We start from the raw sequence: 56,577 nt of genomic DNA, 5'->3' as shown, positions 1-56,577 counted from the left end.
CAAGGAGTCATCACGATGAAGCGCGACGAACAGGATTCCAACCTCGCCCTTTCCAATATGGTCTGCTTTGCGATCTATTCGACCGCGAATGCGCTGACGCGTGCCTATCAACCAATTCTGAGCAAACTCGACCTCACCTATCCGCAGTTTCTGGTGATGATCGTGCTGTGGGAACAGGACGACCGGACTGTCTCGGAGATCGGCGCAAAACTCAATCTGGATTCAGGCACCTTGACCCCGCTGCTGAAACGCCTTGAAGCCGCCGGACGCATTGCACGACGGCGCGACCCACAGGACGAGCGGCAGGTGCGCATTACATTGACGGATGCGGGCCGGGAGTTGCGCAACGAGGCCGAGAACATCCCCGAGCAGGTGTTCTGCGCACTGGGTCAGCCTATCGATGAGTTGCAGGACTTGCGCACGCGCTTGCTCGACATACGCGGCAATCTCGCCAATAGCATATCCCGCTAACAAAAAAGCGCCGGTTTCCCGGCGCTTTTCAATATCGGTGCTGAGAAAGCAGATCAGGCAGCAAGTGCCTTCGGCTTGATGAGGCCGCGCGCCACCAGCAGTTCGGCAATCTGGATCGTGTTGAGAGCAGCGCCCTTGCGCAGGTTGTCGGAAACAACCCACATTGCCAGACCGTTCTCGACCGTGATGTCCTCGCGGATACGGCTGATATAGGTCGCGTCTTCGCCAGCGGATTCATAAGGCGTGATGTAGCCGCCATTTTCGTGCTTGTCGACAACCTGACAGCCCGGGGCTTCGCGCAGGATTTCACGTGCTTCTTCCGGCGTAATCGGCTTCTCGAATTCGATATTGACGGCTTCGGAGTGACCAATGAAGACCGGAACGCGAACGGCGGTTGCGGTCAGCTTGATCTTCGGATCGAGCATCTTCTTGGTTTCGGCCACCATCTTCCATTCTTCCTTGGTGTAGCCGTCTTCCATGAAGACATCGATATGCGGGATCACGTTGAACGCGATGCGCTTGGTGAACTTCTTCGCCGTGACAGGATCGGCGACAAAAACAGCGCGGGACTGCTCGAACAGCTCATCCATGCCCTCCTTGCCCGCACCCGACACCGATTGATAGGTCGACACGACGACGCGCTTGATCTTGGCGACATCGTGCAGCGGCTTCAAAGCCACGACGAGCTGGGCGGTCGAGCAGTTCGGATTGGCAATGATATTCTTCTTGCGGAAGCCTTCGATTGCGTCGGGGTTCACTTCCGGCACGATCAGCGGCACCTCGGCGTCATAACGCCAGGCCGAGGAATTGTCGATGACGACACAGCCCTGCTTGCCGATCTTGGGCGACCATTCCTTGGAAATTTCGCCGCCGGCAGACATCAGGCAGATGTCCGTATCGGAGAAGTCATACGTGTCGAGCGCCTTGACCTTCAGCGTGCGGTCACCATAGGACACTTCCGTGCCCTGGCTGCGGCGCGATGCAAGCGCGACAACTTCGTCAGCCGGAAAGCCGCGTTCTTCCAGAATATTGAGCATTTCGCGCCCAACATTTCCGGTGGCGCCGACAACTGCAACCTTGAAACCCATTTTTCGTCTCCTGTCCCTCTCCGCTTCCAGATTCGGAACCCCGCAGGCCACGCGGGACTTCCGCCCCCGGGCCAGACCCGGGGAGAGGGCGAGCAGGCCAAGGGAATCAGACCGTTTTCGTGGTCGTTTTAGTAATGGCCGTGAGTGTTTTGGAAATCGAAGGCATGCGCGCCGCCCCGGCAAAAATGCCGGCAGTTCCAAGCGAAACTGACGCTACGTTGACGCGATCCACGCGGTTCTCCTTCGTTCGCCCCTGCTTTTACGCGGTTTATAGAAGGAGTCAATTCTCCAACCCCGCAGGGAGCGCATTTTTTGGCGCTTTATTATTTTTACCTAGTATTTCAAGCCGTCAGTTCTGTCTCATACTAAAGACTACTGCACGAATCCCCTTTTTCGGTTCATCATGCAAGTGTGAGGAGAGTGCCCGGACAGTTGAGAGGAACTGTACCCGGCGCATCAGGCGGACTTCGTTTACCCGGTGAAGAAGGATCGTCTTACATTTGCCCTCAGGGGCTCTGTTTGGGAGGACAGATTAATGGCAGTCTCGTCAAGTGCTGATGTCGGCACACAGAAAATGACGAGCGAAGAACGCAAGGTGATCTTTGCGTCATCGCTTGGTACCGTCTTCGAATGGTACGACTTCTATCTCTACGGAACGCTTGCGGCCTTTATCGGCGCGGCATTCTTCAACGAATATCCGGAAGCAACCCGAAACATCTTCGTTCTGCTTGCCTTCGCGGCAGGCTTCCTCGTGCGCCCCTTCGGCGCCCTTGTTTTCGGACGCATCGGCGATCTCGTCGGGCGTAAATACACATTCCTTGTGACCATCGTCATCATGGGCGCATCCACGTTCCTCGTGGGTATCCTGCCCGGCTCGGCCACGCTCGGCATTTTCGCGCCGATCATCCTGATCGCCCTGCGCATGCTGCAGGGTCTCGCACTCGGCGGTGAATATGGCGGTGCTGCAACTTATGTTGCGGAACATGCTCCGAACAATCGTCGAGGCTTCTTCACGTCATGGATCCAGACCACGGCAACGCTCGGCCTGTTCCTGTCGCTGCTGGTGATCCTCGGCATCCAGGCTGTGATGAGCAAGGAAGCTTTCGCTGCCTGGGGCTGGCGCATTCCATTCCTCGTCTCCATCGTCCTGCTCGGTATTTCCGTCTGGATTCGCATGCAGATGAGCGAATCGCCCGCCTTCAAGCGCATGAAGGAAGAAGGCAAGACCTCCAAGGCTCCGCTTTCCGAAGCATTCGGCCAATGGAAGAACGCCAAGATCGCACTCATCGCCCTTTTCGGCCTCACCGCCGGTCAGGCCGTGGTCTGGTATTGCGGTCAGTTCTACGCCCTGTTCTTCCTGCAGAACGTTCTGAAGGTGGAAAATCAGTCGGCCAATATCATGGTGGCCATTGCCCTTCTGATCGGCACCGGCTTCTTCGTTTTCTGGGGCTGGTTGTCGGACAAGATCGGGCGCAAGCCGATCATCATGGCGGGCCTGCTTCTGGCGGCTGTGACCTACTTCCCGCTGTTCAAGGCGCTGACCCATGCCGCAAACCCGGCTCTGGCCCAGGCTGAACAGACGATCAAGGCAACCGTAACAGCAGCGCCCGGCGATTGTAACTTCCAGTTCAATGCCACCGGCACGTCGAAGTTCACCACCTCTTGCGATGTCGCGACAAGCTTCCTCGCCAAGAGCTCTGTGCCTTATGAAATCGTGCAGACGGCAGCAGCGGGAACGCCTGCAACCATCACGCTCGGTGACAGCACGATCACGTCTTACGACGCTGTTCAGGCTGGAGCAGACGCTGCGACCAAGCAGTCGGCGCTGTCGCATGACGTGAATCTTGCCTTGCAGAAGGCCGGCTTCCCGCTCGTTCGCGATCCCGCGAAAGTGCCGGACAGCAAGCTCGACGCTTTCGTCGCCGCCAATCCGGAACTTCAGCTGAATGCCGAAGCAATCCGCGCTGGCGAGAAGACCATGGTTCCGGCTGCCGATCTGGTGAAGCAGAAGCTTCTGACCCAGACTGAGGCGGACGGGCTCGGTGTCAGCACACCGCAGGCCGTTTTCACGATCCCGGGCGCTGGTGCATTCAAGATGGTTGCCGACCCCGCAGAGGTCAATTGGGTTCTGACAATCGCGATCCTGACCATCCTCGTCATCTATGTGACGATGGTGTATGGCCCGATTGCCGCGATCCTCGTCGAGATGTTCCCGACACGCATCCGCTACACCGGCGTGTCGTTGCCATATCATATCGGCAATGGCTGGTTTGGCGGTCTGCTTCCGGCTGGCGTGTTCGCACTCAGCGCTGCCAAGGGCGACATCTATTACGGTCTCTGGTATCCGATCATCATCGCCTCCGTCACCTTTGTGATCGGCATGATCTTCGTCAAGGAAACCAAGGGCGTCGACCTGCACAAGCTCGACTGATCCTGCAAACAGCAATGCGAAACGCCGCTCCCTAAGGGCGGCGTTTTTGCGTGGTCAGTCTAGATTTTCAGCGATATTGCGCCTCGATCTCGATCAGTTTCTGCTTACGCCAGAGACCGCCGCCATAGCCTGTCAGCGATCCGTCCGCACCGATCACGCGATGGCACGGAATGATGATGGCAATCTGGTTCGCGCCATTGGCCCGCGCCACCGCACGCACGGCAAGCGGCTTTTCCATGGCCTGCGCGAGTTCACTATAGCTGCGTGTCTCCCCAGCCCGGATATTCTGGAGCTCGCGCCAGACATGCTGCGTAAAGGCACTCCCATGCAGGACCAGCGGCAGATCGAACGTCGGAGAATTGCCCTCGAAAAAGGCGTTCAGCTGTCGCTCGACAAGATCATGCGTATCGAAACGACCGATCCCCAGATCACCGCGACAAGTGGCATAAAGCTTCTTCAGTTCGGCTGGCAACGCCTTGCGGTCGACAAATTCGAGGAGATGCAGGTTTCGCGCATCGCAGATCGCGATCATCGTGCCAAGCGGTGACTTGATCCAGTCGGCGCGCAGCAAACCATCGCCCCGCAATTTGCCGGGAGGAAGCCCAAGAATACGCGCAAAGGCGCCGCGGAAAGCTTCGGGAGATTCGAACCCGGCATCGATCTGTGCATCAATCACGCGCCCGCCATCGGCAAGCGCCTGAAACCCGTACCGCAGGCGCTCCTGCCGCGCCATTTCCAGAAACGTCATTCCGAAATGGCGGCGGAAACTGCGCCGGACGGTAGAAGGATCGAGCCCCATGCGAACGACATCCTCTTCGCTCCAGCGGCGCTGCGGGTCGGCTTCAAGCGCTTCGAGAAGTCTCCTGACGGAAGGTTCCGCTTCCGCAGCAGGCTGTAACGGATGGCATCTTTTGCAGGGCCGAAACCCGTCGGCCATGCATTCGGCAACAGATGCGAAGAAGCGGCAGTTTTCCTGTTTCGGTTTTCGCGCCGGACAGGTCAGGCGGCAGAAAATCCCGGTCGAGATAACGCCGACATAGGCCCTGCCCTCAAAAGCGGCATCGCGGGCAACGAGTGCATCGTAAAGTTTGTTTTGATCAGGGAGCGTGAACAACATGCCGCTATTCTTATGCAGCGAAGCACGAATTTACAGCCTCAAATCGGGCACTTATTCAAAAAAGAAAAGCCCGCCATGCGGAGTGCATGACGGGCCATATATCAAGCGATCCTGACCTGCTTAGGCAGCGGAAAGCTTTGAGAACTTGTCGAGGATGGCGTCGCCCATTTCGACGGTGCCGACCTTGGTCGTGCCTTCCGACCAGATATCGGCCGTGCGCAGGCCGTCATCGAGAACCTGTGCAATCGCTGCTTCCAGACGGTCGGCTTCGTCAACAAGGTTGAACGAATAACGCAGGCACATGGCAAGCGAAGCAATCATCGCAATCGGGTTGGCGACGCCCTTGCCGGCAATATCCGGTGCCGAACCGTGGACCGGCTCATAAAGCGCCTTGCGCTTGCCGGTCTTGGAATCGACCGCACCGAGCGAAGCCGATGGCAGCATGCCGAGCGAGCCGGTCAGCATCGCGGCCACGTCAGACAGCATATCGCCGAACAGGTTGTCCGTGACGATGACGTCGAACTGCTTCGGCCAGCGGACGAGCTGCATGCCGCCAGCGTCGGCCAGCATATGTTCCAGTTCCACGTCGGCATGCTTTTCCTTGTGACGCGCGGTCACGACCTGATTCCACAGAACGCCGGACTTCATCACGTTGCGCTTTTCCATCGACGTGACCTTGTTGCGGCGCGTGCGCGCCAGCTCGAAGGCGACATCGGCGATGCGTTCGATTTCGTAAGTGTCGTAGACCTGCGTATCGATGCCGCGCTTCTGGCCATTGCCCAGATCGATGATTTCCTTCGGCTCGCCGAAATAGACGCCACCAGTCAGCTCGCGCAGGATGAGGATATCGAGACCTTCAATAACTTCCGGCTTCAGCGAGGAAGAATGGGCCAGCGCCGGATAGCAGATCGCCGGACGCAGATTTGCATAAAGCTGCATGTCCTTGCGCAGACGCAGAAGACCGGCTTCAGGGCGCACTTCATAAGGCACGCTGTCCCACTTCGGACCGCCAACGGCACCGAAAAGCACGGCATCGGCGGCCAGCGCCTTCTCCATATCCGCATCGGAAATCGCCTGGCCATGCGCATCATAGGCGGAACCGCCAACCAAACCTTCTTCCGTCTCGAAACCGAGATTGAGGCCTGAGTTGAGGAAAGCGATGATCTTGCGGACTTCCGCCATCGCCTCTGGACCGATGCCGTCGCCGGGCAGGAGAAGGAGTTTTCTGGATGCCATAATGCCAAGCCTCTGTTTTATTTCGCATATTCCGCAAAACGGAGACCCGCTTTTTCGAGAATACCGCGTTCAAATTCACGACAATAACGAACAGCGTAGCACCGTCCGCCATCATCTTTATCAAGTTCCGCGAGGGTTATAGAGCCCCGTTGTCCGACAAGCAATAATGCGCATGGCTGAAACTTATGAAAAAGATAGTGGCTTGTGTGGAAATTATATAACAGCCAGGATAGCAGACGCGGCCCAGCGTCGACGCCCAAAGCAACTTGCAGAAAAGCCTGGCAATCACTCAGTCAAACTGCGCGCTTCGGATGGCAGCATGATGGGAATGCCGCCCCGAACCGGATAGGCGAGCTTCGCCTTGTGCGAGATCAGCTCACCATGTTCCGCGTCATATTCAAGCGGGCCCTTGGTTATCGGGCATACCAGGAGTTCCAACAGGCGCACGTCTATATTGCCGGTATCCGTCTTGTCGTCCATGTTCGTATTCCTGAAATCTACTGTAAACGCGATCCGAAATCGTCGTCCTTGACCCGGGCCAGCACCATTTCGGTGATGGCGATCAAAGTAGCGGCACGCGTCTTCAAATCGGGAGCTTCCAGAAGCGCCTGCTTTTCAGCCGGGCCGAAGGGCGACATGATGGAAAGCGCATTGACGAGGGTTTCGTTATTCGCCCGGGCGATACTATCCCAATCAGCTTCCAGATTGTGCGCTTCCAGATAGTCGCGGAACGCACCCAGCAAGGCTTCACGGTCGATCTCTGATGAATCCCGGGCTTCCTCCAGATCCGCAAGAAACGGCATGATGCGGCATTGCCGATAAGGCTGCCGGCAATTGACTTCCTCACGAACACGAAAACGGCAGATGCCCTGAAGGGTAATCAGCAACCGGCCATCGCCCGTTTCCGCAAAAGTTGTTATACGGCCAAGGCAACCGACACTACTCAATTGCGGGCGAAGGCTTTCATCCAGCTCATCGACCGCTTCGTCATCCTCGCCGTCGATTTTCGGCTGGATCATGCCGATGATGCGCTTGCCTGCCAGAGCATTCTCGACCATCGCCAGATAGCGCGGCTCAAAAATATTGAGCGGAAGCTGGCCACCGGGCAGAAGCAGCGCTCCCTTCAACGGGAAAACCGGCACCGTCTCAGGAATATCGGCGCCCGTCCTGTAACGGGCATTGCCCACCTGCATTGCAACCTCCTTTTAGGACTCACGGAGCATGTGTCCTAACAGTTGGAATCCGCATGGCGCGCAAAGCACAGTTTGCCGCCATGCTCCAGACCGCTCGCGATCAGGAAAAGAGAAGCGACGAGAGCTTGCGCCGCGCACCGAGCGTTGCCGGATCGGCATTGCCCCAAGCCTCGAAAAACTGGAGCAACTGCTTGCGTGCTCCGTCCTCGTTCCATTCGCGATCAGCTTTCATGATAAAAAGCAGCTCATTGGCCGCATCTTCACGCCGTCCCTGCGCGTTGCGCACCTGCGCAAGGTCGAACCGCGCCTGATAATCCTTCGGGTCGGCCTGAATTCGTTTCTCGAGTTCAATCGGGTCACCGATGAGCTTGACCTGATCAGCCAGCGCAAGACGTGCTTCCAAAGCTCGAACGGCAGGCGCATTCTGCTTGTCTGCCGGAATCTGGGCCAGAATCTCCCGTGCCTTTTCCGCGTCTCCAGATTCCAGAAGGCAGGTCGCAAGGCCCACAACTGCATCGACATTACCCGGGACCGCATGAAGGATGGACGAAAATATCTCCGATGCCTGAACAAAATCGCCAGCTTCGACCAGCTCGTTCGCCGCAGTGATTGCCTCGGCAATCGCAGTTTCCGCGTCGCTCGGCCCGCCGATCTTGGCAATGAACTCCTTCACCTTCGATTCAGGCACAGCCCCCATGAAACCGTCAACCGGCTGACCGTTGACGAAAGCGATTACCGCCGGAATGGACTGAATGCCCAACTGGCCGGCGATTGCCGGATGATCGTCGATATTCATCTTGACCAGCTTGACGGCGCCGCCAGCCTCGCGGACCGCCTTTTCAATGATCGGAGTCAACTGCTTGCAGGGGCCGCACCACGGCGCCCAGAAATCCACCAGCACCGGCTGATTGCGGGATTCAGCAATTACATCCGCCTGAAAGCCTGCCGTTGTCGTGTCCCTGACGAGATCGGTTCCCCCGGCAGCCGCCGGCGTCGAACCGAAAGAGACATTCGCCGTCATCTGGCCACCTGCACCTGCATAAGGATTATTCTGGCTGGTCATAAGGAATTCCTTCGTATTTTCCGGCCGTTGCCATTCCGCATGCAAACCGGCGTCGTTCATTCAGTTCGTATCTTCGAAAGCCATTTTCAAGACGGTCGTTTCAGCAAGTTGCACCGTAACCTAGCGCTCCTGCTTTCCACTTCAATCGCCCATCGCGGAGCAGGCCGTCCCTGTTGAAAAGCAGTTTATACCGAAGCGTCCGCCTTCGCACCCTCGGAAACGGCAAGAATGCGCGGCTCGTGTCCCGTGGACTTGAGAAAAGCCACAAGGTCGTCGCGCTTGATCGAAGTTGTCGCTTCGTTGGTCAGCGGATGCCCGTTAATGACATCGTATTTCATCAGATCGGCGTCGAGGATAATCTGTACATTATGTTCGGTATCGTTGATCGCGCCGAACACTGTGACCGAACCGGGGATCACGCCTAGATATTCCATCAGCTTTTCCGGCTTGCCGAACGAAACCCGGCTTGCCGCACCGATCAACTGATGAATCGACTTCAAGTCGACTGTCGCATCTTCCTCGACTGTCACGAGGAAAAAATTGTCCTTCTTGTCTTTCAGGAAAAGATTCTTGGTATGACCGCCGGGAATTTCACCGCGCAGGTTTTGGGAATCGGCGACCGTGAACAAGGGAGGATGTTCGACAGTCTTCACTTCGATACCGAGTTTCTGAAGATAGTCGTGTAGCTCGCTCGGCGACAAAGGCATGATCCACCCATTCTGTTCGGTACTGAATATGTCGTGCATGTCGTCACGCTCCTCACGCTTCGACGACATACAGCTGCGCTTATAAACCATGGATGCAGGCTTAGAAACCAGACAAAACAAATTGGGATTATTCCCATCCAGCGCGACGGTATGACTCGTCCTGGCGAAGCCTAGGTTCCTTTATTCGTGTACGCGCCTGCCTTGTTGTTTTGAGAGAAAATCACAGCGGAAACTACGCTCTACGTTTTGAAATAATTTCATATTTACAATTAGTTACCAAAACCATGACAGCTAATTTCGTTGAAACGACATTTTCCTGTAATTTCCCTGTTGCAATCTCGGAAGCGTTAGTTCATATACCGCCTGCCTGACGGAAATGACTGGCGCGAGCGGGTGTAGCTCAGGGGTAGAGCACAACCTTGCCAAGGTTGGGGTCGAGGGTTCGAATCCCTTCGCCCGCTCCAGTTTTCCGGTAAGTAAAGGCAACAAAATCCCGGCTTTGTCCGGGATTTTTGCGTTTCAAGCATATTTGACATTCCGCAGGAACTACTCCGGAGCAGTGCGGTTGCCGTGTGGTCACGAGTTCAGCCCGTGGAATGCTGACCGCGAGCTGAACCTTGATTGTGAAGTAACACAAAGTGTTACGTAACCACGTTTTCTTCGTAAGTCCTTTTAGCCGCTGGAACACAGAGGCAGGCTGGCACGATGAGCACGGCAATAAGCATCATCGCAATGAAAGTTGTGTGAAGGGCATGTTGGAGCGCCAGCCGAAGCTCCTGCCGATCAATCAGCATCTCGGCGCCATTCAGCAGGTCCCGAAGCTGGTCTGACGTAATCGCTACACCGTGATTTGCGTTGGCAAGACCGTAGGTCAGCACCGCCCCCAGAATGGCCGCCCCAAGCGTACTGCCCAGATTGCGCGAAAAGACATTCGATGCAGTGGCGCTGCCGCGCTCGGACCAGTTCACGCTGTCCTGCGTCAGAATCAGCGCCCCGATATTGAGCAGACCCATACCGAATCCCATGATCAGCGAACCGGCGCCCGCCAGTGTGGCTGAGCTTGACGGGTCCAGCATGACGAGCAGAGACGTTCCTAGCGGAATGCAGATGCTCCCGATAATCATGATTGGCCGCAATCCGAACCGCGTAAACTGCCGCGAAGCAATCGTTGCTCCGCATGGCCAGCCAAGCAGCAGCATGGTCAAGGCAAAGCCCGCAACCACCGGAGAACGGTCGAGAACCGTCTGCACATACATCGGCAGGAATGTCGTCAGCCCCATGATCGACATGCTGGCCAGGAAAACCGCCAGATTGGAGAATGCAATCGGGCGCTTCAGCCACAAGCCGGGCGCGACCATGGGTTCCTTCGCGCGCCGCTCCTGCCAGATAAAGGCAATCAGCGAGAGGCCAAAGAGAATGAAAGCCAGAATCACTTCCAGCGAAACCGCGCTCTCCATCAGGGTGAGCGCGATCATCAACGAGGAAATCGAGACGGCAAAAAGCGCTGCGCCAAGCACATCGACGGATACGGGTTTGGAGCGTTTCTCCTCATGCAGGAAGAGAAGAAAGCCCGACGCCGCCAGCATACCGACCGGCACGTTGATCCAGAACACCCACGCCCAGCTGAGATTGTGAATGATCAAACTGCCAAGCAGCGGGCCAACCACCGCAGACAACGCCCAGACGCTGGCAAGATATCCCTGAACCTTGCTGCGCTGAGCTCCGGGAAAAAGGTCTGCCACAACAGTCATGGATGCTGGCTGGATCGCCCCTGCCCCGATGCCCTGCAATAACCGGAAAACAATCATCGAAGGCATTGACCATGCGAAACCGGCCAGTACCGAAGCGATCAGGAACAGGGCGATGCCGAAAAGAAGCACCGGCTTGCGACCATAAATATCCGCCAGTTTTCCGAACACGACTGTCGTTGCCGTCTGGGTCAAAAGAAAGGATGAGAAAACCCAGGAATAGAGATTGAGCTGGCCCAGCTGCGCAGCGATCTGCGGCATTGCGGTCGATACAATCGTCGCCTCGACGGCGATCATGGCCATGCTTGCCATAATCGCGGCAACAACGAGCCCGCGATGAGAATGTTTTTCTGTCATGGATTGCCTTCGGACCGGAACCGGTCGTCTTTGAGGGAAGCCTCCTCGCTTCCGACCTGTTTCTTAGACCTGCCCGGCCACCATCGCAATAGGTTGCCCGGCCCGATCAGTACACATTATTGCTACCTCGGTTATGGCAGTCGGCAGCAAGGCGAGGACGGAACGATTGCTCCGATGTTCAGAGACGGAAGATCAGTTCGCCTTTATACATAATGATGTTCTATCCGGTTGTTTTAATGGGCTATGTGTCCGACAACCGCTTCGCCCTTTTGGAATACCTCCTGGAGAATGACCATGACAAACAGCACAGCGCCCTACTTCCTCGAAGACGCGGACGAAAGCGAGATTTCTTCCGATGTCGCAGGTGTCGGCAATTTTCTGGTAACCACCCACATTCCCATCCGGGCCGATGGGACAATGGAAACCGGCGATATAACCGCTCAAAGCGAGTGCACGCTCAACAGCCTCAAGACATCGCTGGAAAAGGCGGGCAGCAGCCTGGCGAATGTCATTCACTTGACGATCTACCTGACCGATATCAACGAACGCCCCGCCTTTAACGAAGTCTATCTGCGCTTTTTCAAAAAGCCTTTTCCGGTTCGTTGCGCCGTTGGCGTTGCGGGGCTTGCCACGCCCGAGATGCGGGTTGAAGTCACGGCGATGGCGGTACGCAATCAATAATCGACGACGGATGGCGTCGTTCGCCATATCGGGGCCTCGAGCAAGAAGGCCCCGAATTCGCCCTGCCTCAGCAGGAATCCTGCGTGGGCAGCATATAATCATACGCTAATTTCATAATTCGTTTCTTCTAGCCACCTAGCCGACACTCTCGCGTTTATGCAATGCTCATCCATCCAACCAGTGGAGGGGTTCGATAAGATGAGAAAAATCATAACAATAATGGGCATTGCAGGCGCCATTCTGGCAACAGGATTCGCGGCTCATGCGGGAGAGACGCTGGATCGCGTCATGGAAAAGAAGGCCATGGTTGTTGCAACCAATGCAGGCTGGCCTCCCCAAAGCTTTCTGGATGATTCCAACCAGCTCGTAGGATTCGACGTCGACGTGGCCAACGAGATTGGCAAGCGTCTCGGCGTCGCCGTATCCTTCGAGACCCCGGACTGGGCAACTCTGACCGGTGGGCGCTGGCAGGGGCGCTATGACGTCGGCGTCGGATCGGTCACGCCGACCAAAGCGCGCGCGAATGTCATCGATTTTGCCGGCATCTATTATTACAGCCCATACGTCTATGTCGTGCACAAGGACAGCGAAGCGAAGTCGGTCGCGGACCTCAAAGGCAAGGTTATCGGCGTCGAGACCGCAACTACTTCGGAAGATTATGCTCGTCACCAACTGGAGATCGACGCGCCCGGCCTTCCCCCGATCGAGTATAAGCTTGACCCGGGCGAAATTCGTACCTTCGCGGATTCCATGCTGCCTTTCGACGATCTGAGACTGGGTGATGGCGTTCGTATCGATGCGATTGTCGCACCCGAGCAGACAGCGCAGAATGCCATCAAGAACGGTTATCCTGTAAAGATCCTTGAGGGCGAATACGCCTTCCGTGAACCGCTCGTCGTTATTGCCGAAAAGAATGACCCGGATTGGACTGCCAAGATTGGCGAAATCATCAAGGAGATGAAGTCCGACGGTACTTTGGCGACACTCACGGCAAAGTGGTACGGCAAGGACTATAGCGCCGACTGACCTGCCTTTTACATCAATATTGTCGTGAGCCATCGTAACGATGGCTCATGCGATATGCTTATTTTGGTGTTACCATGACATATCCCGTCACTTATTACAGCCGCACCAAGGCAGACGACTTCGCGCGTCCGACGCTTGATCGCGAAATAACAGCAGATGTCGCGGTGATTGGCGGCGGGCTTGCCGGATTGTCGGCCGCTTTGCAGATGTCACATGCAGGCAAGAAGGTTGTTGTCCTGGAAGCCGAAAGCATCGGCTTTGGCGCATCCGGGCGCAACGGCGGATTTGTCAGCCCCGGCTTCGCGACTGGCGGCGACGCGATTGCCGCCCGCGCCGGGAGTGCTGCCGCCAAAACGCTTCACGAAATGTCGATCGAAGGCGTCGAGTTCGTTCGCCAGAACATTGCCGCGCTGAAGATCGAGGAAGCCCAGCTATCACCCGGCATTATGAGCGTTCGCCGATATGACGATGGCGACAGCCTGAAACACTACGCCGATGAACTCTACCGCGACTATGGCTACAAGATCGACTTTCACACAACAGCCGAAACGCGCAACATCCTTAATTCCAGACGTTACTTCCAGTCGGTGACCGACCCGAACGCCTTTCATATCCATCCGTTGAATTATTTGCGGGCGCTCGGCCGAGAGATAGAGCGGCTTGGCGGGCGGATATTCGAGCATAGCCGTGTTGTCCAATTGCTCGACCATAGTGATGGCAAGCTTGTGAAGACGGCCGAAGGACAAGTCAAAGCCGGCGCAGTGCTGATAACCACTGGCGGTTACACCGACGGACTGGTCGGGCAGATCAAGCGGGCCTTCCTGCCCATCGCAACCTATGTGATGGTGAGTGAGGAAGCGCCGGAACTCATTGCATCGGCAATCCGCACCACATCCGCGATCGGTGATAACCGACGGGCGGGCGACTATTATCGCGTGATCGATGGTGGCCGCAGGCTGTTATGGGGTGGGCGCATCACGACACGGGCAGCCGATACGCCCGGTGTCGTCCGGGAACTGCGCACCGAAATGGTGGGAACCTACCCTCAGCTTGCTTCGCTGAAGACGGAACTCGCATGGTCCGGCCTGATGTCCTATGCGAGACATCTCATGCCACAGATCGGCAAGCTGGATCGCGCCACCTGGTATTGCACGGCATTTGGCGGCCACGGCCTCAACACGACCGCCATCGGCGGCAAGGTCGTAGCCGAAGCCATCTGCGGACAAACTGACCGGTACAAGCTTTTCGAAAAGTTCGGGCTCGTCTGGGCCGGAGGTGCAGCGGGTCTCGCAGCTGCCCAGCTGACCTATTGGAAATTGCAGATGCAGGATTGGCTTGCCGAGCGAAAAGCAAGCTGACAGGGGAGAGAATATGCTCGGGAGGTTTTTTCTGACACGGCCTGAGGCCGCCAAACGTACTGTTCAGGTAGCGTTTTTTGTTATCCTGACAGCGCTCTTCTGTTTCATGAATGTCCGGTTTTCCGGCATAACAAACCTGCTTGGCATCGACCCGAAGGTCGCGAAGGCGGGTTTCACCAAGGCGACATTGATTTCCTCTGTTCTGCTCAGTCTCGTGATCTTCGCCAATTGGAGCTTTCTGAGACTTTTTCCGCGTTGGGCACAGATCATCGCCATTTGGACGGAACTGTTCCTGCTGCTGATGATCTTCTTTTATTCATTCAATCTCTCGTTTGAATTCATCGCCAGAAAGATCGGATTTCTCATCAGTCAGGGCGTCGTCACGACGCTTTATATTTCCACCGCCTCCATCTTCTTCGCAACCGTTCTGGCGCTCATCGGCGCTGTGGCCAAACTCTCCAAGAACGGTCTGGTCTACGGCCTGGCGACGTTCTACACATCGCTCTTCCGCGGCCTGCCATTGCTGATGCAGATTTATATTATTTACCTCGGCTTGCCGCAGGTGGGTTATGTCATCGGGCCGATTCCCGCCGGTATTCTGGCGCTGTCCCTGTGCTATGGCGCTTACATGACGGAAATCTTTCGTGCCGGCATCGAAAGCATCCCACGCGGACAACAGGAAGGGGCCGCGGCCTTGGGCCTCGGACCGTCGCAAACAATGTGGCTGGTCATTCTTCCTCAGGCAATGCGCATCATCATTCCGCCAACGGGCAACCAGTTCATCGCCATGCTGAAAGACTCGTCGCTGGTCTCCGTCATTGGCGTATGGGAACTCATGTATCTTGCCCGCACACAGGGCCAGACCGAGTTCCGGCACATCGAAATGCTCATAACTGCATCGATGATCTACTGGGCCCTGTCCGTCGTTCTGGAATATGGTCAGGCGAAACTCGAAGCTCGCTTCAAACGTTCTTTGGCGCGTTAAACGCGCCATCGGGTGTAGGCCTGAACGGTACAAACGAAAATCGGCGCGGAAATAACCGCGCCGATCCATTTTAAAGCCCGTTTCTGATTACCGTCGCCACCTGAGCGACATGCACGACAGACCGGCATCAATCCGGCCGATTTCCCCGGTCTTCAAGGCGACGACCTTGTATCCCTCTTTATCCAGCAGATCGATTGTGCGGGGATAATCCGCACCGACGAATACGACATCGTTGACCCTGAGCGCGTTGGCCGCCGCCTCTTCACCCTCCGGCGTCACAATTTCGCGCATACCCCGAAAGAAACCGGAACCCGCCAGCCTGTGCGTTGCAAGCACTGTCTCTTCGTCCAGCAGCGAGCAATCGGTCTTGAAATGCAGCACGCCCTTCGGTGTCTCTACGATTTCCGCGGCGCGACCGAGGGTAGCCAGCGCTGCACGAAGTCCCTCGGCGCCGCCTTTATCGGTACGCGCCGACAGGCCGATCATCACTGTCGATGATGTAACCAGAACGTCCCCGCCATCGGCGAATCCCGGTGAAGGAAGCGGCACGACCCGCTCGAAAAGGGAACGCAGAACCGGTTCGATTTCAGCCGTTTCGCCCATGCGCGATGGTGCGCCTGGGCGCAGCAGAACTGCTCCTTCGTGAAACACCAGCGCCGGGTCTTCCACGAATATCGAATCCGGAAATTCTTCCATCGGCGGAAGAACGGTCACGTCGACACCTGCGTTCCGCAACGCTTCTACATAGGCTTCGTGCTCTTCCTTGACGCCCCCATAGGTCGGATTGCCCCTGTCATCGGCACGCAAGCCGTTGACGACGGATCGTCCCGGCGTGCGGACGATAGCTGCATTGAATTCATATACGGCTGCCATGGGATCACTCAGATTTAAGGTAGGTTTCAGCAAGCTCGGTCCAGAAGGCCGCGCCGATGGGAATGAGGTCGTCATTGAAATCATAAGAGGGGTGGTGGAGCTGAAAATCGTTCTCTCCCTTGCCGCCCCCCACAAAGAAGTAGGTTCCGGGTCGCTCAACGAGCATATAGGCAAAATCCTCACTGCCCATGAAAGGACGCTCCAGATCAATCACGTTCGTCGCGCCAAACGACTTGATGGCCAGAGTACGTGCAAAATCTGTTTCTGCACTGTGATTAATCGTTGCGTCGTAACTGCGCAGATACTCCACTTCAGCAGTTAGTCCGAAGCTCTCTGCCTGATGCGCTGCAACACGTTTGATGCGTTGCTCGATCTGATCGCGGATGGTGGGCGAAAAAGTGCGAATACCGACGACGATTTCTGCAGTCGATGGAATGATATTGCTGGCCGAACCACCATGGAATGCGGCAACGGTCACAACCGCCGGGTCAAGCGCCGGCACGTTACGCGACTTGATGGTCTGCAGGGCCATCACAATCGATGCGCCCGCCGTTATCGGATCGGCGGTCTTTTCCGGCTCCGAGCCGTGTCCCCCGTAACCGTTCACCCTTATAATAGCCTCATCGACCGCGGCCATGATCGGCCCATCGCGGAAGGCGAATTTGCCAAGCGGAATGCCGGGATCGTTGTGAAGGGCAAAAACAGCATCACAGGGGAACCGGTCGAACAGGCCTTCGTCTATCATGATCTTGGCGCCGCCGAAGTTTTCTTCAGCGGGCTGGAAAATCAGATGAATTGTTCCGTCGAAATTACGGCGTTCCGCCAAAGCCTTGGCAGCACCGAGCAACATGGTCGTATGGCCATCATGTCCACAGGCATGCATCAGACCCGGAGACTTGCTGGAATAGGGCAAATTTGTCTGCTCATGAATGGGAAGCGCATCGATATCAGCACGAATGCCGATGGACTTGCGGCTTGATCCGTTCGTCAAAGTGCCGACGATCCCGGTTTTCGCAAGTCCTCGCGTGACCTTGTATCCCAGAGCCTCAAGCTGCCGCGCAACGATCTCGGAAGTCCGTTCTTCCTCGAGTCCCAGTTCAGGGTGGGCATGAAGGTCATGCCGCAATGCCGTCAACTCGGGCAGGCTATTGAGAATAGTGGGTGAAAAATCGCGCATTCAAGCACCTCTTGTCGGAATTCGGTTCTCAAGACGCCGGAAGACCCAGACCAGGCCCGCGGTCAATATCATGTAGATGAGGGCCAGCAGCAGAAGCGGCTCATAAGTGAGATAGGTTTCCTGGCGTACCCGCGAAACGACGCCATAGACGTCAACAACGGTGATCGTCGCCACCAGCGGGGTCGATTTCAATTGCAGAACCGTTTCGCCGTTCAGCGTGGGCAAGGCGCGATGGATGGCGCGCGGCAGCCAGATACGACGAAACACTTTCCAGGGCGACATGCCGAACGCACGCCCGGCCTGCAGCTCGCCAGACGGCACGCCGGCAAACGCACCGCGCATGACCTCCCCCTCATAGGCCGCGAAAGAGATCGTCAGCGCGGCAAGTCCATATGGCCATGCCTCGCGCAGATAAGGCCAGATAAAGGAGCCGCGAATGCCGGGAATAGAGGGAAACAGCGAACCAAGGCCATAATAGAGCAGCCACAGCTGCAACAGCAACGGTGTTCCCCGGATGACGGTGCAGAACGCCTTCGCTGGCCACCGCAACCACCATGGGCCAGTCACCTGGAGCAGCCCGAGGGGAAGAGCCAGCATAAACCCCAGAATTGCAGATCCGAACAGCATGAACAGAGTTACCACGATGCCGGAACCCAGGCGGGGCAGGTATTGCGGCAGCCACTCCCAGCGACCAAATATCACCGCCGATGCAACCAACGCGATTGCGATGACAATCAGCACAAGCCGGTGCGGTTCGAGCCAGTTTCTGACGGAGGTCTGGTTTTCCAATACTGCTATGCTCATCTCAGTCGATCCGCGCAAAACCACGGCGCGCACGGCGCTCGATAATGCCGATGAAGGCGTTCGAAATCAGTGTGAGGCCGAGGTAAAGCACGCCAGCCGCCATGAAAAACAGCAGATAATGCTTGGTTGTCCCGGCTGCCTGCCTTGTCACAAGCGTCAATTCGCTGAAGCCGACGACCGCCAGAAGAGCTGTATCCTTGGTTGAGATAAGCCAAAGATTGGCAAGACCCGGTATGGCGAAGGGCAGCATGGCCGGTATCGTGATGCGTCTGAGCATCTTGGACGGCGGCATGCCGAATGCGCGCGCCGCCTCGATCTGGCCGGGCGCGATGGCTTTGATCGCACCGCGCAGAACTTCCGTCGAATAGGCGCCCTGCACGACACCGATGACGAAAATGCCAGCCGCAAGCCCGCTGATATCCACTTTGCCATGGCCAAACAGCGCCAACAACTGGTTCAACAGATCGGTGCCTGCGTAGTAGAGGATAAGGATCAGCACCAGTTCCGGCACGGCGCGCACGACTGTGGTATAAACTTCCAGCAGATCGCGAATGATCGGGCCGCCATAGAGCTTGCCCAGCGCACCGAACATGCCAATCAACAGACCGAGCGAATAACCACCAACGGCAATTTGCAGCGTGTGCCAGAAGCCCTGCAGAAGCACCCCGCCCCATCCCGGCGGATTGAGCGCAAGCAGGCTCCAGTTGATCAATGGTGCATCCATCGCCGGTTCCGTTCATGCTGAAATCAGGGGACCAGCCGACAGGACGCCGGCTGGCTGCTGACGTTCACTGGCCGTAAATGTCAAAGTCGAAATATTTTTTCGTGAATGTGTCATAGGTTCCGTTGGAACGGATGGCCTTGATCGCCGCGTTCAGCTTGTCTTTCAGCTCCGCATCGCCCTTGCGCAATCCGATGCCCACCCCCGGCCCCAGAACCTCGACATCCTGAGCGACGATGCCCTTTTCCTCGCAGCATGCCTTGCCGTTATCCGTCGCAAGGAAGGTCCGCAGAGCCAGAGAATCCGCCTGCACGGCGTCGATACGCCCAGCGGTGAGGTCGTTGTTGGCTTCGTCCTGCGTCTGATATTCCTTGATCGTGGCACCGGCCGGCGCGAAATGCTTCATCGCGTAAGCCTGATGGATGGTAGAAACCTGCACGCCAATCGTCTTGTCCTTCAATCCCTCCGGCGTCGCGTCGAACTTGAGATCCTTCGTGCCGATGACGATCGTCGGCGTATTATAGTATTTGTCCGAGAAATCGATCGTCTTGAGACGTTCAGGCGTCATCGACATTGAGCCGACGATCATGTCGATCTTGCCGGTGGTGAGCGCAGGGATGATGCCATCCCAGGCAACAGGCGTTATCACGCAATCAAGCTTGGCCTCTTTGCAGACAGCATCTGCAAAATCGATTTCCCAGCCATGCCATTTCCCCGTGGCGTCAGGTTCAGTGAAGGGCGGATAAGGTTCGGCTGCGATACCGAGTTTCACCTGTTCGGCATTCGCCGCCGCAACACCCGCAACAGCCAATGTTACACCGACGCACAGACTAGCTAAAAGACACTTCATTGGTACTCCTCCATTCCCATTTCAGTGTGTTGAACTGATAAACTTTTTCAGCCGCTCGGATTTGGGCGATCCGAAGACTTCTTCGGGAGGCCCCTCTTCCTCAATCCTGCCATCGTGCAGAAAAACGATGTGACTGGCGACCTTACGCGCAAATTTCATCTCGTGCGTAACCAGAATCATCGTGCGTTTTTCCCTGGCCAAATCGCCGATAACAGTGAGAACCTCGCCGACCAGTTCAGGGTCAAGCGCGGATGTCGGCTCGTCGAAAAGCATCACCAACGGCTCTATCGCCAGCGCCCGCGCAATCGCGGCGCGCTGCTGCTGACCACCGGACATGAACGCGGGATAGACGTCTCGCTTCTCATAAAGCCCGACGCGCCTTAAAAGCGCTTCGGCCCGCTCAGTCGCTTCGGCCTTGGGCACACCCAGCACATGCACAGGCGCTTCGATCACATTTTCCAGAACGGTCATATGTTGCCAGAGATTGAAGCTCTGGAAAACCATTCCCAGCCGCGTGCGAATACGCTCGATCTGCCTTCTGTCCGCGGGTATCTGACTGCCATTGCCGGTATTTCTCATAGCGATAGTTTCACCATGGATGGCGACCGCCCCCGACGTTGGCAGCTCCAGCATGTTGATGCAGCGAAGAAATGTCGATTTGCCGGAGCCCGATCCGCCAATAATGGCGATAACATCGCCCTCGCGCGCCCTGAGTGAAACGCCTTTAAGCACCTCGAGATCACCGAAACGCTTGTGAAGGTCGACGACGGAGATCGCCTCTTCGCCCTGACTCATGCGGCACGAACCTCCCTTGGCCTGCCCACCCTTGAGGTTTGTCGCAAGCCGTCTGGATATTGCTTTCTTATCAGCCACTTCGGAGTTCTTTTCGACTTCTCGACAAGCGGCCAACCGTTCCCTTGACGTTGACTATACACTTGAATAAGTATTGCGCAAGTGCATAGTCAGACATCGAGGGAGGAGAAGATGACCGCATCGTTTCGACGTGCGCCGGACTTCGATCGTCGCACAGACATGATAGAGGCTACGCTCGATTGCATTGCCGATCTAGGAATTCAGGCAACGACGGTTCGCGCCGTTGCCGCGCGCGCAGGCGTCAGCAATGGGTTGATCCGTCACCATTTTGCATCGAAGGCCAACCTCATCGCCGCCGCATACCAGCGCATGATCGAAATGATGACCCTGCCCGCATTGAGCATTCTGGAATCGGACGGCGGCACGCCCCACGACCGACTGACGCGTTTCATCGCTGCCAGCCTTGGTGGGGCTGTGGCAGATCCGCGGATGCTTTCGCTCTGGGCGACTTTCGTCAGCCAGGTCCATCTTGATCCGGATCTGGAGCACGAACATCGCGAAGGTTATCTCGCTTTCCGCCGCGCCACGGAGACCCTGATTGCGGAAGTATTGTCGGCGGAAGGCCGGGAGCCCACGCCGGAATTCTGCCGAAGCCTCGCCATCGCAGTCAACGCACTAATTGATGGCCTTTGGATCGAAGGCTGTCTCAGCGCGGACGAAATCGACGAAACTATGCAAATTGGCATCGGACTAAGCTCAGTCGGCGCCCTTCTCGGCATCGAGCTTCCTGCCGCGCCACCATTTCCGAGAAATTGACATGCATTATGCTTCCATCACCGACAGGCTCTCAGGATTGGGATCGGACAAATGGCGGGTCCATGCCCGTGGCAGAGAATTGCGCGCGCTTGGCCACCCGGTCATCGAATTCACGATCGGCGAGCCTGATGTAGCTCCTGATTCCTCACTGCTGGAGGCGTGCAATAACGCCATGCGCGCCGGTCGAACCCGCTATTCCAACGGTCGCGGCGAACCGGCTGTGCTGGCAGCGCTGGCAGCAAAATACTCAAAACGCACCGGCCGCGCCATCACGACCAATAATGTCCTCTATTTCCCGGGAACCCAAACTGCACTTTATGCCGTTTTGACAGGACTGGTCGAAAGTGGCGACAAGGTTCTCGTTCCCGATCCCTATTACGCAACTTATGAAGGCGTCGTACGCGCGCCAGGGGCCGATATCGTTCCGGTACCATTGCGGGCCGATGATGGCTTTCATCTCCGAGCCGACACACTGGAGGCAGCAATCACGCCCGGCTGCCGCGCATTGCTTCTCAACAACCCGCACAATCCGACCGGCGCGGTGCTGACAAAACCCGAGATAGCAGCCATTAGCGAAGTGTGCCGCAAACACGATCTCTGGATCGTGTGCGATGAGGTCTATGAAGAGCTTACTTTCGGCGCCGCATTTGCCTCGCCGCTCGATCTCCCGGAAATGGCTGATCGCACCATCGTGGTCTCGTCCATATCCAAATCGCACGCAGCCCCCGGCTTCCGCTCCGGCTGGGCGGTGGGTTCGGAGGAGTTTTGCCAGAGATTGCTGCCCTTCTCCGAATCCATGCTCTTCGGTGGACAGCCTTTCATCGCCGACATGGCAGCCTATGCGCTGACACATGATCTGCCGACAGCTTCAATCATGCGCGCGCAGTACAAAGCGCGGTCCGAGCTGATCGTGGACCGGCTACGCGGCGTTGCCGGGATCAAGCCCCTGATGCCGGAAGCGGGCATGTTCGTGCTGCTGGATATCGGCGGGACAGGCCTCAATGGTGAGGAATTCGCCAGTCGGCTGCTTGAAGAACACTATGTCTCGATGATGCCCGGAACGTCTTTCGGTCAGGTCGCGAAGAATCTGGTCCGCATGAGCGTCACTGTTCCCGAAGACAGCATTATCGAGGCATGCGACCGCATTGCTCGTTTTGCCCGCAGCCTCAACTACAGAGCCGAAAGTCTGGTTTCATGAGCAGCGAAATAACAGTCGGGCAAGCGCTGATCCGCCTTCTGGAAGCCCACGATGTCGATACCGTATTTGGTATTCCGGGCGTGCACACAGCAGAACTTTATCGGGGCCTGGCCGGATCGAGCATCCGGCATGTAACTCCGCGCGACGAGCAGGATGCGGGCTTCATGGCAGATGGCTACGGGCGGGTTTCCGGCAAGCCAGGTGTCTGCCTGCTGATTACCGGTCCGGGGCTTACCAACGCCATCACGCCGATGGCCCAGGCCCGGGCCGATTCCATACCGATGCTGGTCATTTCGGGCGTCAACGCGCGCCACACGCTCGGGCTATATCGGGGGCACCTGCACGAGCTTCCCGACCAGTTCGCGACCATGCAAACAATCGCCCTGTCGTCAGAACGACTGGAACAGCCCGGTGATCTGGCAGAACTGGTTGGCCGTGCCTTCGCCCGAATGAAATCCGGACGTCCGGGCCCTGTGCATATTGAAATCCCGACGGACCTTATGGAAGCCCGATTTGAAGGAGCCTTGCGTAAGTCTCCGGCAGGCACAGCCCCCACGACCATGGATTCCAACGTCGGGAAAATCAAAGCCGCTGCAACTCTTTGCGCCGAAGCCCGCCGCCCTTTGATTCTTGCCGGCGGAGGCGCCAACTGGGCGAGTAACCCCATTTCCGACCTCTCGCGGATGCTCGATGCCCCGGTGGTGACCACAACGAACGCCCGTGGTTTGCTGGGCCGCCATCCGCTTGCGGTACAGGCAAGCCCCAGCCTGCCGCCGATCCGCCAGCTGATCGCCGATGCCGATCTTGTCATCGCGATAGGAACCCAATTCGGCCCGACCGATTACGATATGTATGTGGATGAAGGTTTTGAGCCGCCTGCCAAAATGATCCGCATCGACATCGACCCCGAGGCCGAAGTGACAAGCTATCCAGCCACGCTGATGCTCGTGGGCGATGCAGCCCGGATAACCGCAGAACTCACCTCTGCTCTCCACCTTCTTCCTCAGGCATGGCGTGAGGATGGAACGGAGCGCGCATCGGCGGCCAGGGCTGCGGCATACAACTTCCTTTCACCCAAGATGCAGGTTTTGACCGAAGTCCTGGACACCATTCGGGATGCCCTGCCCGGCAGTATCCTAGTCGGGGATTCCACACAGCTCGCCTATGCCGGCAACCTGTTCTTCGATGCCGATGGCACAAGAAGCTGGTTCAATGCTTCGACGGGTTACGGCGCGCTCGGATTTGGTCCTCCAGCTGCGGTGGGCGCCAGTCTCGCGCAAACTGGAGTTCCGGTCGTCTGCCTGGTGGGAGACGGAGGTTTCCAGTTCTGTCTCGGCACGCTCGGCACTGCCGCCGACGAGAATGCACCTGTGATCTTCGTCGTCTGGAACAATCACGGTTATCAGGAAATCGAAGATTACATGATTTCCAGGGGTATCGAGCCGGTGGGCGTGCGCCCCACACCTCCCGATTTCATCAAGCTCGCGCAGGCCTATGGAATACCGGGCGAGCGCATTCGACTGACAAATGAAGACAATCAGGAAGCGCTTCATCCAGGCGCACTCGATCTGACGCAACTCGCCGGGGCGCTGCACCGCGCCCATGCCATCGAGGGCCCCGCACTCATAGAAATAACGACGCCATAGGCCGGGACGGTCTGGCAAAGCGACTGGGAGGAACGCTATGCATTTCGGACTGACTGAAGAACAGGAAATGATCGTCTCGACAGTTCGAAGCTTTGTCGAGAACGAGATTTATCCGCATGAAACGACCGTCGAACGTCTCGGCCATGTGCCACACGAAATCGGCGAAGAAATCAAGCGCAAGACGATCGAACTCGGCTTCTATGCCAGCAATTTCCCGGAATCGGCGGGGGGACCGGGGCTTTCCCATCTCGAGTTCGCGCTTGTGGAGCGCGAGTTGGGACGCGGATCGATGGCGCTCACCCATTTTTTCGGACGCCCGCAGAATATCCTCTTGGCCTGCAAGGGCGAGCAGATTGAGCGCTATCTCCTGCCTGCGGTGCGCGGCGAAAGGATGGATGCGCTCGCCATGACCGAGCCTGACGCTGGCTCCGACATTCGCGGGATGAAAGCCAATGCGCGCCGCGATGGAGGAGATTGGCTACTCAACGGCACCAAACATTTCATTTCAGGCGCCGAACACGCCGATTTCGTCATTGTCTTCATGGCTACCGGCGAAGAGCAATCCTCTGCCGGAACCAAGAAGAAAATCACGACCTTTCTGGTTGACCGTGACACACCGGGCTTCACCATCCGCGAGGGCTACAGATCCGTCAGCCATCGCGGCTATAAGAATATGATCCTCGAATTCGACGACTGCCGCGTTCCGGATGCGCAGGTTCTCGGAGAGGTGGATGGCGGCTTTGCGGTCATGAACGAGTGGCTTTACGCCACCCGCATAACGGTTGCGACGATGGCGGTGGGGCGCGCGCGCCGCGTGTTCGACATGATGGTGGACTATGCCGCACAGCGTAAGCAATTTGGCCAGCCTATCGGCCGCTTTCAGGGCGTCGGATTCCAACTTGCTGATTCCGTCACCGAAATCGATGCCGCCGACTGGCTGACGCTGGCAGCGGCCTGGCGTCTCGATCAGGGATTGCCCGCAAATCGCGAGATTGCCTCAGCGAAAGTCTACGCATCCGAAATGCTGGCTCGCATTACCGACCGCGCCATCCAGGTGCATGGAGGCATGGGCCTGATGGACGACCTCCCACTGGAACGCTTCTGGCGCGATGCCCGTGTCGAGCGGATCTGGGACGGCACGAGCGAGATCCAGCGCCATATTATCGCCCGCGACCTTCTTCGCCCGCTCGGAGCCTGACTGTGAGCAAAAAGAACCTGTCTCGTGTTTTACGCCCCCGTTCCATTGCCATCTTTGGCGGAGGATGGTCTACGGCTGTGCTCAGGCAATGCCGCAAAATGGGTTTTGAGGGAGAACTCTGGCCGGCCCATCCCACCCGCGATACTATCGATGATATTCCTTGCTATCGCTCTGTCGCCGACCTTCCCGGCGCACCGGATGTAAGCTTCATCGGCGTCAACCGCGACGGAACAATCGATATTGTTCGCCAGCTCTCAGCGCGGGGAAGTGGCGGCGCGGTCTGTTTCGCCTCCGGTTTCAATGAAGTATCCGATGGCGCCGAACGCAATCAGGCCCTGCTGGCGGCAGCAGGCGAAATGCCTATTCTCGGCCCCAACTGCTACGGCTTCATCAATTACCTCGACGGGGCTCTGCTTTGGCCTGACCAGCACGGCGGCAAAAGGGTTGAAAGCGGTGCTGCCATCGTCGTGCAGTCATCCAACATAGCTATCAATCTTACGATGCAGCGCCGCGGTCTTCCCATTGCCTATGTGCTGACAGCCGGAAATCAGGCGCAAACCGGTCTTTCCGAATTGGCGGAAGCCGCACTCGAAGATCCGCGTGTCACTGTTCTTGGCCTACACATAGAAGGCTTCGATAATATTTCACGGCTGGAACGTGTCTTCGCCAAAGCGCGTGAAATGAGAAAGCCCGTTGTCGCGATCAAAGTCGGAACGTCTGCCGTAGCGCAGGCGATGACCCTTTCGCATACGGCATCGCTCGCTGGAGCCGACACGCTCGCCGACGCATTTTTCGCGCGATGTGGCGTCGTCCGTGTTCGAACGCTCGACGAATTTGTCGAAACGCTGAAGCTGCTTCATGTGCTTGGCCCCTCGCCTGACAACACTCTGGGTTCGATGAGCTGTTCGGGCGGCGAAGCCTCCCTCGTGGGCGACCTTGCGAACGCGGCAGGTCTCGATCTCCGACCGCTTGCAGCTGACGAGGCAACGAAACTTCGCGCCACCCTGCCCGAAATGGTCACCATTTCGAACCCGCTCGACTACCACACCTTTACATGGGGGAATGGACCGGCGCTCACGGCGACCTATCGCGCCATGCTCGATAGCAATTTCGGCCTGTCCATACTGGTGCTCGACTTTCCCCGTGGGGACCGTTGCGTTGACAATGGTTGCGAAACATCGCTCGAGGCGGCGATCGCGGCGCACAAAGCTGGAGGGGGTCGTTTTGCGCTGGTCGCCAGTCTGCCGGAGAACATGACGGAAACCCATGCCGAACGTCTGATAGCAGCCGGAATAGCCCCGATGATGGGCCTTGCAACAGCGCTGGCGGCAGCTGCCAATGCGGCCTGGATCGGCGAAATATGGTCGAAACCGCAACCTCCAATGCTGGCTGACCAAGCGCCAGCGTTGCCATCCGCAGCCACCGCAATGGACGAGTGGTCATCGAAATCGGCCTTGCGTGAAATCGGCCTGACAACCCCAACAGGCGGTGTGGTATCAACTGTCGATGATGCTGTCGCGCTTGCCGAAAAGCTCGACTACCCCGTCGTTCTCAAGGGCGTCGGAGAAAAATTGCTCCACAAAACGGAAATGGCTGCAGTGTGCCTGAATTTGGCGAATGCCGAAGCAGTCCGTACTGCCGCCCATTCGCTTGCCCGCCTGAATTGCGATTTTCTGGTCGAGAAAATGGTTCAGGACGGAGTAGCTGAACTGATTATCGGCATCGCGCGCGACCCGCAATTCGGGCTCTATCTGACCATTGGCGCTGGCGGCGTGATGGTTGAGCTTTGGAACGATACACGCGCCCTACTTTTACCCGCGAGCCGCGATGAAATTCGTGAGGCGCTTCTTTCGCTACGCTCCGCTACCCTCCTGACAGGCTTTCGCGGCAGGTCTAAAGCCAATATCGAGGCCGCGGTCGAGGCCGCATGGCTGGTTGGCAACTATGCGCTCGCACAGGCAGGGAGACTCGAGGAACTTGATATCAACCCGCTCATCGTCACAACGGATAATGCCATCGCCGTCGATGCCCTAATACGCAACAGGAGAGCTTGATGACTGACGAGGTGAAGACCGTGCGCAACGGTCAGATACTGGAGATCACTCTCGACCGGCCCAAGGCTAATGCCATCGACCAGCCAACCAGCCGAAAATTGGGCGATGCTTTCGCCATGTTTCGCGACGACCCAGATCTGCGCGTTGCTATTTTCACAGGCGGCGGCGAGAAGTTTTTTTCCGCTGGGTGGGATCTGAACGAAGCTGCGGCAACAGGCGGAGATGGGTATATCGCTGACTATGGTCAGGGCGGAATCTACGGCTTTTCCGAATTGCCCGGATTGGAAAAGCCCGTCATTTGCGCAGTCAATGGCTATGCCATCGGCGCGGGCTTCGAAATTCTCCTGACCGCCGACTTCATAATCGCCGCCGACCACGCGCAATTCTGGCTGCCGGAAACTTCGCTCGGTGTCCTGCCGGATATCGGGTCGTTTGTTCTGCCAAAACTCCTGCCCAAGGTTATAGCAAACGAGGTTCTATATGGGGGCCGGCGTTTCAGCGCGCAGGACTGCCTACGCTGGGGCCTGGTCAACGAAGTTGTGCCGCAGGCTGAGCTTTTAAGCGCTGCCCGGGCACTCGCCGCACGTATCCTGCGCTCCGCACCGCTTTCTGTAGCGGCAGCCAAACAGACAACGCGTATGGCCGAACATATGAGCCTGGCCGAGAGTTACGCAGCCATGCGAGCTGGTATTTTTCCATTGTTCAAATCGCTCATCGAAAGCGAGGACGCGCTGGAAGGACCGCGGGCAGCGGTCGAAAAGCGCGATCCCGTATGGAAAGGCAGATGAAATGAGCACACATGCCGAAGCCGCCATAACAACCCGCCGGGACGGCGCTATTCTGGAAGTTACGCTGGATCGGCCCAAAGCCAACGCCATCGATCTGCCAACATCGCGCGCGATGGGACAAACCTTTGCAGCCTTCCGCGACGACCCGGAATTGCGTGTTGCCATCCTCAAAACGGCGGGGGACCGTTTCTTTTCTGCCGGTTGGGATTTGAAAGCCGCGGCAGAGGGTGCGCCCATTGATGGCGATTACGGAATTGGCGGATTTGGTGGCATTCAGGAACTGAGAGACCTGAACAAGCCGATCATTGCCTGTGTCAGTGGTATGGCCGCAGGCGGCGGCTTCGAACTCGCACTATCCTGTGACCTGATCTATGCCTCCGACCACTCTACCTTTTCTCTCCCGGAAATACGCTCCGGAACCATTGCGGACGCAGCAAGTATCCGGCTTCCAAAACGCATTCCATATCACATTGCAATGGAACTTTTGCTGACCGGCCGCTGGATCGACGCTCAGGAAGCTCATCGCTGGGGTTTCGTCAACGAGGTCCTGCCTCCGGAGAAGCTCGAAGAACGGGTTTGGGAAATCGCCCGGTTGCTCGCCTCCGGTCCTCCACTCGTTTACGCCGCAATCAAAGAGACCGTTCGTCGTGCCGAAAGCGAGGACTTCCAGACCATGATGAACCTCATCATGCGGCGAAAGTTAGCGACGGTCGATATTCTCTATGGATCAGACGACAATCTGGAAGGCGCGAGGGCTTTTGCCGAAAAGCGCGATCCTGTCTGGAAAGGGAAATAGCGTTGAGCGCGGAAACGGCACCCCTTTACGTTTTGTTTTGGTGGTTTAGAACGCCAAAACCCGCCGCTGAAGCGACGGGTTTTGTTGGTATTTTTGGTTGCGGGGCATGCGACCATCTCAACTTGCTTTTCCGGGCGGCCGCTTGAGCAGTATCCATTCGGCGTAGGCCGCAGGGTTACCGCTTGAGCAGTCCAGGGTTCTCTTTGTAGAACTCGATGAGGTTTTCGATTCCGAAGTCGGTGAACGCCTAGACGCCGTCTTCTCTGACGCCATAGACCTAAGCGCAATGGGATTTGCTTGAATCGCCATCGCGCCTGGCTCTTTGATCGAGGGTGATCTATCCGGAAAATCGCTACACTCTTTTCCGGATCATGCTTTAGCTGTTTACCGCCAGAAACCGCTCCATCGTCGTTGCGAAATACGGCGGAGCTTCTTCCATGGGGTAGTGGCCGCAGTTCGGCATGGTCGCGACTATGACGTTGCCGTACCAGCTTCGGAACATTGGAGCGATGGTTGCCTCATCAAGACCCGGATCATGGTCCCCGAGGATCAGCATGATGGACGTAGAGGAACCTCGGACTTCTTCGGCGAAATTCGTCCTGAACATCCCAAGGTAGGTGGTTTTGGCATCAATCGAAGCGCAGCTTCGGCTCTGTTCAAGCTTCGCCTCGATCCATCCATCGGAAAGCTGACCGGACATGAAGCGCATCAGTTTGCGAAAAGCATCGTCGACCCGGACTGTCGATGCGAAGAAGGCCAATGCCTCGTCGGGTGCGGCCGAGCCTGCCGCCGACAAAGGACAGACGGTGACAATGCTTTTGACGCGATCCGGTGCACGCACCCCGACACGTTGGGCCGCCGTAATTGCGAAAGGAGGCGCATATGAAAAAAGGCGGGGCTTCATCGCAGAAGTGATTTGGGCGGCGGCAGTCGGCGGAGCTGGTGTCAGAGGCTGGCGCACGACGACCGGCTCGATCAGCGTACGCTGCGATAACGAGAAGAAGCACAGGCGAGAATCGCAGGCTGGATCGTGCCGCATGAAAAGCAAGGACAACCCCTCGATCGTTTTCCTTGTTTGAAGACATGGTTTGAAGCCATCATGGCTAGGCCCGCCGTGAAGCGAGGAATGGCAGTTGAGCGCGCCGAGCGAAATAGAACGAACTTTTCTAATGGTAGTAACTGCTCGAGCCATATTATTTGGCCCCACAGAGACAACTTGAAGTTAAATCTACTATGGAAAGCAGAAAGTGCGTCGACAAGCTCGCTGTCGGTCAATAAATATTCGGTCGCCTGATTTTTTATTTAAGGCGGGCTAATTGCTGGATGGCTAAGCGCGACCCCACAATCGAGCTTCGCCATCTTCGCTATTTCTTGGCAGCCGCGGAGCACGGCAGTTTTCGTAAGGCGGCTGCGGCCCTCGGGATTCAGGAGTCGGCGGTTAGTCGTCGAATTTGAGATCTCGAGGACCAACTCGGTGCCTCCCTCTTTCAGCGACATAATGGCGGCGTTTTTCTAACTCTCGCTGGGCAGCAGTTTGTACGTCACGCGCGTAAGGCGGTACGGCAAATTGCGCGGGGAGCGAAGGATGTTGCCGCGATTGGTCGCTCGGAAGACGGTCGCATCAAGATCGGAATCTTTTCGTCACTTGCGTCTGGTTTTCTCTCGGACCTGCTGCGAGCATACGACAGAAGCCACCGACGGGTGCGGATCGAATTCATTGATGGCGATCCGGCGGACCATGCCTCGGCGATCCGGCAGCTCCGGCTCGATGTGGCATTCATCACGGGAACATCTGAATGGGCCGATTGCCAGACCGACCAGCTTTGGTCCGAGCGGGTATTCGCGGTGCTCCCCGACGATCACCCGCTTTGTGACAAGCAAGAACTGGATTGGGCGACCTTGCCAGCGAACGGTTCATCGTCAGCGATGCGGCGCCAGGCCCCGAGATTCATGACTATCTCGTCCAGCGGCTCGCCGACCTTGGTCGCCACCCCGAAATCCACACCCATTACGTCGGTAGAGACAACCTCCTCTCGCTTATCGCCATCGGACGCGGCGTGACGGTTACGAGCGAGGCAGGGACCGCTGCGCAGTTTGAAGGCGTTCCTGCAGGAGGCGGAAGAGCCGCCACCTCTCCTTCACCCGAACATAGCGCACCACTATCGCGTCTAGGTCGACGAACTGTACGCCGCGCTTCAAAAGGATTCGGAGGCCAAGCGGATGACTGCCGCCGACGTCATCAGGTCGCTGGTGAAGGAGATCATCCTGACGCCCGAGAATGGCGAACTTCAGGTCGACGTTCGTGGCAATCTGGTTGGAATCCTTGCCATTTCGCTCGAAAGCAAACGGCCCACCGGAGGACCGGGCCGATCGCAAGTTGAGCTGGTTGCGGGGGCACTGAGGCATAGCCACACGGTGAAATTGGTAGCCGCTGACCGTAGCGGATTGTCTCGCCCCGTAGCGTAGTTTGTTACAGGCCATCAAATGAGCGTCCACCAAAAAGGTCGAGAAGTTTATCTTGCCGCCAAGGCCGTCATCAAGCCATGTTGAGCAATTCCAGAGGCTCGGAAACAACCCGGCGCGTCGGCCAACAGATCGGTTGTGAGATCGGACTGTGGATGACATTGCCGCGTTCGGTGAAATGATTGTCGCGACCATCCATCTGCAAATGTCAGCGGCCATTCCGGCTGCGCGGCTGAAAGGTAATACCAGCGTCTTTTGACGCTGACTCTTTTTTTGACTTCCGCTTTGATGGATTTCGTGTTTCACCATTGCACGAGCCTCTGGCGACTAGCGAGACCACCAAGCGGCATAGCCGGGATATGAACGGCCCGGTAATCTGCCTCGCCTCAATCATAAAAATCCGGCGCGAGCCTGAATTGCGACCACATCACCGGGTCATGGCCCGGGACAAGAGTTGCTCCCACCTGCTCGGCGAGCGCACGCAATTTACGCACCGACCGCACGGTATCCACGGAGGAGGCCAGGAAGCCGGGCAGTGCCTTCTCGTGCCAGTGATCCATCGTATAGACCGCGTCAGCGGCCAGCAGGATGGGCCACTGTTTGGCAAAGTCACTAGAATGGATTGATGACCGAGTGTATGTCCCGGCGTGAAGACGATCTGAAGAACGCCGTCGCCGAACAGGTCATAATGATCGGTCGCTTCACCTTCCAGAAATTGCCAGCACAGACCGGGGCGATCGAAGTCCTTGCGCGCATAGGCGCCAGCGGCGAACCAATCAGGCGTGAAGGCATACTCATATTCCCGCCGCTGAACGATGTGCCTTGCGCGGGGAAAGCGCCCAATTGCGCCGGTGTGATCCGAATGGAGGTGAGAAAGCACGACAAAGCCGACGTTCTCAGGCGTTAAACCGAGCGTCGCCAATTGCGCGACGCAACCCTGACTTTCAGTCATAACGGGTTTGTAGGAATCCACTGAGGCGCCCCAGTAGGCTCGTGGATCGGACAGGCCCTCGGCCGCCAGGCCACCGTCTATGATGACATTACCTTTGGGATGAACAAGGAGAAACCAGGGGACCGGGATTTCATAATCGGCACCATTGCCCTGATTCATCTTGATATCATGCACCTTGCATAGCTGAGTGCCCGACTGAAACATGTAAAGTTTGATGTTGCTCATGAGCCTGCCATCCCCTGATTGGTTTCACCCTGATCGGGCGAAGTTACGGAGCACATTTTGTAGAATGGATAGCCCGATCAGTAGGTCGCTTATTCCGTTTTCATTTATCGGATCATTCGATAAGATGCCGGTCATGGATTATCTGGCGGCAATGCGGGTTTATGTGCGGGTGGTAGAGCGCGGCAGCATGTCTGCAGCCGCTCGCGATCTGGGTATCGGGCAGCCGGCCGTCAGCGAGCGGATCGAGCGGCTGGAGGCCGATCTCGGCACACGCCTGTTGTGGCGGAACACGCGCGCGATTTCCGTGACGGGTGTCGGCGCGGTATTTTACGAACGGTGCAAGATCGCCATTGAAGCTGCCGATGACGCGCTCGCCAGCGTGCAGGAAGATATGCCGTTACGCGGCACATTGAAGATCGCGGCGCCCTACGGATTGGGAGAGTCCCTGTTGCCCTCCATCCTGCTCGACCTCCGCGATCGTCATCCCGAACTCAAGGTGAATCTGTTACTCAATGACCGGATCGTCGATCCAACGACCGAGGGGGTGGATATCTCGCTCCGGCTGGGCAATGCCGGAGAAGGCAACTTCGTGGCACGCAAGCTGGGCCATGTTTCCCGCATTCTGGTCGCTTCACCGGGATATCTTGAGCGCTATGGCGCGCCTATGACGCCGGCCGAACTCATCCGCCACCCCTTTGCGCGCGTGTCCGGCCTATTCAACAACGGACGTCTCACCTTGCAAACGGCAGATGGGCGACTGACATCGGCACCTGTGGACATCGCCATGACCATGAGTAACTGGCGACCTTTGCACGCCATCCTGCTCCGCGGCGGAGCGATTGGCGTCTTGCAGGAACCCGTTTGCTTCGACGACCTAGCCTCCGGGCGTCTTAAGTGCATCCTCCCTGAATTCGAGGTGCCCGGCTTTGATCTTCATCTTCTTTATTCGGCGACGCGACCGATTCCATCGCGAATCCGGACGACTGCGTCTTTGCTCGAACGCGAGCTGCCGAGCCTTATCGCATCGAACCATTCGTGCCGGATCACCCAACGTTAACCAATTTTCCACTTCGGAGGTTTTCACTACGTGGAAGATCGATCACTCGCACACACATGACGAAACTGTTTCCAGAACGGTTACCGGCAGTCCTGAACTGCTCTCCTGCGATCAAGTCCGGCATCGTTGAGCTTGTGGGCGTAATCCGTTTCCGAAAGCGCCCCGGCACCGACGCGATGGCCATACATGGAAAAGCATGCGAGCGATAAGAACAAGCCACGTCCCTCAGGCTGGCGGCGGCGATGCGTTGCTTCACATCGCGCAGCGACCAGGCCAGGCCAACAACTCAAGCGTATCTTCAACCGACGCGCCCCCCAATCACCAGATCCCGAAGCATGGACACTCAGGAATCCAGAACATTCAATAAAGGACAACTGTAATATTACCCAATTGAGACCAGCTTCTTGTTTCATATGCGCATTGGGCTGGCACCAGGATTTCCGCTCATGCCCACCCGTATCTGCTGTGCGATTTCACTGACAGCGCGTGGGAGCTGTCCCTTCGCCTGGTAGAGATTGATTGCGAACGACGGAAGTTCGGGAAGATTCTCCTCAAAGGGCAGTATGTTAAGGTCGTTCGGAACAGTCGATGCCAGCCAGGCCGTCACCGCGAGATCTGCCCGAACCGTGGCGCGCGTCGCATCAATGCTGCCGCTCTCGAACATCGTCCGCCACGTGAGATTGCGCTCCTCAAGTGCTTGCAAGACAACAGGACGAAACGCGCAGGTTTCCGCAACCATGGAAACCGGAAGCGGTGTCTTGAGATGCGCCGCACCTCCCTTGGCACCGACCCAAACCAGACGATCGATCGCAAGGCATTCGGCATTTGAAATTCCAACCGGCTCTTCGATCAAGGCAAGGTCTATCGAGCCACTGGCAATGCCGCTTAGAAGCTCGGGGGAGGCAAGACAAACGAGCTCAATCTCCACTTTCGGATACATTGCTGCGAAAGCTTTCAGGATCGTGGTCAGCCATGTCCCAACAAGATCATACGGAGCACCGAGACGAACGGAGCCCTTGATCGGCTCGTCCGACATCTCAGCCCACAGCTCGTCGTTGAGCGCAATCAGGCGACGAGCCTTCCCGAGAAGCCGTTCTCCGCTCGGCGTCAGACGAAGAGTCCGCCGCTCGCGAACAAACAACGCGCCAGATAGATCTTCGAGTCGGGCAATCTGCTGGCTGACAGCACTTTGCGTCAGGTGCAAGGCGTTCCCAGCCGCAGTCATACTGGCGTGATCTGCGACGGCGACGAAGGTACGAAGCAGTGCGATATCGAGATTGCGGATCATAAATCCATTATGAATCATAATGTATTTCATGCACAAGATGCGCTTTTGTTGTATAAGAGGGCGCGATAGAGTTTCCCGGATTTGTCTGGGAAGCCATATGTCCTTCGCTGAATTCCTACCACTTGCCCTGTTTGCAATTGTCTCCACGATCACGCCGGGCGGAGCCACGACATTGGCTACGGCTTCCGGCGCTCATTTCGGCTATCGCCAGTCCTTGCCATTCATGTGGGGAATCGCAGCGGGCCTTGGATCCATGAGTGCTGCCGCGGCTGCCGGATTGGGGGGCATTATTCTGGCTTTTCCATCGCTTCAACTTGCGATGAAGCTTATCGGTTCGATCTACCTGTTATGGCTTGCATGGAGGATGGCGCGCAGCGGCCCGCCGCATCTGCATGCAAACATTGCCAAGCCAATGAGTTTCGTTGGCGCGGTTTGGCTGGTCTGGCACAATCCAAAAGGCTGGACCATGGCATTGGGTGCTACCGCGTCATTCGCTTCTCTTGCGGGCAAGCCATTCCATCTCGCGCTTATACTCGGATTCTCGTTGGGGCTAGCCGCGATCCTTTCGCTCACGCTTTGGTGTGTTGCCGGTTTGCTACTTGCACACCTTCTGCGGTCCGACGCGCAGTGGCGCCTCGTCAACGCTTCATTGGCCCTCCTCCTTGCAGCCTCGCTCATTCCAATGTGGTTCGAATGAATTACGCCTTTATTGCGCCGTCGCGAGTTCGGACCGGCGCGCCCTCATGCATTTTGCCGTTTATTCGGTTAGACCAAGCGAGTGGACTTGCCCTTCTCGAACGACTCGGGAAGTGCAAAAGATTCACTCTGCCAACGTGGTTGTCCGGTCGAACTCAACATATGAAAATAGCTCTGCTAAAATATGCATTATCGGTGCTGAGCCTCGATAAAAAAGTTACGGAACTCAATACATATGGAAATAACTATAGGAAAACCTGCGCTGACAGACCTGCCTACGCTTGCACAAATCTATCTCGATGTGAGGCGGGAAACGATTGATCGGGCCAATCCCGGCATCTTCCGGCTCGAGGATTTCAGCGAACACTCGTCAGGCGAAACTATCCTCGTCGCGCGCTCGGGCAAAGGCAACATCTTCGGCTTCATTTCTGTTTGGACCGCCGATGACTTCATTCACATGCTCTATGTGAGTAGCCAATGGCGAGGCCTCGGCGTCGGGAGTGCCCTTTTACGAGCAATTCGCGAATGGCCGGTTCGACCCTATCGCCTCAAATGTCTCGTCAAGAATCCGCGTGCTAAGGAATTTTACCAACGCCACGGTTTCACCGTAGTCGGTTACGGAAAGTCCCCTGAGGGCGACTATGAGGAGATGACGCTCCCGATGAAAAACTGAGTGGAGTGAGTTCAACGCGGACGTTTGCGATCGGCGAGCCGCGCACCATGCGCTGCCGGTGTTTTGGTATGCGCCTCCTTGTAGAAGCCCGTACGCCGCAGCTGCGCGAGCCAGACTGCATCGCGCAGATTGGTCTTGTTGGCCTCCATCGCTTCACGTTCTGATGCGCCGGACGTGCGTCGACGCAGACGATCGCGACGCCCAACTCGCGCAGGCCCAGTGTAACCGGAGAGATCATCCGGCCCGACCATGACGTTCCAGCGTCGCAGCGGTTCTCCAATGACAACCGCTCGCCATTCCAAGTCTTCGCTGAACTCGCAGCATAATTGTATCTGGTGATCAGTCTGACTCTGGTCCAATCAAAAATTTGCGACACAACCGCCTTGGCGCCACCACGACATGGTATGGCAATAACGGCTTTTATGTCGACGGTCAGGCACAGGTGACGTGGTTCGACAGCGACCTGAACTCGGATACGGCCAATACCGGCCTTGCCGATGGTCGCAAGGCAACCGGTTATGCGCTGAGCATCGAAGCCGGCCAGCGGATCGCCATCGACCAGAACTGGTCGCTGACCCCGCAGGCACAGCTCATCTATTCCTCGATCAATGCCAATGGCTTCAACGATGTATGGGACAGCCATGTCAGCCTGCATGATGGCGACAGCCTGATCGGGCGGATCGGGATTGCGGCCAACTATGCCAATGCCTGGAAGGGTGAGGACGGCCTGATGGTCAACACCACCGTCTACGGCATTGCCAATCTCTATCAGGAGATGCTGGGCGGCTCATCGGTCAATGTGGCGGGTGTCGATTTCGACACCGACAATGACCGGACCTGGGGCGGCATCGGTGCCGGCGGCACCTATGCCTGGGCCGACAACAAATATGCCGTCTGTGGCGAAGGCTCGATCAACACAGGACTTAACCACTTCGCCGACAGCTACAGTCTCAAGGGCACCGTCGGCTTCAAGGTCAAGTGGTAAGAAAGTAAGGCGGTAGAACACCTTCCTTCCGCCATACTGAGGCCCCCGGGATCACGAACTCGGGGGCCTCCCTTTTTTGAAACATACAGGGAAGGGCATCGCCAATGGCGCGTCTGTTCTCACGTGAGAGGTTCCACAATCTCATCTGGTCGCGTCCGTTGGCAGGCCGTCGTCTCCTGAAGCTCGCGATAGGAAACCGGATAGCGCACGTAAAAGAGGGCCGCATGCAGGATGATACTTTTGCGAAAATGTGCGCCCTTGAATGCGACTGCCATCCGCTTCACACTCTCTTCGGCCATACATAGCCCAGACGCAATAGCGCGGAAAACCAGAAAAATTTGCGACAGAGCCTCGCGCAGGCCTGACTGGCTATGGCGGAGCTGCTCCACTGTTGGCAGCGTATCGCGGTAGTCGGGAATAAAGTCCCTCACATGGAGGTCGAGGGCGACCGGATCCTCGAACTGCTCCAACAGCAGCGCACAGGTGAATTGCTTGGAGAGCGAGCAGATCGGCAAGCGCGTAGCCGCCGGTACATGTCGGCAAATCCCAAGGCATGGTGGGCTATCACCTGCCCATCCTTGCCCACCCCGGCGACACCACCCGGCCCTTTGTATCGGCGCGGCAGGAGATTGAGCATTCGATCGAGCGCGGCGGCATCAATGGCTGTCATGATGAAGAGATCTGTGTTGGGAACACCATGCCGAGCGCATGGTTAGGAACGAGAGAAAGACCGCCGGGCCGCCGCTTGGAGCCAGGGCTCGACGGCGACGGTGCCTGTCATCAGGCCCTGTCAGAGAATACGAGGTGGGTTGAAGGCCCAGCCAGCGTCAGGAACGTCAGCAGATTATCCCGCGAAAGCGCCGCGCATCCCGCCGTAGGCGTGTAATCTGGACGGGCTATGTGCAGAAAGACGGCACTACCCGCGCCTGCGACCGGTGGCTCATCGTTGTGGCCCAGAACGACGACGATGTCGTAGAGATCGTCATCCATCCAGAGCTCTTCGTGACTTGCGGCAAAGGGCAGCTTTACCTGGCGATTGTAGTCCGGATGCGAGGGGGCGTCACACCAGCCGTCCAAGCGATCAATGGCACCTGTCCGAAACGGCGATTCCGGTTTGGCGATCCGGTCAGCACGGTACAAGACTTTGCGGATTGGCCAACGCCCGATCGGGCTCGCACCATCTCCCTCGACCTTTTCGCTTGCAGCGCGCAAACCGCCGCGGCCAATAGCGCAGCGCCAGTGCTTGTCTCCATAGGCGGCCCGCCAGCCATCCCCGTTTCGAGATACGATCAAATCCAAGCCTAAACTCCTTCCTTGACGTGAAACACCCCGATCACCGATCCAAGGGAAAATGACATGCGACGGCCCGGCCACCATGGTGTGACAACGCTGGCTCCTCGCTTCTGCAGATCGCCTGGGCATAGGGGCAGCGCGTATGAAAACGACATCCTGACGGCAGGTTCATCGGACTTGGAATGTCGCCGACCAGCATCGGCCTTTCGCGGCTTCTCTGATGCGGATCAGGGCGTGGGACCGCCGAGATCAGAAACATCGTGTATGGATGGCGAGGATTGGAGAAAATCTCTTCCGTCGTTCCGACCTCCACCATCCGCCCAAGGAACATCACTCCCACGCGATCGGCAAACTGGCGCACGACGCTGAGGTCGTGCGTGATAAACAGATAGGTGAGTTTCAGCTGTTCCTGCAGGTCACGCAAGAGGTTGAGCACCTGCGCTTGGATCGAGACGTCGAGTGCGGAGACGGCCTCGTCGCAGACAACGAACTCCGGGCTGTTGGCAAGTGCGCGTGCGATGCCGATGCGCTGTCGTTGCCCGCCGCTGAACTGGTGGGGGTAGCGGCGCAGGAGCTGCCGGCGCAGTCCGACCATGTCGAGCAGTTCGCCGCAGTGCTTCTCGATCTCGGCCTCGGTCCCGAAACCGTGCGCGCGCAGTGGTTCCGCCAGTATGTCCTTGATCCGCATGCGGGGGTTAAGCGAAGCGTAGGGATCCTGAAAGACGATCTGCAGCTTCTTGCGCATCGCCCGCATCGCAGCTTCGTCCAGCGTGTGCAGGTCCTGGCCGCGATACCGCACAGTGCCGGCGCTCCGCTCGATCAGACGCAGCATCACGCGGCCGAGCGTTGTCTTGCCACAGCCCGACTCGCCCACCAGTGCGAAGGTCTCCCTTTCGCGAATTTCGAGATCGATGCCGTCCACCGCACGGACCACCCGCTCCGGGCGGAAGAAACCAGAGCCGATGTGGTAGTGCTTGCTCAACCCCTCGGCTGAAATGAGGACTTCGCTCACGCTTTTCCTCCTTGTTTGTCGTGCAGCCAGCAGCGGGCCTGATGCCCGTTGCCCAGATCGGTCAGTTCAGGCGACTTCAGCTTGCAGATCGGCATCGCGTCAGCGCAGCGCGGATGGAATCGACAGCCCGTGGGAAGCTTCGCGAGATTGGGCACCACACCCGGAATGCTGTTCATGCGCGTGGCCGTGCGCTTTTCCGTTGCCATCGGGATCGAGGCAAGCAGACCTCTGGTATAGGGATGTGAAGGCCGATCGAAGAGGTCGAAAACGTTGGCGCGCTCGACGATCTGACCGGCATACATCACGTTCACCTCGTCGCACATCTCGGCAATGATCCCGAGGTCATGCGTGATCATGACGATCGCTGTACCGACCCTGTCGCGAAGCGCCATCATCAGCCGCAGGATCTGTGCCTGGGTCGTCACGTCGAGCGCCGTCGTCGGTTCGTCGGCAATCAAGAGCTGCGGTTCGCAGATAAGACCCATGGCGATCATCGCCCGCTGCCTGAGACCACCCGACAGCTGATGCGGATAGACGTCCAGCCGTGCAACAGGCTCCGGAATGCCGACAGTCTCGAACATGCGCAGAACCTTCTCGCGGATGGCGCGCTTGCCAAGATTGGTGTGGATGGCGAGCGGCTCGCCGACCTGCTGGACCATGGTCTTGACCGGGTTCAGCGACGTCATGGGCTCCTGAAACACCATCGCGATTTCCCGACCACGCCAGCGGCGTAACTCGTCCCTGTTCAGTCGCGCCAAGTCGGTTCCGTTGAGCATGATGCTGTCGGCGTTCACCGTTCCCGGCGGAGTGGGCACGAGCCCCATCAGCGACAGCGCCGTCATGCTTTTTCCGGAACCGGACTCGCCGACGAGGCCGACGATTTTGCCACGCCCGACGTTGAACGAAACGCCGTCGACGACCCGGACAGGTCCGTTTTGTGTTTTGAATTCCGTGCGAAGGTTACGCACGCTCAGCAAGTTAGCCTGATCTGTCATCATCGCGCTCATCAATCTTTCATGTAGGGATCGAGCGCGTCCCGCAGGCCATCGCCAACAAAATTGAATGCCAGCACCGTTATCAGGATCGCCACCCCCGGCATGATGGCAACAAGCGGAGCCGAGAAGATGTACTCCTTACCCTTGGCCACCAGAAGTCCCCAACTCGCCTCCGGCGGCTGGACGCCCACCCCGAGAAAACTGAGGCTCGATTCCCACATGATCGCCTCGGGGATGCTGAGCGAAAACAGCACGATCAGGGTCGGGACGACATTGGGAAAGATGTGACTGCTCATGATCTTCACCTTCTTCGTACCATTGGCGCGTGCTGCCTCGATGAACTCCTTCTCCTTGACCGCAAGTGTCTGGGCACGCACGACACGGGCGACACCGGCCCAACCGACGAGGCTCAAGGCGATGAAAATGTTGAAGAGGTTCGCCCCGAGCGTGTACATCACCACCATCGCGAGCAACAGCGAGGGGAAAGCAATCATCATATCGGCGAGCCTCATGATGATGAAGTCGATCCGACCGCCAAGGTAGCCGCTGATGATGCCCAAAACAGCTCCCATCATCAAAGAGATGAAGCTCGGAACGATGCCGACGATCAGCGAAATCCGCGCCCCGTAGAGAATACGGGTCAACAGATCCCGGCCAAAGTTGTCTGTTCCCAGCCAAAACGTGGCGGAGGGTGGCAAGAATTGTTCGTCCATGGCCACGCGATAGGGATCGTGGGGGCTTATGAACGGAATAAAAAGCGCCACGAAGACCAGAAGGCCGACCAGGATCAGTCCGACCATCGCCATGCGGTTCTTCGCAAAAACCCCGATGCCGTCGCGCAGGAAGCTGTCGTTGCCGGCATCGTCAATGACGTCCACGTTGCCCTCTGGGATCTCTGTCATTTCGAGTCTCCCTTCATTTCATTGCGAATGCGGGGGTCGAGGACGGAATAGAGAATATCTGCGACGAGATTGCCCAGGATCACGAGCGCGGTGGCGAAAAGCACGGAGCCCTGCAAAAGAGGCATGTCGCGCGACTGAATGGCACTGACGGAGATGCGGCCCACTCCTGGAATGCCGAAGATCGCCTCTGTAATAACGGCGCCGGAAAGAAGCCCTGCGACTTGGATCGCCATGATGGTGACAACCGGGATGAGAGCGTTCTTGAGCGCATGCCGGCGGATGACAAGCAGTTCACGCAGGCCTTTGGCACGCGCTGTGCGAATGTAGTCATGGCGCATCACTTCAAGAAGGCTGGAGCGGGTGAGACGGGCGATCACACCGGCGGAGCTCCAACCAAGAACGATGGCCGGCATGATCACGTACTGGTAGCCGTAGAACCCTGATACAGGCAGCCATTTCAGCTTCAGGGCGAAGACGTACTGCATCAGCAGAGCCGACCAGAAGATCGGCATTGACACGCCAATCAGCGAAAAGCCCATGAAGAGATGGTCGACCAGGGAGTCGCGCCGCACCGCCGACAATACACCCACGGGGATACCGATCACCCACGAAACGAGCGCCGCGCAGATGGTGAGGATAAGGGTGTTGGGGAAGGCGTTCAGGATCAGCGTCGTCACGTCTCGATTGAGCTTGATCGAAACACCGAGATCGCCCTGGAGGGCAGCAAAGAGGAACCGGAAGTACCGCGTGAGGAGCGGATCATCGAGGTGCATCTGGGCCCGAACGCGCGCGATAACGTCTGCGCTCGCATGCTCCTTCATCAAGAGCGCGATGGGGTCGCCGGGAATCACGTTGAGCATGATGAAAAGCAGCGCCGTGATGCCGATCAGAACAGGGATCGAGATCGCGATACGCTTTATTACGAAGGTCAGCATCGAAAGAAATCTTTCACTCAGCCTCGCGACACCGCAGGCGCAGGGAGGTTGGTTCTACAAGAAGTGGAAACGAGTGTGCGGGCGTTGGGTTACCAACGCCCGCCAGCAGAAACGTCTTATTCGACTTCCATCTTGTAGTAGCTCATATCGCTCCAACCGTTCCACGGCACCACGAAGTTCTTCACCCGCGGCTGAACCACATAGGCGTGGTCGAGGCTGAACATCGGCACCCAGGCGGCGTCTTCCTGCACGATCTTGTCGGTCATCTTCTGATAGAGCTCGCAGCGCTCCTCGGCATTGGTCATCGAGCGGGCCTTGTCGAGTGCTGCGAAGACCTCCTCGTCGTTGTTGTTGTAACCGCGAACTGCCGTGCCGCTCTTGCTGAAAAACGTGTAGAAGAAGTTGTCCGGATCGTTGAAGTCAGCGGACCAGTTCTGCGTGTAGTTGTCGACCGTGCCAGCCTTGCGGCTGGCGAAGTAGGCCGACTCGTCCATCGTCTTGATCTGCGCGTTGAACCCGGCCTCCTTGATCTGGGCCTGAATGATCTGGTTCATGTCGGACCACTTCGAGGACCAGCTGCTGACCTGCGTGAGGTTGATGTCCACACCATTGGGATAGCCCGCCTCTGCCAGAAGCTGCTTGGCTTTTGCCGGGTTGTATTCGATCGGTGTGGCAGCGGTGTAGCAGCTGATGCCGCGCGGGATGACGCCGTTCTCGATCGCACCCTTGCCGTAGAAATTCTTCTGGAGAATTTCATCGCGATTGATCGCCATCTGGAACGCCTTGCGGACGCGAACGTCGTCGAAGGGCTTCAGTGCCTGGTTGATATGGTAGTAGTACATGCCGACGCGAGGGCCCGACCGAACCTGGTCTTTCCACTGATCGCTCCCGATAAAGTAGGGGAGCTGCGTTGGCGCATAATCGATGTCGAAAACATCCAGCTCGCCCGATTCAAACAGGAGGCGCAGCGTTTCTGGATCCGCAACGACGCGGATGATGATCTCGTCGAGCTTCGGACGGCCCTTGAAATACTTTTCGTTGGCTTCGAGGATCTGGTTGTCGTTGAGGTTGTATTCCTTCAGGATGAAAGGGCCGGTGCCGTTGGTCGTCTCAGGCGTCAGTCCATATTGATCGCCGAGCGGCTCTGTGAATTTCCGGTTGTAGATCGAGGCGCCCGGGCTGGCGAGCAGCGCGATAAAGGCTGCATAGGGTTCCTTCAGGACGATCTTGACAGTGTACTTATCCACCGCCTGCAATCCGGGAACCGAAGTAGCGGTCCCTTCCAAGCGCTCCGCGGCGCCATCCACGAAGTTGAGGATGTCGGTGCTGAGGGCCTTGGTCTTGGGATCAAGCATGCGCCCGAAGGTGTAGACCACGTCGTCTGCCGTCAGTTCCTCACCATTGTGGAAGAGCACGCCCTGGCGAAGATGGAATGTGTACGTCTTGCCGTCTTCGGAGATTTCCCAACGCTCGGCGAGGCCAGGCACCAGCTGTGTCTGACCGGGGCCGTTTGTCTCTGCTTCCACGAGGCGATCGTAGACGTTGAGAGGCAGCGTATAGAAATCCTGCGTCATCTGAACGTCGACAGTCTTCGGATCCTCCTGGTAGGCGATCCGAAGTACGTGGTCGGCCGCAAGGCCGCTGGTGGTCAGGGCAAGCGTCACAAGCCCCGTTGCCATCAGAAATTTGACCCTATTGAGCATTTTCGTTCCCTTCTTTTTAGTTCCCCATCCGGGTCGGCGGCCACGACAATCGCGGCGTCCTTTCCCGGCGGTCTCATTGTCGGACCCGTGTCCGGTTCAGCCTGTACCGCGGGCCATCATCGGCTCGTGCGCGCCCTCCGATGGGCTAGCAACCTGCCATGCCCCCGCTTGCTCAAGCTTCAGCATCTCGCCGATATCCTGCCTATGGCGGACCGTTCTGAAGCGATTTCCGTCGACAAGGACCTCCGCAACGAGATCGCGGGAGTTGTACGTCGATGCCATCGAAGCGCCATAGGCTCCGGCACAGTCAAAGGCGAGCAGATCGCCCGCGTTGAGTGTGCCAAGCCCTTCATAGGATCCGAACTTGTCGGTGCTTTCGCAGATCGGGCCGACGAGGCTGTAGGCGGGGGCTTGTTCACCTGCTTGCGGCGCGCGAAGCGGGAGGATGGGGTGGTGTGCGTCGTAGAGTGCCGGGCGCATCAGATCGTTCATCCCGGCATCCAGAATCCCCATGGGGCCGTTCGCCATGTTTTTCAGATAAAGCAGCTCAGTGACGAGCAAACCCGCCCGTCCCACCAGCCAGCGGCCCGGCTCGACAGTCACCTTGCAGCCGAGATTGCCGACGGTCTCATGGATGATCGCGGCATACTCGGCGATATCCGGACCAGCTTTTCCATCGTCAGCGATGCCGATGCCGCCGCCGAGATCGAGGCGCGGGACAGCCAGACCTTGGTCGCGCATCGACGTTACAAGGTCAGCCATCGCCGCAAAGGCTTTGCGAAACGGTGTCATATCCTGGATCTGTGATCCGATGTGAACCGCGACGCCAACCAGTTCCAGCTCGGGCCGTGCAGCAGCTTCGGCGTAGATGTTCGCCACATCACCGATCGCGATGCCGAACTTGCTCTCTTTCGTGGCTGTCGTGATCTTTGCGTGTGTTTTGGCATCGATATCGGGATTGACGCGGATTGCGACGGGTGCGCGCTTGCCGAGGGAACGTGCCACCTCGGCAACGGTCGTGATTTCGGCAGACGACTCCACGTTAATCTGATGGATACCCACCTTGATCGCACGGACGATTTCTGCACGGGTCTTGCCGACACCGGAAAAGATGATCTTCGATGCCGGCACTCCTGCGGCCAGCGCGCGCTCCAGCTCGCCGCCGGAGACAATGTCCATACCGCAACCGAGGTCGGACAGCAGACGTAGCACCGAGATGTTGCTGTTCGCCTTGACCGCAAAGCAAATGGAAGCCCCGATGGGATGGACGGCGGTTGCAAGGTGCGCGTAGGTGGAGCGGATGGCATCCGAGGAATAGCAATAAAAGGGCGTCGACACCGCATGTGCGACGGCGCTCAGACAGACATCCTCGATATATAGGTTGCGGCTGCGGTAGGAGAGCCACTTTCGGTCATTATCGCGATCATTTCTCATCGTTTCTCTACGATTTATCATCTATCCATCACAACTATAGGTCCCGCGTCACACCATGATTTCAGAGCATGATGCGGGAGGGAAATAATTGATGCGGCTTTCTTATTCGGTTCTGATATAACGCTCCGGCGCCGTTTACAGCCGTGTTCACGGCTAACCTATTCAACTATAAATACCGGTGAGGCTGAACCGTGCGGCTCAATCAAAGGCAATTGGAGATTTTCAACGCGATCATGATCAACAAGACCATGATCGCGGCGGCGGCGTCACTGGGGACATCGCAGCCCACGATCAGCCGCGAGTTGCGTGATATGGAGCAGCGGATCGGCTTCGAGCTCTTTCTTCGCTTTGGCAAACGACTCACGCCAACCAACCAAGCGCTTCTGCTGCACGAGGTCGTGCGCCGTGCCTTTGTGGGTATGGAGGAAATCAGTCGCGCTGCTTCGGCGATACGGACCCACAACGCGGCAAACTGTCGGGTCGCGACCATCCCCGCCTATGCCGAAGCCATTATCCCCCGAGTGGCACAAAGGTTGTTGAAACAACGTCCAACCGTTCATCTTTCACTGCATTCCCTAGAGGAATGGTCGCTGCAACACGAAATGGCGACGACCGTGTTTGACCTCGGAGTCACCGAGGGGCGGTTCGAGTATCAGGGGGTGATCTCACAGCGGATTGACGTGGGTGAACTCGTTTGTGTTCTGCCATTCGGGCATCGCCTCTTGGCAAAGAGGCTGCTCGTGCCGGAAGATTTCAATGATGTGCCGTTTGTTTACTTCTCTCAAGACGATCCGTACCGACGAAAGCTGGACGACATCTTCTTTGCGGCAGGCGTCTCGCGCAGCTATGCAGTCGAAACGACGACGGCTGGCAGCGTATGCTCGATGGTTTCAGCCGGGGTGGGCGTGTCGATCATCAATCCGCTGACCGCTGCAAGCTATCTGGGCAAGGGCGGAGTGGTTCTGAGAAGGTTCAGTGTCGCCGTGCCTTATACGCTTGTGGTGTGGCGTCCGGCTCGCAAGTCGGGTTCAGCGGCCGCGGAAAAATTCACGTCGGTTTTGAGAGAGGTTGCCAACGAGATGCGAGCGACTTTGTTGTCCGCCATGGACAAGAGCTAGTACACCGACGTCAGATATTGGTAACAAAATACGGGATCTTCGCGCTTACCATCGCACCGCGTTATTGAGTGATATCCGCCTGACGCAAAGCCCGTCGGTAGTGTCGCAAATTTTCATCGTTTGCGCGTTATGCCACTGTGCTTATGCATAATGGAGGATAGGCGTGAAGCAGATGGCAGTCGAATTCAAGGGCGCTCATTTCCCAAAGGTGTCATCCTGCATGCGGTGTTCTTTTACGTTCGCTATCCGGTTTCCTATCGCGAGCTCCAGGAGATTCTGGCTGAGCGCGGCATAGTCGTTGACCATGCTACGCTGAGCCGGTGGGTTATCCGGTACTCTTCTCAGATCGCCGCACAGTCTCAAATGCGCAAGCGACCTACGGTCAGCTCCTGGCGTGTTGATGAGACCCATCTCAAGGTTCGGGGCAAATGGGTCTACTTGTATCGGGCGATTGACCGCGATGGCCAAACACTTGATTTCATGCTGTCAGAACGCCGGGATCTGGCTGCAGCACGCCGATTTTTTCAAGAAGGCCATCGCCGCCAAAGGCGTTCCCGAGAAGGTTGTTATCGACAAGAGCGGAGCCAATCTGTCTGGCTTGCAGGCCATGAACACAATCCTGAAATTCACCGGAACGGGCGACATCATTGAAATCCGCCAGATCAAATATCTCAACAATATCCTTGAACAGGACCATCGCTGCATCAAGCGGCTTACAAAACCGATGATGGGTTTCAAGGCGTTTCATTCGGCGTCGACTACCCTTGTCGGCATCGAGGTCGCCCACATGATCCGCAAGAACCAATTCGCCAATGACAACCGCTCGCCATTCCAAGTCTTCGCTGAACTCGCAGCATAAGTGTATCTGGTGATCAGTCTGACTCCGGTCCAATCAAAAATTTGCGACACAACATCTGACCTATTTCGAGTGGGCAGAGATCGAACCTCTCTTGCCCAATAAACCAAGGGGCATGTCGCGCGTAGATGGTCGGCGCGGACTGAATGGCGTATTCCCGGCGCTGCGATCTGGTCGCCCTGGCGCGGCTTATCGGAATGCTATGGCCCTCGCACCACTTGCTACAACGGCTTCGTGAGATGGCAGAAGGCTGGTGTATGGGCTCAGATGATGGATGCCATTACCGCCACAGAACTCCACTATCCGACAAATCGTGCGCTGAAGCCTTACATGAAAAATGAGCGACAGCTTGGGCCGATCATCCTGTAGCGACAGCCGCTCAGGTCGGCTATTGAGACCAATACGCCCGGCGCACCGGCATTATGTATACTGACTAGTGAATATACAAATGGCGCTTAAGGAGAGATCGTGGGGGCATTGGAGACATGGAAGAGAAAACCGATGACCGATCTCGTACTGACTGAGCACAACGATGCAATCATAACCCTCACACTCAACCGGCCGGAGAAGCTCAATGCGCTGAGCTACGCGCTAATCGACCGGCTTTTGGAATTGCTGGATGCCATCGAAACCGATGACGCCATTCGCGCGGTCATTCTGACCGGCGCCGGGGAGCGCGCGTTTTCCGCCGGCGGAGACATTCACGAATTCTCGAAGAGCGTCGCCGCCGGGGCCGATGTCGTCATGCGGGATTTCGTCACGCGCGGCCAGCGGCTGACGGCACGGCTGGAGGCATTTCCCAAGCCCATTATCGCGGCCGTCAACGGGATTGCCTTTGGCGGCGGCTGCGAGATAACCGAGGCCGTGCCGCTCGCCATTGCCAGCGACCGCGCCTCCTTTGCCAAACCGGAAATCAATCTCGGCATGCCGCCCACCTTCGGCGGAACCCAGCGCCTGCCGCGCCTGGCCGGGCGCAAACGCGCACTCGAACTGCTGCTGACCGGTGATGCGTTCACTCCGCAGCGCGCGTGCGAACTGGGCCTTGTCAACCAGGTTGTGGCCCATGACGATCTCCTGCCGGTGGCCCGCGATCTGGCGGGGCGCATTCTGCGGCATTCGCCGCTGGCGGCCGCAAGCATCCTTCGGGCGGTGACGCGCGGCGTCAATCTGAGCATCGCCGAGGGGCTTCTCATTGAGGGCGAACAATTCGCCCGAATGGCCCCGACCGCCGATTTGCGCGAAGGGCTCGATGCCTGGATCGCGCGTCGCAGGCCGAGCTATCCGGGATCCTGGTCGATCAACGCGCCAGCCGTATAGGTGGAAGGACGCGCCTTCGACCATCCGTTTCATCGGGCCGCCCCGCAGATGTGCGGCCCGATTGTGTATATCGACTGGATGGTATACAAGGGCATATGCCCCACACAGCAAAACCAACACGCAATCGCATCGTCGAGGCTGCGGCAAAGCTCTTTCATTCAGAAGGCATCGGACGCGTCAGCGTCGATGCCGTCGCGGAAAAGGCAGGGCTGACAAAACGGACGCTCTATTACCACTTCCGCAGCAAGGATGACCTGATCGCCGCCTATCTGGAAATGCGCGACCAGCCGAACCTGCTGCTGTTCCAGCGTTGGTATGAGGAGGCGGATGGAGATGCGTCCGATAGGATAAGGGAAATATTCAAGCATCTCGCGGCGGCGGCCCGGCACCCGAAGTGGAAGGGATGCGGCTTCCAGCGCACCTCGGTCGAACTATTTCATCTGCCTGGCCACCCCGCCCTTAAGGTTGGACGGGTCCACAAGAAACGGGTCGAGGACTGGCTCTACTCGATCTTCGATCGGACGCGGGCACCCGACGCAGCACGGCAGCTGGCGCGGCAGATCATCCTGCTGCTCGACGGGGCCTTTGCCGTCGCACTGCTTCACCGGGACCCCAGCTACATCGAAAGCGCCGGTGACGCCGCCGCCAGCCTCGTGCGGCAGTGACTCGATCCTGCGGGCATCTGGCAGCGCCGTTCATGAAGCGAAATTGACCGCGAAAGAAATGTTGGAACCATGACGGCCCGAATGAGTATCTGATTGCGATAAGCCCATTCTTCCTCGACACACATCCTTCCTCTCCCGTCCACGCCGCGCGTCATCACGATCCGATCTTTGAACGGTTGGCGGCCTGGACGCGCCTGATCGCGATCGATCCTCCCGGCCGGTCACACGCCTCCACGGATTGACGCGATCGCTCCCCTCTAGACGTCGGCTGGCGCCGCCCCAGTTTCGCCGGAGGACATGCGCGCAAGTAACAGGGCCGTCTCGCGGATCAAGTCACCCATAAGTTCCGTTGCATTGCGCCGATGGATCAGGGGCGCGGCCTGCCCAGCCTGCATCGAGATGAGGTCACTCCGCCCCTGCTCGATCGCCGCCTTACGCAGTGTACCACTGAGCCAATTGCGGACAGGGAAAGGCGGCAGCTCGGCGATGTACGGAGCCATTTCATCCATGAAGCCATTTCGTAGGCTGCGCGCCAGGCGACCGCTGAACGCGCGGCTAAGTGCGGTGTCGCGTGGACCGGTGGCAAGCATGGCTTCTTTGTGAACCGCCGGCGCTCCGGACTCATCACAGGCGAGGAAGGCTGTTCCGATCTGCACGCCTTGCGCCCCAAGCGCCAGCGCCGCGGCAATACCGCGCGCATCGGCGATACCACCCGCCGCGATCACGGGGATGCGCACGGAATCCACTACTTGCGGCACCAGCGCCAGCGTGCCTGTAAGGCATTCTTCGGCCTCTTGCAGGAACGAGGGGCGATGGCCACCAGCCTCAAAGCCGGTGGCCACGACCGCATCGAGTCCGGCCACTTCAACGGCACGCGCCTCGGCGACGGTCGTCGCGGTGCCGATGGTCAGAATGCCACGCGCATGGCACTCATCGACAATTGTCGCCGATGGTACACCAAATACGAAACTGAGCGCTGGCGGGCGCGCTGCCAGTATCGCCTCGATTTGCTCGCGGTAGTCCTGACCAAAGTGGGTTGGTACTGGTGGTCGACCCACCCCGAGGGCGTCATAGAAAGGTTGCAGCCGCGTGAGGGCGTGCTCAAGCTCCGTTACGGTCGGTGTCGGCTCCGACCCGTCGCTGACCCATAAATTGACCGAAAAAGGTTTGTCGGTCTGCGCTCGGATCTCCTCGACCACTGCGCTGATTTGCGCTGGAGGCAACGCGTTGGCCCCATAGGAGCCTAGACCACCAGCATTCGAAACCTTTGCCGCCAGCAGCGTTGAAGAAAGGCCCCCGCCGAACGGTCCTTGGATAATAGGAAAAGCGATCTGAAATTTTTCAGTGAAAGTTGACTGAGTCCACATGCCGCGCTCCCCCCTAATACTTTGCGGCAATCTAATGTTCCAGCTTGCGTAACGCAAGCTCTTGGTCGGCGGTAAACCAAGGCGCAACGGCTGAGATCCTTGACTGCGGCGATGTCCAGCTCAGCGACGAGCGCGCGTCCAATCGCCTCTGCCAGCTCGGGCAGCAGTTCGTCGAGATATCATGCCAACGCTCGCGGCTCAGCCGGATTTTTTCCATCCGCGTGATTGCCCCCCCCCCCCGCGATCTCGTGCTCGTACGAGGTTGATATGGCAAAGCTAGAGCTTTGCCCAAGCATGACCACGCTACTGCGCTGGTCAGCGGGAGCCTAACCGCAGTGATGCTCCATCAACTTCGAGCAAACAGTCTGATGTAGCCCGCCCCGTCACTCCAGAACCGGCGACCGATTCATGGACGGGAATTTGAAAGAGGTGCGGTCGCGAATCGGCGTTGATACTCGCGTGGGGATAAGCCCGTCTTTCGCTTGAAGAGCTCGCGAAAAGTACCGACATCGCGATAGCCGACTTGCTCGCTGACGGCCTCGAAGCTCACCTGGCCGGTTTCCAGCAAGCGCTTGGCCACTTCTACGCGCAATGTCTGGAGATAACCCAAAGGCCCATCCCCCACCGCCTCCCTGAAGCGCCTGTGGAGTGTGCGCTCGCTCACGGCGAGATCGGCAGCAAGCTCGGACAAGCGAAACTCCCGGGCGAGGGTCGCTTCCATCCGCTGCTGCGCTTGAGCCACCAGACGATCGGTGTGCCCGTGCTCGCCGAGCAGCGTCGCATAGGACGCTTGCGAAATCCGGCCGATGTCGATCAGCATGGCTTTCGCCGTGATCGTGGCAAGCTGGCGACCTGCGAATATCTCAACGAGACGAACGGCCAGATTGAGGAAGGATGTCACAGCGCCACTGCACAGGATGCGCTCCTGCTCCGTCAAAATCTCATGAGCGCGAAGCTCGGTTCGCGGATAGCGGCGTGCGAAATCTGCCGTTCGGGCCCAATGCGTGGTGGCTATCCGACTATCGAGCAACCCGGCCTCGGCCAGCAGGTAGGCGCCAGTGCAGTAGGAGGCGACGATCGCCCCCGCGGCGTGCTGGCGTTGCAGCGCGACGGACAGCGCTTGCAACAGGTCGCGACGCGCGATGAAGCTGTCCATGTTCGCGATGAACGGCGCCGTGACGAGAATGGCGTCGGCGCGTTTGCGGGCATCGATCTTGCCGTCAACCGCGATGATCTGGCCGGAGGCTGTCTGCACCGGCTGACCATCGAGGGATTCGATGCGGCAGGTGAATATCCGGGAGACTTGGCTTCGGTCGCCAGCTTCCTTTGCTCCGAAATGATTGGCTGCCGTGAATATATCCACCGGCCCGGATACCCCGGACGCCAAGATGCCATCGTAAACCCAGATGCGTATCAACGTCATTGGCGTGACCGAATTCCCACTAAAAATGGCAATTTGGCCACTTTCGGGAATGCCGTCAATCCGTAAAGATGCGGCGATGAACAACCATTAACGAGGTGATTACAATGCCCATGGTCGATATTTTTATACCCCAAGGCGCACTTGTCGCCGACGCCGAGGCGTCGCTGATGAACGAACTCACCGAGATTCTGATACGCCACGAAGGTCTCGATCCACAAAATCCGCGAGTACGCGATGTCAGCTGGATCTTCGTGCACCGCCCGGCTGCGGTCTATCGTGCGGGCGCACCCGCGCCCGCACCGATCTATCGTGTTGTACCGTCCGTTCCTGAAGGACAGTACACCGACGCGGCAAGGGCCAGTTTGGTGAAGGAAGTGGTCGCGGCGCTGGCGCGCGCGGAGGGCACGTCCGCAGAGGAGATCGCAAAGCGCGCCTGGGTATTTCCGACGGAAATCGACGATGGCTGCTGGGGCGGCCGAGGCGCGGTACGCCGCCTTCCCGACATCATGGAATCTTTTGGAGGCGAAACGTTCAGAATCCTCGGCGAGAAGCGTCTGGCGGACAAGCGGCGCAGGGATGCTGCAAGAATCCTGGAAGCTGCGGCTCAATCCATGCTCGACGGCCTGCCCGAACTTCCACGCCAGCCCTAACGACGACATCCTCTCTGCCCTCGGGACAACGCTCGTCACCCCTCCTCCCAGTCCGAGTCGGGATAAGGGATAGCCGGGCGTTCTCGAGCGGCAGGCTGAGCCCAACGAACAGGCGGGCTTCTGCACTATCGCCGCGCAAAGCTCTTCCTGCCATGCGGCTTCGCTGCTGCCGGTCTTGTCTTGCATCCATGACGCCTCCGTGTTTCGACGTCACGGACAATCATACGCGGCAATGGGCACAATCCACGATATGGATATAATCGAAAGCCACGCCGGAATATATACGGTTCACCATCCGAGGCCGGCCGAACAGACCCCGTTCGCACGATTTCCGGGAACTGGGACAGAGTGCTGCACGCCTTACCGGCCTATTTCATCTCGCGGAGAGGTTTGGCGCCGCCTCTCGTACAAGCGCTCCGCACTCATATTGTCGAAGGAGATCAATACGACGCACCTCACTCTGGAAGCCTAAGTTGCGCTCGTAGAGCACCTGTGGCCTTTGCCGTAACGGCCGCCCCACAGATTATCCGCTTTGAGGGCTCTTCCCGCTATTTCGAGCGCCTCCACTTCCCCCAGGTCTGCTCCGTGCTTTTTCCTGCGAAACTGGGGGCAAGCGCACGATCGTATCTTCTGGACCCAATACACGGCCATCCTGTGATCGGAGCTCCAGTCTGCGAACTGGTAGGCCGGCTTTCCTGTCGACCAGAAGCACATGCGCCTCGTCGGGCTCGAAGAAGAAATCCTCGCCCCACTGCCTGAGGGCGACAAGAAGCGGAAACAGGCCCCGCCCCTTCTCCGTCAGGACGTACTCCTGGTAGGGACTGCCATCCGAAGCAGGCGCCATATCTATGATGCCGTGCGCCACGAGATTGCGCAGACGGGCTGCCAGAATGTTCTTCGCCAGTCCAAGGCTCTTCTGAAATTCCCCGAACCGGCGCAGGCCGTCGAAGGCGTCGCGAATAATCAGCAACGACCACCAGTCCCCGATGGCGTCCAGCGGCCTGGCCACCCCACACATTGAGTCCATGTGGCTTATTCTTTTAGCCATCTCGATATGATCTCCCTCGCCCCGCCCTGCTCCATAAGCCCAACCTTCGGCCACGTTAGCCGGCCGAGCCAGACTTTGTCATTTACTGAAACATAGTGGTTGCAATTAAAAACCTCAAGCGCTAGAAGCCCACTGGTTGCTAACTAAAACCACACATCCTGCAGGGCGCGAGCAAGGAGATATGCATGATGTACTACCGCACCGTCGACATTGATGGCTCAAGATCTTCTATCGCGAGGCTGACAACCAGACGGCAACCGCCGCTTGGCGCCTAAACCGCAGCCAGCGGGCTGATCGCCTGCCAAGCACATGGCGCACCCGATCCCCTCATTCAAAGAGATCCCTCCCATGATTCGATCCGACGCCACATTCGGTGGCACCTTTCCGTTCGCGCCGCACTTCACCGGCGTCCCCGGCTTCCAGATGCACTATGTCGACGAAGGACCTCGGGACGGCGAGGTCGTGCTGTGCCTGCACGGCGAGCCCACCTGGGGCTATCTGTTCCGACACCTCATTGCCTCATTGAGTCAAACGCATCGTGTGGTGGCTCCAGATCACATGGGGTTCGGAAAGAGCGAAACGCGACCCGATCGCAGCTATTGGCTGCAGGACCATATTGACAATTTGGAGCGCTTCGTTCTCGCGCTCGACCTCAGCGGCATCACCCTCGTGATGCATGATTTCGGTGGCCCTGTCGGCATGGGGTTCGCCGCCCGGCATCCGGATCGCATTCGTCGGATCATCTCGGTCAACGCACCGACGCCGTTCGGACAGCCCGACCTTCTCGAACGCGTGACGGCGAATGCCACACACTCGCCCTGGTTCCAGTGGATCATGAAAGCCTCGGCCGACGGCAGCCTCGAACAAGTGCTTGGGCAGCTTGGCTTCAACATTCTGAGTACGTTGAAGCTCAACGGTTTCGAGAACAACGCGATCATCACTGATACATGGCTCGCCGCCTACGGCACACCTTTCGCAACTCCGGCTGACTGCCTCGGTGCGATCGGCTGGGCGAAAGGATTCGCAACGGGCGCACACAGGTTCGAGATCCCTGATCCTGCGGCTGACCGCGCTATTCGAGCGAAGCCTGCACTGGCCATCTGGGGCGAGGCAGATCGTACGCTCCGGGCGGAGCATTTCCTGCCGCTCTTCAGCACCCTTTTTTCCAACGCCTCCGTCAAGCATGTCGTCGCTGCGGGCCATTACTCTCTTGAGGACGCCCCGGACGCGATCGCTATCTTAATCTGGGATTTTATCCGGCAGACCCAGCGCCCTCTCCACTTCGTTCGAGCCGACGCTTCGGCTGTCGAACTCAAAAAACGCTGAAGAGATGTCACGCGGGCGACTCAATGCCCTATTCAAGGTTGCAATTAAAAACCAATGGCGCGATTTATGTCTCTAGAAGGCAAGGCCGTGGTGGACGGTGATAGGTCTGCAAACTTTACATTTAAGGCTGCTGAGGAGGCATCGCGTGCAACTGCGAGGCTATCCGCGGCATGGCTCTATTGTTCGCAGTCGCCTGCGGCCTTGCTGTTGCCAATGCCTATCATGCACAGCCCCTGCTCTACACTATCGCTGACGAATTCGGAACAGCCATGCGATGGTCGGGCTTGTCATCACCATCACTCAGATCAGCTACGGGCTCGGGCTTCTCCTATTGGTGCCGCTAGGCTATCTCCTGAACAGGCGAGGCCTGATCATTGGTCAGGCATCGCCTGTTCTCCAACCAGAGCCTAATCTACCGCGTGCGGCTCGAAGCGCGCAGCAGGCTGACCGCCGGTTACATGATCTTTTATTCGGCGGGCTGTGCCACGGAGTCAGTTGCGTCGGCTCTCGTCTACGACCAAGCTGGTTGGATTGGTGTTTGCGTCGTAGGGGCGATGGCTTGAGGCCAACATTGATCGCCGCAAGATGCGCGCTAGACGTGAAGCCGGCCACACGCGGGGTCGACGCTGTCAGCATTCTTTGCCAACAATCAAAACTGGAGAGAAGCTGTACTCAGCTTACCCAGGGAAAGAGCATGTCTCAAACAAGCGATCGCTTCCTAAGTACTCGCGCCCGCTTTTCACCTGTTAATCTTGGAGTTTGTGTTTGATGTCGGGGATTTAGCGCCGATGACCGTAGTGCTGTAGCGCAGAGGATCGTAGTTTTGAGCTATTGTTGGATAGCGTAGCGTAGGAATTGGTTGCGGGGGCAGGTGACGTTGCCCCCAAGTTTTATCCAGTTTTGAGTTCGCTCCAGCGGTTTTGGGTTGCTGTATTCGGGGCGGTAGCGGCGGGTTGCGGTGCGGAGCCATTCCTGCTGCGCAGCACCGCATCACGTCGC

51 protein-coding genes, 1 tRNA gene and 5 pseudogenes are annotated in these 56,577 nt (G+C 57.8%); 27 read left to right on the top strand and 30 right to left on the bottom strand.

Annotated elements, in window-relative coordinates; genetic code table 11:
• Positions 1-15: 15 nt before the first annotated feature.
• Positions 16-471 carry a transcriptional regulator OhrR gene (ohrR, locus tag J9800_RS00275; protein WP_114215203.1) on the top strand — a complete coding sequence of 152 codons (456 nt, stop codon included), beginning with the start codon at positions 16-18 and terminating at the stop codon, positions 469-471.
• Positions 472-524: 53 nt separating this feature from the next.
• Here the strand turns inward: ohrR and J9800_RS00270 are convergent, their stop codons facing one another.
• A complete protein-coding gene (locus tag J9800_RS00270) occupies positions 525-1,559 on the bottom strand; it encodes an aspartate-semialdehyde dehydrogenase (protein ID WP_114215204.1) in 1,035 nt (344 codons plus the stop codon).
• 535 nt (positions 1,560-2,094) lie between these two features.
• Here J9800_RS00270 and J9800_RS00265 point away from each other — a divergent pair.
• Complete coding sequence (locus J9800_RS00265; protein WP_210845374.1) at positions 2,095-3,990, top strand: MFS transporter; 1,896 nt, start codon at positions 2,095-2,097, stop codon at positions 3,988-3,990.
• Between the two features lie 67 nt (positions 3,991-4,057).
• On the opposite strand, the gene J9800_RS00260 is transcribed toward J9800_RS00265, so the two are convergent.
• The 6 genes from J9800_RS00260 to J9800_RS00235 all read right to left on the bottom strand — a co-directional run bounded on the left by J9800_RS00260 (position 4,058) and on the right by J9800_RS00235 (position 9,306).
• A complete protein-coding gene (locus tag J9800_RS00260; protein WP_114215206.1) occupies positions 4,058-5,107 on the bottom strand; it encodes a bifunctional transcriptional activator/DNA repair enzyme AdaA in 1,050 nt (349 codons plus the stop codon).
• 120 nt (positions 5,108-5,227) lie between these two features.
• On the bottom strand, positions 5,228-6,343 hold the full coding sequence (leuB, locus tag J9800_RS00255; RefSeq protein WP_210845373.1) for a 3-isopropylmalate dehydrogenase: 1,116 nt from the start codon (positions 6,341-6,343) through the stop codon (positions 5,228-5,230).
• Positions 6,344-6,628: 285 nt separating this feature from the next.
• The gene (locus J9800_RS00250; RefSeq protein WP_112588688.1) at positions 6,629-6,823 is read right to left on the bottom strand and encodes a Trm112 family protein; all 195 of its coding nucleotides are present in this window, start codon (positions 6,821-6,823) and stop codon (positions 6,629-6,631) included.
• A 17-nt stretch (positions 6,824-6,840) separates the two neighbouring features.
• On the bottom strand, positions 6,841-7,536 hold the full coding sequence (locus J9800_RS00245) for an LON peptidase substrate-binding domain-containing protein (protein ID WP_114215208.1): 696 nt from the start codon (positions 7,534-7,536) through the stop codon (positions 6,841-6,843).
• 100 nt (positions 7,537-7,636) lie between these two features.
• Positions 7,637-8,599, bottom strand: a complete 963-nt coding sequence (trxA, locus tag J9800_RS00240; RefSeq protein WP_112588684.1) for a thioredoxin — start codon at positions 8,597-8,599, stop codon at positions 7,637-7,639.
• Between the two features lie 185 nt (positions 8,600-8,784).
• Positions 8,785-9,306: a prolyl-tRNA synthetase associated domain-containing protein gene (locus tag J9800_RS00235; protein ID WP_210845650.1), complete on the bottom strand. Its 522-nt coding sequence runs from the start codon at positions 9,304-9,306 to the stop codon at positions 8,785-8,787.
• Positions 9,307-9,695: 389 nt separating this feature from the next.
• Between J9800_RS00235 and J9800_RS00230 the strand changes: the two genes are divergently transcribed.
• Positions 9,696-9,770: transfer RNA gene (locus J9800_RS00230), tRNA-Gly, on the top strand.
• A gap of 177 nt (positions 9,771-9,947) precedes the next feature.
• On the opposite strand, the gene J9800_RS00225 is transcribed toward J9800_RS00230, so the two are convergent.
• On the bottom strand, positions 9,948-11,411 hold the full coding sequence (locus J9800_RS00225) for an MDR family MFS transporter (protein WP_114215209.1): 1,464 nt from the start codon (positions 11,409-11,411) through the stop codon (positions 9,948-9,950).
• A 294-nt stretch (positions 11,412-11,705) separates the two neighbouring features.
• Between J9800_RS00225 and J9800_RS00220 the strand changes: the two genes are divergently transcribed.
• The 4 genes from J9800_RS00220 to J9800_RS00205 all read left to right on the top strand — a co-directional run bounded on the left by J9800_RS00220 (position 11,706) and on the right by J9800_RS00205 (position 15,461).
• A complete protein-coding gene (locus tag J9800_RS00220) occupies positions 11,706-12,092 on the top strand; it encodes a RidA family protein (RefSeq protein WP_114215210.1) in 387 nt (128 codons plus the stop codon).
• A 198-nt stretch (positions 12,093-12,290) separates the two neighbouring features.
• Positions 12,291-13,118, top strand: a complete 828-nt coding sequence (locus J9800_RS00215) for a transporter substrate-binding domain-containing protein (protein ID WP_502696709.1) — start codon at positions 12,291-12,293, stop codon at positions 13,116-13,118.
• Between the two features lie 74 nt (positions 13,119-13,192).
• The gene (locus J9800_RS00210) at positions 13,193-14,476 is read left to right on the top strand and encodes an NAD(P)/FAD-dependent oxidoreductase (protein ID WP_114215242.1); all 1,284 of its coding nucleotides are present in this window, start codon (positions 13,193-13,195) and stop codon (positions 14,474-14,476) included.
• Positions 14,477-14,489: 13 nt separating this feature from the next.
• Complete coding sequence (locus tag J9800_RS00205) at positions 14,490-15,461, top strand: amino acid ABC transporter permease (RefSeq protein ID WP_114215211.1); 972 nt, start codon at positions 14,490-14,492, stop codon at positions 15,459-15,461.
• An 87-nt stretch (positions 15,462-15,548) separates the two neighbouring features.
• Here the strand turns inward: J9800_RS00205 and J9800_RS00200 are convergent, their stop codons facing one another.
• From J9800_RS00200 to J9800_RS00175, 6 genes are all read right to left on the bottom strand, one after another.
• Positions 15,549-16,334, bottom strand: coding sequence for a dimethylarginine dimethylaminohydrolase family protein (locus J9800_RS00200; RefSeq protein WP_114215212.1), 786 nt, complete (start codon positions 16,332-16,334; stop codon positions 15,549-15,551).
• Between the two features lie 4 nt (positions 16,335-16,338).
• A complete protein-coding gene (locus J9800_RS00195) occupies positions 16,339-17,511 on the bottom strand; it encodes a M20 aminoacylase family protein (protein ID WP_114215213.1) in 1,173 nt (390 codons plus the stop codon).
• Complete coding sequence (locus J9800_RS00190; protein WP_114215214.1) at positions 17,512-18,315, bottom strand: ABC transporter permease; 804 nt, start codon at positions 18,313-18,315, stop codon at positions 17,512-17,514.
• A 1-nt stretch (position 18,316) separates the two neighbouring features.
• Positions 18,317-19,039, bottom strand: a complete 723-nt coding sequence (locus tag J9800_RS00185; RefSeq protein ID WP_112588665.1) for an ABC transporter permease — start codon at positions 19,037-19,039, stop codon at positions 18,317-18,319.
• Positions 19,040-19,103: 64 nt separating this feature from the next.
• Positions 19,104-19,886 carry a transporter substrate-binding domain-containing protein gene (locus J9800_RS00180; protein ID WP_114215215.1) on the bottom strand — a complete coding sequence of 261 codons (783 nt, stop codon included), beginning with the start codon at positions 19,884-19,886 and terminating at the stop codon, positions 19,104-19,106.
• 21 nt (positions 19,887-19,907) lie between these two features.
• On the bottom strand, positions 19,908-20,681 hold the full coding sequence (locus J9800_RS00175; RefSeq protein WP_114215216.1) for an ABC transporter ATP-binding protein: 774 nt from the start codon (positions 20,679-20,681) through the stop codon (positions 19,908-19,910).
• A gap of 189 nt (positions 20,682-20,870) precedes the next feature.
• Between J9800_RS00175 and J9800_RS00170 the strand changes: the two genes are divergently transcribed.
• Genes J9800_RS00170 through J9800_RS00140 form a run of 7 tightly spaced genes read left to right on the top strand, consistent with a single transcriptional unit; the run spans position 20,871 to position 29,195 of the window.
• Positions 20,871-21,515: a TetR family transcriptional regulator C-terminal domain-containing protein gene (locus J9800_RS00170; RefSeq protein WP_114215217.1), complete on the top strand. Its 645-nt coding sequence runs from the start codon at positions 20,871-20,873 to the stop codon at positions 21,513-21,515.
• Between the two features lies 1 nt (position 21,516).
• Positions 21,517-22,713, top strand: coding sequence for a pyridoxal phosphate-dependent aminotransferase (locus tag J9800_RS00165; protein ID WP_114215218.1), 1,197 nt, complete (start codon positions 21,517-21,519; stop codon positions 22,711-22,713).
• Positions 22,710-24,359: a 5-guanidino-2-oxopentanoate decarboxylase gene (locus J9800_RS00160; protein WP_114215219.1), complete on the top strand. Its 1,650-nt coding sequence runs from the start codon at positions 22,710-22,712 to the stop codon at positions 24,357-24,359. Before J9800_RS00165 ends, J9800_RS00160 begins: the two co-directional genes overlap by 4 nt.
• 37 nt (positions 24,360-24,396) lie before the next feature.
• Complete coding sequence (locus J9800_RS00155) at positions 24,397-25,557, top strand: acyl-CoA dehydrogenase family protein (RefSeq protein ID WP_114215220.1); 1,161 nt, start codon at positions 24,397-24,399, stop codon at positions 25,555-25,557.
• Entirely contained in the window at positions 25,554-27,611 is a 2,058-nt protein-coding gene (locus J9800_RS00150; RefSeq protein WP_114215221.1) for an acetate--CoA ligase family protein, read from the top strand. The genes J9800_RS00155 and J9800_RS00150 overlap by 4 nt, the downstream gene beginning before the upstream one ends.
• The gene (locus tag J9800_RS00145) at positions 27,611-28,399 is read left to right on the top strand and encodes an enoyl-CoA hydratase-related protein (protein WP_114215222.1); all 789 of its coding nucleotides are present in this window, start codon (positions 27,611-27,613) and stop codon (positions 28,397-28,399) included. Before J9800_RS00150 ends, J9800_RS00145 begins: the two co-directional genes overlap by 1 nt.
• A 1-nt stretch (position 28,400) precedes the next feature.
• Positions 28,401-29,195 (top strand): carnitinyl-CoA dehydratase, encoded by a 795-nt coding sequence (locus J9800_RS00140; RefSeq protein ID WP_114215223.1) that lies wholly within the window; start codon positions 28,401-28,403, stop codon positions 29,193-29,195.
• Between the two features lie 376 nt (positions 29,196-29,571).
• Here the strand turns inward: J9800_RS00140 and J9800_RS00135 are convergent, their stop codons facing one another.
• Entirely contained in the window at positions 29,572-30,234 is a 663-nt protein-coding gene (locus J9800_RS00135) for an alpha/beta fold hydrolase (protein WP_114215224.1), read from the bottom strand.
• A 284-nt stretch (positions 30,235-30,518) separates the two neighbouring features.
• On the opposite strand from J9800_RS00135, the gene J9800_RS22290 reads away from it, so the two are divergent.
• Positions 30,519-30,650: a helix-turn-helix domain-containing protein gene (locus J9800_RS22290; RefSeq protein WP_502696710.1), complete on the top strand. Its 132-nt coding sequence runs from the start codon at positions 30,519-30,521 to the stop codon at positions 30,648-30,650.
• Between the two features lie 111 nt (positions 30,651-30,761).
• Entirely contained in the window at positions 30,762-31,256 is a 495-nt protein-coding gene (locus tag J9800_RS22285; RefSeq protein WP_502710100.1) for a LysR substrate-binding domain-containing protein, read from the top strand.
• A 3-nt stretch (positions 31,257-31,259) separates the two neighbouring features.
• Here the strand turns inward: J9800_RS22285 and J9800_RS21990 are convergent, their stop codons facing one another.
• Positions 31,260-31,967, bottom strand: a complete 708-nt coding sequence (locus J9800_RS21990; protein ID WP_286167462.1) for a hypothetical protein — start codon at positions 31,965-31,967, stop codon at positions 31,260-31,262.
• A gap of 77 nt (positions 31,968-32,044) precedes the next feature.
• A pseudogene (attM, locus tag J9800_RS00125) lies at positions 32,045-32,835 on the bottom strand (AttM family quorum-quenching N-acyl homoserine lactonase).
• Positions 32,836-32,899: 64 nt separating this feature from the next.
• Here attM and J9800_RS00120 point away from each other — a divergent pair.
• Positions 32,900-33,892: a LysR family transcriptional regulator gene (locus tag J9800_RS00120; RefSeq protein ID WP_210845372.1), complete on the top strand. Its 993-nt coding sequence runs from the start codon at positions 32,900-32,902 to the stop codon at positions 33,890-33,892.
• 409 nt (positions 33,893-34,301) lie between these two features.
• Here the strand turns inward: J9800_RS00120 and J9800_RS00115 are convergent, their stop codons facing one another.
• The gene (locus J9800_RS00115) at positions 34,302-35,198 is read right to left on the bottom strand and encodes a LysR substrate-binding domain-containing protein (protein WP_286167459.1); all 897 of its coding nucleotides are present in this window, start codon (positions 35,196-35,198) and stop codon (positions 34,302-34,304) included.
• A gap of 79 nt (positions 35,199-35,277) precedes the next feature.
• Between J9800_RS00115 and J9800_RS00110 the strand changes: the two genes are divergently transcribed.
• Both J9800_RS00110 and J9800_RS00105 read left to right on the top strand, forming a co-directional pair.
• The gene (locus tag J9800_RS00110; RefSeq protein ID WP_114215225.1) at positions 35,278-35,877 is read left to right on the top strand and encodes a LysE family translocator; all 600 of its coding nucleotides are present in this window, start codon (positions 35,278-35,280) and stop codon (positions 35,875-35,877) included.
• 234 nt (positions 35,878-36,111) lie between these two features.
• Positions 36,112-36,549 carry a GNAT family N-acetyltransferase gene (locus J9800_RS00105; RefSeq protein ID WP_114215226.1) on the top strand — a complete coding sequence of 146 codons (438 nt, stop codon included), beginning with the start codon at positions 36,112-36,114 and terminating at the stop codon, positions 36,547-36,549.
• Between the two features lie 11 nt (positions 36,550-36,560).
• Here the strand turns inward: J9800_RS00105 and J9800_RS00100 are convergent, their stop codons facing one another.
• Entirely contained in the window at positions 36,561-36,800 is a 240-nt protein-coding gene (locus J9800_RS00100; RefSeq protein ID WP_114215227.1) for a hypothetical protein, read from the bottom strand.
• 131 nt (positions 36,801-36,931) lie between these two features.
• Between J9800_RS00100 and J9800_RS00095 the strand changes: the two are divergent.
• Positions 36,932-37,534: pseudogene (locus tag J9800_RS00095) on the top strand (autotransporter outer membrane beta-barrel domain-containing protein); the annotation flags it as partial.
• A 164-nt stretch (positions 37,535-37,698) separates the two neighbouring features.
• Here J9800_RS00095 and J9800_RS21985 read toward each other — a convergent pair.
• From J9800_RS21985 to lysA, 8 genes and pseudogenes are all read right to left on the bottom strand, one after another.
• Positions 37,699-37,809 (bottom strand): annotated as a pseudogene (locus J9800_RS21985) (IS6 family transposase); the annotation flags it as partial.
• 505 nt (positions 37,810-38,314) lie between these two features.
• Positions 38,315-38,833 carry a L,D-transpeptidase family protein gene (locus J9800_RS00085; RefSeq protein ID WP_114217418.1) on the bottom strand — a complete coding sequence of 173 codons (519 nt, stop codon included), beginning with the start codon at positions 38,831-38,833 and terminating at the stop codon, positions 38,315-38,317.
• A 34-nt stretch (positions 38,834-38,867) separates the two neighbouring features.
• Entirely contained in the window at positions 38,868-39,839 is a 972-nt protein-coding gene (locus J9800_RS00080; RefSeq protein ID WP_114217417.1) for an ABC transporter ATP-binding protein, read from the bottom strand.
• Positions 39,836-40,834 (bottom strand): ABC transporter ATP-binding protein, encoded by a 999-nt coding sequence (locus tag J9800_RS00075; RefSeq protein ID WP_114217421.1) that lies wholly within the window; start codon positions 40,832-40,834, stop codon positions 39,836-39,838. The genes J9800_RS00080 and J9800_RS00075 overlap by 4 nt, the downstream gene beginning before the upstream one ends.
• An 11-nt stretch (positions 40,835-40,845) precedes the next feature.
• Positions 40,846-41,736, bottom strand: a complete 891-nt coding sequence (locus J9800_RS00070; RefSeq protein ID WP_114217416.1) for an ABC transporter permease — start codon at positions 41,734-41,736, stop codon at positions 40,846-40,848.
• Positions 41,733-42,671 carry an ABC transporter permease gene (locus tag J9800_RS00065; RefSeq protein WP_114217415.1) on the bottom strand — a complete coding sequence of 313 codons (939 nt, stop codon included), beginning with the start codon at positions 42,669-42,671 and terminating at the stop codon, positions 41,733-41,735. The genes J9800_RS00070 and J9800_RS00065 overlap by 4 nt, the downstream gene beginning before the upstream one ends.
• A 116-nt stretch (positions 42,672-42,787) precedes the next feature.
• Entirely contained in the window at positions 42,788-44,374 is a 1,587-nt protein-coding gene (locus tag J9800_RS00060; protein ID WP_114217414.1) for an ABC transporter substrate-binding protein, read from the bottom strand.
• A gap of 96 nt (positions 44,375-44,470) precedes the next feature.
• A complete protein-coding gene (gene lysA, locus J9800_RS00055; RefSeq protein ID WP_114217413.1) occupies positions 44,471-45,808 on the bottom strand; it encodes a diaminopimelate decarboxylase in 1,338 nt (445 codons plus the stop codon).
• Positions 45,809-45,999: 191 nt separating this feature from the next.
• Here lysA and J9800_RS00050 point away from each other — a divergent pair, with 191 nt between their 5' ends.
• The 5 genes and pseudogenes from J9800_RS00050 (at position 46,000) to J9800_RS00030 (ending at position 49,764) form a co-directional block, all read left to right on the top strand.
• Positions 46,000-46,926, top strand: a complete 927-nt coding sequence (locus tag J9800_RS00050) for a LysR substrate-binding domain-containing protein (protein ID WP_114217412.1) — start codon at positions 46,000-46,002, stop codon at positions 46,924-46,926.
• 172 nt (positions 46,927-47,098) lie between these two features.
• A pseudogene (locus J9800_RS00045) lies at positions 47,099-47,785 on the top strand (IS6 family transposase).
• A 55-nt stretch (positions 47,786-47,840) separates the two neighbouring features.
• Positions 47,841-48,070 (top strand): annotated as a pseudogene (locus J9800_RS00040) (transposase); the annotation flags it as partial.
• A gap of 213 nt (positions 48,071-48,283) precedes the next feature.
• The gene (locus J9800_RS00035) at positions 48,284-49,099 is read left to right on the top strand and encodes a crotonase/enoyl-CoA hydratase family protein (RefSeq protein ID WP_114217411.1); all 816 of its coding nucleotides are present in this window, start codon (positions 48,284-48,286) and stop codon (positions 49,097-49,099) included.
• Positions 49,100-49,194: 95 nt separating this feature from the next.
• The gene (locus J9800_RS00030) at positions 49,195-49,764 is read left to right on the top strand and encodes a TetR/AcrR family transcriptional regulator (protein ID WP_114217410.1); all 570 of its coding nucleotides are present in this window, start codon (positions 49,195-49,197) and stop codon (positions 49,762-49,764) included.
• A gap of 257 nt (positions 49,765-50,021) precedes the next feature.
• On the opposite strand, the gene J9800_RS00025 is transcribed toward J9800_RS00030, so the two are convergent.
• Complete coding sequence (locus tag J9800_RS00025) at positions 50,022-51,131, bottom strand: NAD(P)H-dependent flavin oxidoreductase (RefSeq protein ID WP_114217409.1); 1,110 nt, start codon at positions 51,129-51,131, stop codon at positions 50,022-50,024.
• Between the two features lie 406 nt (positions 51,132-51,537).
• A complete protein-coding gene (locus J9800_RS00020) occupies positions 51,538-52,554 on the bottom strand; it encodes a GlxA family transcriptional regulator (RefSeq protein ID WP_114217408.1) in 1,017 nt (338 codons plus the stop codon).
• A 110-nt stretch (positions 52,555-52,664) separates the two neighbouring features.
• Here J9800_RS00020 and J9800_RS00015 point away from each other — a divergent pair, with 110 nt between their 5' ends.
• Entirely contained in the window at positions 52,665-53,204 is a 540-nt protein-coding gene (locus J9800_RS00015; RefSeq protein WP_286191434.1) for a Tautomerase enzyme, read from the top strand.
• A 523-nt stretch (positions 53,205-53,727) separates the two neighbouring features.
• Here the strand turns inward: J9800_RS00015 and J9800_RS00010 are convergent.
• Complete coding sequence (locus J9800_RS00010; RefSeq protein ID WP_114217406.1) at positions 53,728-54,252, bottom strand: winged helix-turn-helix transcriptional regulator; 525 nt, start codon at positions 54,250-54,252, stop codon at positions 53,728-53,730.
• Between the two features lie 348 nt (positions 54,253-54,600).
• Between J9800_RS00010 and J9800_RS00005 the strand changes: the two genes are divergently transcribed.
• A complete protein-coding gene (locus J9800_RS00005; RefSeq protein WP_114217405.1) occupies positions 54,601-55,578 on the top strand; it encodes an alpha/beta fold hydrolase in 978 nt (325 codons plus the stop codon).
• Positions 55,579-56,577: the final 999 nt, after the last annotated feature.

The organism is Ochrobactrum sp. AP1BH01-1 (genome assembly GCF_018066705.1).
In the GTDB taxonomy this organism is placed as follows: Bacteria; Pseudomonadota; Alphaproteobacteria; order Rhizobiales; family Rhizobiaceae; genus Brucella.
Note: the sequence above shows the minus strand (reverse complement) of the source record. Positions and strands in the feature narration are given on the sequence as shown.

Excerpts from the sequence above, each read along its gene's own strand:
- J9800_RS00180 (WP_114215215.1), bottom strand. The coding sequence starts at position 19,886 with ATGAAGTGTCTTTTAGCTAGTCTGTGCGTCGGTGTAACATTGGCTGTT.
- J9800_RS00115 (WP_286167459.1), bottom strand. The coding sequence starts at position 35,198 with ATGATTCATAATGGATTTATGATCCGCAATCTCGATATCGCACTGCTT.
- J9800_RS00145 (WP_114215222.1), top strand. The coding sequence starts at position 27,611 with ATGACTGACGAGGTGAAGACCGTGCGCAACGGTCAGATACTGGAGATC.
- J9800_RS00025 (WP_114217409.1), bottom strand. The coding sequence starts at position 51,131 with ATGTGGACTCAGTCAACTTTCACTGAAAAATTTCAGATCGCTTTTCCT.
- J9800_RS00120 (WP_210845372.1), top strand. The coding sequence starts at position 32,900 with ATGGATAGCCCGATCAGTAGGTCGCTTATTCCGTTTTCATTTATCGGA.
- J9800_RS00005 (WP_114217405.1), top strand. The coding sequence starts at position 54,601 with ATGATTCGATCCGACGCCACATTCGGTGGCACCTTTCCGTTCGCGCCG.
- J9800_RS00185 (WP_112588665.1), bottom strand. The coding sequence starts at position 19,039 with ATGGATGCACCATTGATCAACTGGAGCCTGCTTGCGCTCAATCCGCCG.
- J9800_RS00175 (WP_114215216.1), bottom strand. The coding sequence starts at position 20,681 with ATGAGTCAGGGCGAAGAGGCGATCTCCGTCGTCGACCTTCACAAGCGT.
- J9800_RS00035 (WP_114217411.1), top strand. The coding sequence starts at position 48,284 with ATGACCGATCTCGTACTGACTGAGCACAACGATGCAATCATAACCCTC.
- J9800_RS00200 (WP_114215212.1), bottom strand. The coding sequence starts at position 16,334 with ATGGCAGCCGTATATGAATTCAATGCAGCTATCGTCCGCACGCCGGGA.
- J9800_RS00235 (WP_210845650.1), bottom strand. The coding sequence starts at position 9,306 with ATGCCTTTGTCGCCGAGCGAGCTACACGACTATCTTCAGAAACTCGGT.
- J9800_RS21990 (WP_286167462.1), bottom strand. The coding sequence starts at position 31,967 with ATGGTGAAACACGAAATCCATCAAAGCGGAAGTCAAAAAAAGAGTCAG.
- J9800_RS00105 (WP_114215226.1), top strand. The coding sequence starts at position 36,112 with ATGGAAATAACTATAGGAAAACCTGCGCTGACAGACCTGCCTACGCTT.
- J9800_RS00195 (WP_114215213.1), bottom strand. The coding sequence starts at position 17,511 with ATGCGCGATTTTTCACCCACTATTCTCAATAGCCTGCCCGAGTTGACG.
- J9800_RS00135 (WP_114215224.1), bottom strand. The coding sequence starts at position 30,234 with ATGCGGCACGATCCAGCCTGCGATTCTCGCCTGTGCTTCTTCTCGTTA.
- J9800_RS00155 (WP_114215220.1), top strand. The coding sequence starts at position 24,397 with ATGCATTTCGGACTGACTGAAGAACAGGAAATGATCGTCTCGACAGTT.
- J9800_RS22290 (WP_502696710.1), top strand. The coding sequence starts at position 30,519 with ATGGCTAAGCGCGACCCCACAATCGAGCTTCGCCATCTTCGCTATTTC.
- J9800_RS00015 (WP_286191434.1), top strand. The coding sequence starts at position 52,665 with ATGGTCGATATTTTTATACCCCAAGGCGCACTTGTCGCCGACGCCGAG.
- J9800_RS00205 (WP_114215211.1), top strand. The coding sequence starts at position 14,490 with ATGCTCGGGAGGTTTTTTCTGACACGGCCTGAGGCCGCCAAACGTACT.
- J9800_RS00070 (WP_114217416.1), bottom strand. The coding sequence starts at position 41,736 with ATGACAGAGATCCCAGAGGGCAACGTGGACGTCATTGACGATGCCGGC.
- J9800_RS00270 (WP_114215204.1), bottom strand. The coding sequence starts at position 1,559 with ATGGGTTTCAAGGTTGCAGTTGTCGGCGCCACCGGAAATGTTGGGCGC.
- J9800_RS00225 (WP_114215209.1), bottom strand. The coding sequence starts at position 11,411 with ATGACAGAAAAACATTCTCATCGCGGGCTCGTTGTTGCCGCGATTATG.
- lysA (WP_114217413.1), bottom strand. The coding sequence starts at position 45,808 with ATGAGAAATGATCGCGATAATGACCGAAAGTGGCTCTCCTACCGCAGC.
- J9800_RS00110 (WP_114215225.1), top strand. The coding sequence starts at position 35,278 with ATGTCCTTCGCTGAATTCCTACCACTTGCCCTGTTTGCAATTGTCTCC.
- J9800_RS00060 (WP_114217414.1), bottom strand. The coding sequence starts at position 44,374 with ATGCTCAATAGGGTCAAATTTCTGATGGCAACGGGGCTTGTGACGCTT.
- J9800_RS00220 (WP_114215210.1), top strand. The coding sequence starts at position 11,706 with ATGACAAACAGCACAGCGCCCTACTTCCTCGAAGACGCGGACGAAAGC.
- J9800_RS00160 (WP_114215219.1), top strand. The coding sequence starts at position 22,710 with ATGAGCAGCGAAATAACAGTCGGGCAAGCGCTGATCCGCCTTCTGGAA.
- J9800_RS00140 (WP_114215223.1), top strand. The coding sequence starts at position 28,401 with ATGAGCACACATGCCGAAGCCGCCATAACAACCCGCCGGGACGGCGCT.
- J9800_RS00075 (WP_114217421.1), bottom strand. The coding sequence starts at position 40,834 with ATGACAGATCAGGCTAACTTGCTGAGCGTGCGTAACCTTCGCACGGAA.
- J9800_RS00210 (WP_114215242.1), top strand. The coding sequence starts at position 13,193 with ATGACATATCCCGTCACTTATTACAGCCGCACCAAGGCAGACGACTTC.
- trxA (WP_112588684.1), bottom strand. The coding sequence starts at position 8,599 with ATGACCAGCCAGAATAATCCTTATGCAGGTGCAGGTGGCCAGATGACG.
- J9800_RS00215 (WP_502696709.1), top strand. The coding sequence starts at position 12,291 with ATGAGAAAAATCATAACAATAATGGGCATTGCAGGCGCCATTCTGGCA.
- J9800_RS00100 (WP_114215227.1), bottom strand. The coding sequence starts at position 36,800 with ATGGTCGGGCCGGATGATCTCTCCGGTTACACTGGGCCTGCGCGAGTT.
- J9800_RS00190 (WP_114215214.1), bottom strand. The coding sequence starts at position 18,315 with ATGAGCATAGCAGTATTGGAAAACCAGACCTCCGTCAGAAACTGGCTC.
- J9800_RS00165 (WP_114215218.1), top strand. The coding sequence starts at position 21,517 with ATGCATTATGCTTCCATCACCGACAGGCTCTCAGGATTGGGATCGGAC.
- J9800_RS00260 (WP_114215206.1), bottom strand. The coding sequence starts at position 5,107 with ATGTTGTTCACGCTCCCTGATCAAAACAAACTTTACGATGCACTCGTT.
- J9800_RS00030 (WP_114217410.1), top strand. The coding sequence starts at position 49,195 with ATGCCCCACACAGCAAAACCAACACGCAATCGCATCGTCGAGGCTGCG.
- J9800_RS00265 (WP_210845374.1), top strand. The coding sequence starts at position 2,095 with ATGGCAGTCTCGTCAAGTGCTGATGTCGGCACACAGAAAATGACGAGC.
- J9800_RS00245 (WP_114215208.1), bottom strand. The coding sequence starts at position 7,536 with ATGCAGGTGGGCAATGCCCGTTACAGGACGGGCGCCGATATTCCTGAG.
- J9800_RS00010 (WP_114217406.1), bottom strand. The coding sequence starts at position 54,252 with ATGGCTAAAAGAATAAGCCACATGGACTCAATGTGTGGGGTGGCCAGG.
- J9800_RS00065 (WP_114217415.1), bottom strand. The coding sequence starts at position 42,671 with ATGCTGACCTTCGTAATAAAGCGTATCGCGATCTCGATCCCTGTTCTG.
- J9800_RS00020 (WP_114217408.1), bottom strand. The coding sequence starts at position 52,554 with ATGACGTTGATACGCATCTGGGTTTACGATGGCATCTTGGCGTCCGGG.
- ohrR (WP_114215203.1), top strand. The coding sequence starts at position 16 with ATGAAGCGCGACGAACAGGATTCCAACCTCGCCCTTTCCAATATGGTC.
- J9800_RS00250 (WP_112588688.1), bottom strand. The coding sequence starts at position 6,823 with ATGGACGACAAGACGGATACCGGCAATATAGACGTGCGCCTGTTGGAA.
- leuB (WP_210845373.1), bottom strand. The coding sequence starts at position 6,343 with ATGGCATCCAGAAAACTCCTTCTCCTGCCCGGCGACGGCATCGGTCCA.
- J9800_RS00170 (WP_114215217.1), top strand. The coding sequence starts at position 20,871 with ATGACCGCATCGTTTCGACGTGCGCCGGACTTCGATCGTCGCACAGAC.